The sequence below is a fragment of the Streptomyces sp. NPDC058086 genome (assembly GCF_042885015.1).
Classification (GTDB): Bacteria; Actinomycetota; Actinomycetes; order Streptomycetales; family Streptomycetaceae; genus Streptomyces.
On record NZ_JBHVST010000001.1, the window covers coordinates 1 to 57399 of the forward strand.

At 71.6% G+C, this 57399-nt stretch carries 50 protein-coding genes (1 of these 50 only partly in view); 20 read left to right on the forward strand and 30 right to left on the reverse strand.

Features of this window, described 5'->3' with window-relative positions; all coding sequences use genetic code 11:
* Positions 1–213 precede the first annotated feature (213 nt).
* Positions 214–900: a DUF4232 domain-containing protein gene (locus ACFVWD_RS00005; protein WP_389592910.1), complete on the reverse strand. Its 687-nt coding sequence runs from the start codon at positions 898–900 to the stop codon at positions 214–216.
* A gap of 229 nt (positions 901–1129) precedes the next feature.
* On the reverse strand, positions 1130–1909 hold the full coding sequence (locus ACFVWD_RS00010; protein WP_389592912.1) for a DUF3050 domain-containing protein: 780 nt from the start codon (positions 1907–1909) through the stop codon (positions 1130–1132).
* A gap of 245 nt (positions 1910–2154) precedes the next feature.
* Between ACFVWD_RS00010 and ACFVWD_RS00015 the strand changes: the two genes are divergently transcribed.
* The 6 genes from ACFVWD_RS00015 to ACFVWD_RS00040 all read left to right on the forward strand — a co-directional run bounded on the left by ACFVWD_RS00015 (position 2155) and on the right by ACFVWD_RS00040 (position 10194).
* A complete protein-coding gene (locus ACFVWD_RS00015; protein WP_099946583.1) occupies positions 2155–2742 on the forward strand; it encodes a hypothetical protein in 588 nt (195 codons plus the stop codon).
* Between the two features lie 30 nt (positions 2743–2772).
* Positions 2773–4971, forward strand: coding sequence for an aminodeoxychorismate synthase component I (gene pabB, locus ACFVWD_RS00020; RefSeq protein ID WP_389592913.1), 2199 nt, complete (start codon positions 2773–2775; stop codon positions 4969–4971).
* A 2-nt stretch (positions 4972–4973) separates the two neighbouring features.
* On the forward strand, positions 4974–6539 hold the full coding sequence (locus ACFVWD_RS00025; RefSeq protein ID WP_389593229.1) for an AMP-binding protein: 1566 nt from the start codon (positions 4974–4976) through the stop codon (positions 6537–6539).
* Between the two features lie 62 nt (positions 6540–6601).
* Positions 6602–8173, forward strand: a complete 1572-nt coding sequence (locus ACFVWD_RS00030) for a class I adenylate-forming enzyme family protein (RefSeq protein ID WP_389592915.1) — start codon at positions 6602–6604, stop codon at positions 8171–8173.
* Positions 8170–9369 (forward strand): FAD-dependent monooxygenase, encoded by a 1200-nt coding sequence (locus ACFVWD_RS00035; RefSeq protein WP_389592917.1) that lies wholly within the window; start codon positions 8170–8172, stop codon positions 9367–9369. The genes ACFVWD_RS00030 and ACFVWD_RS00035 overlap by 4 nt, the downstream gene beginning before the upstream one ends.
* 18 nt (positions 9370–9387) lie before the next feature.
* The gene (locus tag ACFVWD_RS00040) at positions 9388–10194 is read left to right on the forward strand and encodes an aminotransferase class IV (RefSeq protein WP_389592919.1); all 807 of its coding nucleotides are present in this window, start codon (positions 9388–9390) and stop codon (positions 10192–10194) included.
* A 115-nt stretch (positions 10195–10309) separates the two neighbouring features.
* On the opposite strand, the gene ACFVWD_RS00045 is transcribed toward ACFVWD_RS00040, so the two are convergent.
* Entirely contained in the window at positions 10310–10801 is a 492-nt protein-coding gene (locus ACFVWD_RS00045) for a carboxymuconolactone decarboxylase family protein (protein WP_099942972.1), read from the reverse strand.
* Entirely contained in the window at positions 10791–12329 is a 1539-nt protein-coding gene (locus ACFVWD_RS00050) for a PLP-dependent aminotransferase family protein (protein WP_389592921.1), read from the reverse strand. The genes ACFVWD_RS00045 and ACFVWD_RS00050 overlap by 11 nt, the downstream gene beginning before the upstream one ends.
* A gap of 47 nt (positions 12330–12376) precedes the next feature.
* On the opposite strand from ACFVWD_RS00050, the gene ACFVWD_RS00055 reads away from it, so the two are divergent.
* From ACFVWD_RS00055 to ACFVWD_RS00065, 3 genes are read left to right on the forward strand one after another with little or no spacing between them, the layout of a single operon-like run.
* Positions 12377–12916 (forward strand): carboxymuconolactone decarboxylase family protein, encoded by a 540-nt coding sequence (locus ACFVWD_RS00055; RefSeq protein ID WP_389592922.1) that lies wholly within the window; start codon positions 12377–12379, stop codon positions 12914–12916.
* Complete coding sequence (locus tag ACFVWD_RS00060) at positions 12913–13380, forward strand: carboxymuconolactone decarboxylase family protein (protein ID WP_389592924.1); 468 nt, start codon at positions 12913–12915, stop codon at positions 13378–13380. The genes ACFVWD_RS00055 and ACFVWD_RS00060 overlap by 4 nt, the downstream gene beginning before the upstream one ends.
* Entirely contained in the window at positions 13377–14090 is a 714-nt protein-coding gene (locus ACFVWD_RS00065; RefSeq protein ID WP_389592926.1) for an isocitrate lyase/phosphoenolpyruvate mutase family protein, read from the forward strand. The genes ACFVWD_RS00060 and ACFVWD_RS00065 overlap by 4 nt, the downstream gene beginning before the upstream one ends.
* Before the next feature lie 6 nt (positions 14091–14096).
* On the opposite strand, the gene ACFVWD_RS00070 is transcribed toward ACFVWD_RS00065, so the two are convergent.
* Genes ACFVWD_RS00070 through ACFVWD_RS00090 form a run of 5 tightly spaced genes read right to left on the reverse strand, consistent with a single transcriptional unit; the run spans position 14097 to position 21224 of the window.
* Positions 14097–15053, reverse strand: coding sequence for an ABC transporter substrate-binding protein (locus ACFVWD_RS00070; RefSeq protein WP_389592927.1), 957 nt, complete (start codon positions 15051–15053; stop codon positions 14097–14099).
* Position 15054: 1 nt separating this feature from the next.
* Entirely contained in the window at positions 15055–17013 is a 1959-nt protein-coding gene (locus ACFVWD_RS00075) for an ABC transporter permease (RefSeq protein ID WP_389592929.1), read from the reverse strand.
* On the reverse strand, positions 17013–18086 hold the full coding sequence (locus ACFVWD_RS00080; protein ID WP_389592931.1) for a glycine betaine/L-proline ABC transporter ATP-binding protein: 1074 nt from the start codon (positions 18084–18086) through the stop codon (positions 17013–17015). Before ACFVWD_RS00080 ends, ACFVWD_RS00075 begins: the two co-directional genes overlap by 1 nt.
* Positions 18086–19633, reverse strand: a complete 1548-nt coding sequence (locus ACFVWD_RS00085; RefSeq protein ID WP_389592933.1) for a GMC family oxidoreductase — start codon at positions 19631–19633, stop codon at positions 18086–18088. Before ACFVWD_RS00085 ends, ACFVWD_RS00080 begins: the two co-directional genes overlap by 1 nt.
* A 52-nt stretch (positions 19634–19685) precedes the next feature.
* Entirely contained in the window at positions 19686–21224 is a 1539-nt protein-coding gene (locus tag ACFVWD_RS00090; RefSeq protein ID WP_389592935.1) for an aldehyde dehydrogenase family protein, read from the reverse strand.
* Positions 21225–21430: 206 nt separating this feature from the next.
* Here ACFVWD_RS00090 and ACFVWD_RS00095 point away from each other — a divergent pair, with 206 nt between their 5' ends.
* A complete protein-coding gene (locus ACFVWD_RS00095) occupies positions 21431–21589 on the forward strand; it encodes a hypothetical protein (protein ID WP_389592937.1) in 159 nt (52 codons plus the stop codon).
* Between the two features lie 175 nt (positions 21590–21764).
* Here the strand turns inward: ACFVWD_RS00095 and ACFVWD_RS00100 are convergent, their stop codons facing one another.
* Positions 21765–22592, reverse strand: coding sequence for a ZIP family metal transporter (locus tag ACFVWD_RS00100; RefSeq protein WP_389592939.1), 828 nt, complete (start codon positions 22590–22592; stop codon positions 21765–21767).
* A gap of 287 nt (positions 22593–22879) precedes the next feature.
* Between ACFVWD_RS00100 and ACFVWD_RS00105 the strand changes: the two genes are divergently transcribed.
* Both ACFVWD_RS00105 and ACFVWD_RS00110 read left to right on the forward strand, forming a co-directional pair.
* Complete coding sequence (locus ACFVWD_RS00105; RefSeq protein WP_389592940.1) at positions 22880–23209, forward strand: hypothetical protein; 330 nt, start codon at positions 22880–22882, stop codon at positions 23207–23209.
* 342 nt (positions 23210–23551) lie between these two features.
* On the forward strand, positions 23552–24031 hold the full coding sequence (locus ACFVWD_RS00110; protein ID WP_389592942.1) for a hypothetical protein: 480 nt from the start codon (positions 23552–23554) through the stop codon (positions 24029–24031).
* On the opposite strand, the gene ACFVWD_RS00115 is transcribed toward ACFVWD_RS00110, so the two are convergent.
* From ACFVWD_RS00115 to ACFVWD_RS00150, 8 genes are all read right to left on the reverse strand, one after another.
* A complete protein-coding gene (locus ACFVWD_RS00115) occupies positions 24028–24957 on the reverse strand; it encodes a hypothetical protein (protein WP_389592943.1) in 930 nt (309 codons plus the stop codon). The genes ACFVWD_RS00110 and ACFVWD_RS00115 overlap by 4 nt on opposite strands.
* Positions 24958–25102: 145 nt before the next feature.
* Positions 25103–25465, reverse strand: a complete 363-nt coding sequence (locus ACFVWD_RS00120; RefSeq protein WP_389592945.1) for a hypothetical protein — start codon at positions 25463–25465, stop codon at positions 25103–25105.
* Entirely contained in the window at positions 25458–27161 is a 1704-nt protein-coding gene (locus ACFVWD_RS00125) for a hypothetical protein (protein WP_389592946.1), read from the reverse strand. The genes ACFVWD_RS00120 and ACFVWD_RS00125 overlap by 8 nt, the downstream gene beginning before the upstream one ends.
* Before the next feature lie 237 nt (positions 27162–27398).
* Positions 27399–28388 carry a malate dehydrogenase gene (locus ACFVWD_RS00130; protein WP_101400205.1) on the reverse strand — a complete coding sequence of 330 codons (990 nt, stop codon included), beginning with the start codon at positions 28386–28388 and terminating at the stop codon, positions 27399–27401.
* A gap of 788 nt (positions 28389–29176) precedes the next feature.
* Positions 29177–30472, reverse strand: a complete 1296-nt coding sequence (locus tag ACFVWD_RS00135; RefSeq protein ID WP_389592947.1) for an XRE family transcriptional regulator — start codon at positions 30470–30472, stop codon at positions 29177–29179.
* A gap of 398 nt (positions 30473–30870) precedes the next feature.
* Positions 30871–31455 carry a helix-turn-helix domain-containing protein gene (locus ACFVWD_RS00140; protein ID WP_389592949.1) on the reverse strand — a complete coding sequence of 195 codons (585 nt, stop codon included), beginning with the start codon at positions 31453–31455 and terminating at the stop codon, positions 30871–30873.
* Positions 31456–31729: 274 nt separating this feature from the next.
* Entirely contained in the window at positions 31730–32215 is a 486-nt protein-coding gene (locus ACFVWD_RS00145; protein WP_389593231.1) for a DUF3017 domain-containing protein, read from the reverse strand.
* Between the two features lie 253 nt (positions 32216–32468).
* Positions 32469–33323 carry a bifunctional methylenetetrahydrofolate dehydrogenase/methenyltetrahydrofolate cyclohydrolase gene (locus ACFVWD_RS00150; protein ID WP_389592951.1) on the reverse strand — a complete coding sequence of 285 codons (855 nt, stop codon included), beginning with the start codon at positions 33321–33323 and terminating at the stop codon, positions 32469–32471.
* A gap of 270 nt (positions 33324–33593) precedes the next feature.
* Here ACFVWD_RS00150 and ACFVWD_RS00155 point away from each other — a divergent pair, with 270 nt between their 5' ends.
* Positions 33594–34202 (forward strand): hypothetical protein, encoded by a 609-nt coding sequence (locus ACFVWD_RS00155; protein WP_389592953.1) that lies wholly within the window; start codon positions 33594–33596, stop codon positions 34200–34202.
* Positions 34203–34354: 152 nt separating this feature from the next.
* Here the strand turns inward: ACFVWD_RS00155 and ACFVWD_RS00160 are convergent, their stop codons facing one another.
* Positions 34355–34783, reverse strand: a complete 429-nt coding sequence (locus tag ACFVWD_RS00160) for a peptidase inhibitor family I36 protein (protein ID WP_101400201.1) — start codon at positions 34781–34783, stop codon at positions 34355–34357.
* Between the two features lie 224 nt (positions 34784–35007).
* On the opposite strand from ACFVWD_RS00160, the gene ACFVWD_RS00165 reads away from it, so the two are divergent.
* Positions 35008–36153: a helix-turn-helix domain-containing protein gene (locus ACFVWD_RS00165; protein WP_389592955.1), complete on the forward strand. Its 1146-nt coding sequence runs from the start codon at positions 35008–35010 to the stop codon at positions 36151–36153.
* Between the two features lie 55 nt (positions 36154–36208).
* On the opposite strand, the gene purH is transcribed toward ACFVWD_RS00165, so the two are convergent.
* Together purH and purN are read right to left on the reverse strand one after the other, a co-directional pair.
* Positions 36209–37798 (reverse strand): bifunctional phosphoribosylaminoimidazolecarboxamide formyltransferase/IMP cyclohydrolase, encoded by a 1590-nt coding sequence (gene purH, locus ACFVWD_RS00170; protein WP_389592957.1) that lies wholly within the window; start codon positions 37796–37798, stop codon positions 36209–36211.
* Entirely contained in the window at positions 37795–38415 is a 621-nt protein-coding gene (gene purN / locus ACFVWD_RS00175; RefSeq protein WP_389592959.1) for a phosphoribosylglycinamide formyltransferase, read from the reverse strand. Before purN ends, purH begins: the two co-directional genes overlap by 4 nt.
* Before the next feature lie 465 nt (positions 38416–38880).
* On the opposite strand from purN, the gene ACFVWD_RS00180 reads away from it, so the two are divergent.
* Positions 38881–39726 (forward strand): hypothetical protein, encoded by an 846-nt coding sequence (locus ACFVWD_RS00180; RefSeq protein ID WP_389592961.1) that lies wholly within the window; start codon positions 38881–38883, stop codon positions 39724–39726.
* Positions 39727–39846: 120 nt separating this feature from the next.
* Here the strand turns inward: ACFVWD_RS00180 and ACFVWD_RS00185 are convergent, their stop codons facing one another.
* A complete protein-coding gene (locus ACFVWD_RS00185; RefSeq protein WP_389592963.1) occupies positions 39847–41430 on the reverse strand; it encodes a DUF6350 family protein in 1584 nt (527 codons plus the stop codon).
* A 108-nt stretch (positions 41431–41538) separates the two neighbouring features.
* Here ACFVWD_RS00185 and ACFVWD_RS00190 point away from each other — a divergent pair, with 108 nt between their 5' ends.
* Complete coding sequence (locus ACFVWD_RS00190; protein WP_389592965.1) at positions 41539–42729, forward strand: sigma factor-like helix-turn-helix DNA-binding protein; 1191 nt, start codon at positions 41539–41541, stop codon at positions 42727–42729.
* A 144-nt stretch (positions 42730–42873) separates the two neighbouring features.
* Here ACFVWD_RS00190 and sucD read toward each other — a convergent pair whose 3' ends face one another.
* The 7 genes from sucD to ACFVWD_RS00225 form a co-directional block, all read right to left on the reverse strand.
* Positions 42874–43758: a succinate--CoA ligase subunit alpha gene (sucD, locus tag ACFVWD_RS00195; protein WP_389592967.1), complete on the reverse strand. Its 885-nt coding sequence runs from the start codon at positions 43756–43758 to the stop codon at positions 42874–42876.
* A gap of 21 nt (positions 43759–43779) precedes the next feature.
* A complete protein-coding gene (gene sucC / locus ACFVWD_RS00200) occupies positions 43780–44958 on the reverse strand; it encodes an ADP-forming succinate--CoA ligase subunit beta (protein WP_060901446.1) in 1179 nt (392 codons plus the stop codon).
* 433 nt (positions 44959–45391) lie between these two features.
* Positions 45392–46369 (reverse strand): hypothetical protein, encoded by a 978-nt coding sequence (locus tag ACFVWD_RS00205; RefSeq protein WP_389592968.1) that lies wholly within the window; start codon positions 46367–46369, stop codon positions 45392–45394.
* Positions 46370–46539: 170 nt separating this feature from the next.
* Entirely contained in the window at positions 46540–47496 is a 957-nt protein-coding gene (locus ACFVWD_RS00210; protein WP_389592970.1) for a hypothetical protein, read from the reverse strand.
* A 172-nt stretch (positions 47497–47668) separates the two neighbouring features.
* On the reverse strand, positions 47669–48895 hold the full coding sequence (locus ACFVWD_RS00215) for a VWA domain-containing protein (protein WP_389592972.1): 1227 nt from the start codon (positions 48893–48895) through the stop codon (positions 47669–47671).
* Positions 48892–51312, reverse strand: a complete 2421-nt coding sequence (locus ACFVWD_RS00220; protein WP_389592973.1) for a DUF5682 family protein — start codon at positions 51310–51312, stop codon at positions 48892–48894. The genes ACFVWD_RS00215 and ACFVWD_RS00220 overlap by 4 nt, the downstream gene beginning before the upstream one ends.
* Complete coding sequence (locus ACFVWD_RS00225; RefSeq protein WP_389592975.1) at positions 51309–52496, reverse strand: AAA family ATPase; 1188 nt, start codon at positions 52494–52496, stop codon at positions 51309–51311. The genes ACFVWD_RS00220 and ACFVWD_RS00225 overlap by 4 nt, the downstream gene beginning before the upstream one ends.
* Positions 52497–52629: 133 nt before the next feature.
* On the opposite strand from ACFVWD_RS00225, the gene ACFVWD_RS00230 reads away from it, so the two are divergent.
* The 3 genes from ACFVWD_RS00230 to ACFVWD_RS00240 are packed head-to-tail and all read left to right on the forward strand — an operon-like array spanning position 52630 to position 55771.
* On the forward strand, positions 52630–53985 hold the full coding sequence (locus tag ACFVWD_RS00230) for an SWIM zinc finger family protein (protein ID WP_389592977.1): 1356 nt from the start codon (positions 52630–52632) through the stop codon (positions 53983–53985).
* Positions 53979–54143: a hypothetical protein gene (locus ACFVWD_RS00235; protein ID WP_389592979.1), complete on the forward strand. Its 165-nt coding sequence runs from the start codon at positions 53979–53981 to the stop codon at positions 54141–54143. Before ACFVWD_RS00230 ends, ACFVWD_RS00235 begins: the two co-directional genes overlap by 7 nt.
* On the forward strand, positions 54140–55771 hold the full coding sequence (locus ACFVWD_RS00240) for a DUF5691 domain-containing protein (RefSeq protein ID WP_389592980.1): 1632 nt from the start codon (positions 54140–54142) through the stop codon (positions 55769–55771). The genes ACFVWD_RS00235 and ACFVWD_RS00240 overlap by 4 nt, the downstream gene beginning before the upstream one ends.
* Positions 55772–55872: 101 nt before the next feature.
* On the opposite strand, the gene ACFVWD_RS00245 is transcribed toward ACFVWD_RS00240, so the two are convergent.
* Positions 55873–56289 carry a cobalamin B12-binding domain-containing protein gene (locus tag ACFVWD_RS00245; protein WP_067366859.1) on the reverse strand — a complete coding sequence of 139 codons (417 nt, stop codon included), beginning with the start codon at positions 56287–56289 and terminating at the stop codon, positions 55873–55875.
* A gap of 455 nt (positions 56290–56744) precedes the next feature.
* Here ACFVWD_RS00245 and ACFVWD_RS00250 point away from each other — a divergent pair, with 455 nt between their 5' ends.
* Positions 56745–57399, forward strand: the 5' portion of a protein-coding gene (locus ACFVWD_RS00250) for an esterase/lipase family protein (RefSeq protein ID WP_389592981.1). 230 nt of this gene lie beyond the right edge of the window; 655 of the gene's 885 nt are visible here — the first part of the coding sequence; the start codon lies at positions 56745–56747; its stop codon lies beyond the right edge, outside the window.

A 57399-nucleotide genomic window follows, 5' to 3' on the forward strand; every position in this document is an offset into this window, starting at 1 on the left:
GCGGAGTCGAGAGCTTGGGGGAGCGTGCTCTCGGCGTGCCGGGCACAGGCCCTCGTACTGGACGTACTTGGGTCTGTGCCCGGTGCGGCGAGAGTACGTGCATGACGTCGCAGGGCAGACGGGAATGTGACGACAGGGCCTAGCGGCGCGAGGAGCTGCGCGGCCCCCGGTTCACACTGAGCCCGTCCCGGCAGCGGACGCGGAGACAGGCCGTCAGCCGCCGACGGGGCCGGTGTAGGTGCCGGGGTGGGTGGCGCCGTCCTGGAGCAGGACGCTGCCGCCGGGCCAGGCCAGGGTGGTCGAGGTGGTCTCGTTCGGCGGGGTGACGACGACCGAGGTGGCCTTGAACTCGGTGCCGCTGCCCTGGTTCCACGGCAGGAAGGTGATGGTGAACGTCGTGCTGCTGCCCGCGGCCAGGGTGACCTTCTTGGGCGTCGCGCCGCTGCGGGTCAGCGACCAGCTGCCGCCGGAGGACTTCAGGTCGACCCCGGGGAAGCCCTGGATGGTGCACGCGGCGGACGTCTTGTTCTTCAGCACCACGGCCAGCTGCTGCTGGTCGTCCGAGCTGCTGACCTTGCCGTCGCCGGCGCCGAACGAGAAGCCCAGCCCGGCGGTGTGGCAGCGGCTCGCGCCGGTGCCGCCACTGCCGCCACTGCTGCCGGTGCCGGTGCCGCCGGTGCTGGTGCCCGTACCGCCGCCGCCCGTGCTGCTGCCCGCGCCCTTGGTGGCATCCGCGTTCTGGGCCGGGGTGCCGCCGGCCGCAGTGGCCGAGGACGAGGACGTCGGTGTGGACGACTGGTCGCCCGAGGCGTCGTTGCCGCTGCCGTTCCCGCAGGCGGTGAGCGTCAGGGCCAGCGCGGACGTGGCGGCGAGTGCGGTGGCGGCGTGGAACAGGCGCATGGTGGTTCTTCTCCGTTGCATGAGGGGCGCTGACGGGCGCCGTGATGATCACCACAGTACGGGGAGATCATCAACAGCCCTGTAACAGAGGCGTCTTGACCTGGCGTCAGCCATTCAGAAGGCTCTCGGGGCACTCGCCAGGTTCCGGGGACCGCGTGCGACCGCCGACGCCCCCGCCCCTCCACCTGCGCCCCCGCCCCCGGTCGGGGGACCACCGTTGTCCGGGACCTCAGGCCATCGCCTCCACGATCCCGTCCCACAACCGGACCCTCGCCTCAAGGGCCAGCGTCGCCGTCTCGACCGCCTCCTGCCAGCGCGTGTCGTCCGTGCCGCAGAGGTCGGCCACCATCTGCATGGCCATGGGGGTGTGTTCCTCGCCGTCGACCTCGATATGTCGGGCCAGGTAGTCACAGAAGAGCGGGAAGCGGTCGGTGCCCTCCTTCTTGATGACCTGGTCGAACATGTCGGGGATGAGGTCCTCCCGGGAGAAGGCGAACGCGGCCGCCCGGCAGTGCAGGGGCCGGTCCGAGATGACCTCGAAGGTGGTGCGGACGAACTCGGCGGCGGGGCCGGGGACTTGGGCGACCCGGAGTGCCGAGGGCACGTCGTGGCCCTCGGCGATCAGAGCGAGGAAGGTGTCGATCCTGGTCGCGTCGGCGTCCGCCTCGGTCATGCCCGCGCGGTACAGCTCGAAGTGACTGGTGAAGCCGCCGTTCAGTTCGTCGCTCTCCTCGACCAGGACGATGTCGTTGATCAGGCGCCGGCCGACCTCCGTGCCGCGCGGCACCCAGGGGACGTCGACGCAGGTCAGTTCGCGTTGAAGGGACTTCAGGAGCGACATGAAGTCCCATACCGCGAACACATGGTGCGCCATGAACGTCGCCATGTCCTCCCGGCTGCTTATCCGCTGGTAAATCGGGTGGGTGGTGACCTCTTTCCGAGCGGGTTCGATCACGGAACGCGCCCGTTCGATTCCCTCGTGGTTCATATTCCAGTCGTACCTGGACATGGGATCTCCTTCTTGGGGACAGATGGGGGCAGATGAGGGGGCCGACTTTGCGGCGGATGGCGATCGTGCAGCTTTATCGACGGACCCCGCAAGCACTTTCGGAAATTACGGGGGAGTTACCAGGCGTATCGATCGACAGAAGATGTCAAGATAACCGAAAGGTAAACAAAAGGTCACGATCCGGACACTCGAAAAACTTCGTTGAAGATTTGAACGCGCTGTATGCGCTTTCCGTACTCGGTAGCGTGACCAGGAATCCCGTAACCGTCACCGTGGCGTATCACGTGATCCCGGGCCGCGAGACCGACTTCCACTCCTGGGGGTGGGCCGTGCTGCGGGCGAGCTCGCGCGAACCGGGCTTCCTGGGGGGTGGTGTACTTGCCGACGGAGAGGCGGAGTGGCATGTGGTCTACCGCTTCGACAGCGAGGGGTCGGCCCTGGCCTGGGAAGACTCGATCATCCGGGCGCAATGGGCCACCCGGGCGGACCCGTTCGCCCGGGAGACGGGCCGGCGGAGCGTGCGGGGCTCCAAGAGCTGGTTCGACGCCCAGACCGGCGCGCCGAAACCGCCGGCCGCACCGCTCCCACCCGCGAAATGGAAGCTTTGGTTCGTGAATATGAGCGCGGTCTTCCCACCGGTTCTCTTATTCAATCTGCTCGTGATTCCGTATCTCGGCGGTCTCAACCCACTGATCCGTACGCTGCTGCTGTGTCTGTGTGTGACGGCCCTCGTCACCTGGATTCTCATGCCGCGACTTCAGCGATTCTTCAAGAAATGGCTGTACCCACCGCTCCAGGCGCTCCGCGGACGTCACAAAAGACGGACCGCGTAGGCCCGAGAACGATCAAAGGGAGGTGGGCGGGTGAAGACCCTGCTCATCGACAATTACGACTCGTACACGTACAACCTGTTCCAGCTGATCGCCGAGGTCAACGGCGAGGAGCCGGTGGTGATCCTCAACGACGCCGCCCCCGACGGAACAGGCGGAAGAATTCCGGATCTCTCGGAATTCGACAATGTGGTGGTGTCGCCCGGACCGGGGCACCCGGCCGAATCCCGTGACTTCGGGATCAGCGCCAGAGTGCTCGCGGAGTCCACGATCCCGGTGCTCGGTGTCTGCCTGGGCCACCAGGGCATCGCGCTCGGGGAGCGGGGCCGGGTACTGCCCGCCCCGGAGCCCCGGCACGGGCATCTGTCGAGAATCCGGCACGACGAGCGGGACCTGTTCCAGGGGCTGCCTCAGCACTTCGCCGCGATCCGCTACCACTCGCTGTCCGTGCGCGAGCCGCTGCCCGAGACGCTGGAAGCCACGGCCTGGTCCGAGGACGGCGTCCTGATGGGACTGCGGCACCGCACCCGGCCACTGTGGGGCGTGCAGTTCCACCCGGAGTCCGTCCTCACCGAGTACGGCCACCGGATGCTCGTGAACTTCCGCAACCTCACCGCGCAACGCGCCCGCAAGACCCGTACGAAGAACACCGCGGTCACCCCGTCCGCGGCGGCCATCCCCGCCCCGGCCGCGCCCTCCCGCCCCACGCGGACCGTCCGCCCCGCCCACCGGCTGCACACCCGCCGCATCGCCACCGCCATCGACGCGGAGGCCGCCTTCACCCGGATGTACGCCACCTCCCCGCGGGCGTTCTGGCTGGACAGCGCGCGGGTCGAGGAGGGGCGGTCGCGGTTCTCGTTCTTCGGTGACGGCTCCGGGCCGCTGTCGGAGTTCGTCCGGTACGACGTCACGACCGGCCGCTGCGAGATCGAGCGGGCCGGACGGCCGCCGCGCAAGGTCCGGGCGAGCGTCTTCGACTACCTCAAGCGGCAGTTGGCGAACCGGCGCGTGGACGCCACCGGGCTGCCCTTCGACTTCACCGGCGGATACGTCGGCTACTTCGGGTACGAGACCAAGGCCGACTGCGGCTCCCCGAACCGCCACCGGGCCGAAACCCCCGACGCCTGCTGGCTGTTCGCCGACCGGCTGATCGCGGTGGACCACCAGGAGGGCTTCACCTACGCCGTCTGTGTGGCCGAGGACACCCCCCAGGCCACCCGGGAGGCCACCGACTGGCTCGACGGCGCACTCGCCCAGCTCACCTTCGTCGGCGCCGACCCGCAGCCGTTACCGCCCGCCCCCGTGTCGGCCGAGCCCGACCTCGGCGCCGCCGAGCCGTGGCTCGTCCGCGACCGCGCCACCTACCTCGCGGACATCGAGGCCTGCGCACGTGAACTGCGCGCGGGCACCAGCTACGAGATCTGTCTGACCAACGCCGCCCGGCTGCCCGCGCCGCCCGACGCGTACGACTTCTACCGGGTGCTGCGCCGCGTCAACCCGGCGCCGTACGCGGCCTTCCTGCGGTTCGGCGACCTCGACGTGGCGAGCGCCTCCCCCGAGCGCTTCCTGCGGATCACCCGCGGCGGTGTCGCCGAGGCCCGGCCCATCAAGGGCACCGCGCCCCGGGGCGACACCCCGGAGGAGGACGCGCGCCTGCGGGACGCGCTCGCCGCCGACGCCAAGACCCGCGCCGAGAACCTGATGATCGTCGACCTGCTCCGCAACGACCTGGGCCGGGTCTGCCGGACCGGGACGGTACGCGTCTCCCGGCTCATGGCCACCGAGACCTACGCCACCGTGCACCAGCTCGTCTCCACCGTCGAGGGCCGGCTGCGCCCGGACACGGAAGCGGTGGACTGCGTGCGCGCCTGCTTCCCCGGCGGCTCGATGACCGGCGCGCCGAAGCTGCGCACCATGGAGATCATCGAGACGCTGGAGACCGAGGCGCGCGGGGTGTACTCCGGGGCCCTCGGCTACCTGGGGTGCAGCGGCGGCGCCGACCTCAGCATCGTCATCCGTACCGCCGTACTCGCGGACGGGCTGATGCACCTGGGCGCGGGCGGCGCGATCGTCCTCGACTCCGATCCGGTCGCGGAGTACGACGAGATGCTGCTGAAGACGGCGGCACAGATGCGGGCCCTGCGGGAGCACCAGGAAGCCACCCCGGCAGGGGTGAGCGCCCGTCGGGCGGACACCCCCCGCCGCGCCGCCGTAGAGGAGCCCGCCCGGTGACGATCCCCACGTCCACGCCGACTCCGCAGTCGCCGACCGGCACCCACGCCGACGCCCACGCCCCGGGCAACCTCGCCACCCATCTCGCCGCGCTCGCCGAGCGGCGCGGCTGGGACGACCGGGTCGCCTTCCACCAGGGCCACCGGGCCTGGACGCACGGCGAGGTGCACGACCTCGCGGGCCGCACGGCCGGTGTGCTCCGCGGGCACGGCGTGGGTGCGGGCGACCGGGTGCTGCTCGCGCTGCCCGACGGCATCGCCTGGGTGGCGGCCTTCCTCGCCACCGCCCGGCTGGGAGCCGTCGCGGTCCTGGTCAACCCCGAACTGCCCCCGGCCGAGCACGCGTTCATGGCCGAGGACGCCAAGGCCGTGCTCTGCGTGACCGGACCGGGCCTGGAGGACCGCTTCACCGACCGCATGCGTCTCGGCGCCGACCATCTGATGGCGCTCACCGCCGACGCCGAGCCGGCCGCCGCGCACCCGGTCGACGCGCACACCCCGCTCTACGTCCAGTACACCTCCGGCACCACGGGCCGGCCCAAGGGTGTCGTGCACTGTCACGGCGACCCGAAGACGTACCACGACCTCATCGGCCGGCGGCTGCTGCGGATCACCCCGGACGACGTCACCCTGTCGGTGTCGAAGCTGTACTTCGCGTACGGCTTCGGCAACGCCTTCGTCTTCCCGCTCTTCTCCGGCTCCTCCGCCGTCCTGGTGGACCGGCGTCCGAACCCGGCCGCCGTGGACGAGCTCGTCGCCCGGCACCGGGTCACCCTGCTCTACTCCGTGCCCTCCGCGTACGCCGCCCTCGTCGCCGACCGGGGCAGCGGTCACGCGGCCTGCTTCGCCTCCGTACGCGCCGCCGTGTCGGCCGGGGAGGGCCTGCCCGAGGGGCTCGAAAAGCAGGTCGCCGATCTGCTGGGCGCGCCGGTCCTGGAGCAGATCGGCTCCACGGAGGCCGGTCACGCGTTCTGCGCCAACAGCTTCGAGCACAACCACCCGGGCACGGTCGGCCGCCCGGTCCCCGGCTTCGAGGTGGAGCTGCGCGACGAGGCCGGCGCGCCGGTGGAGGACGGCGCGGAGGGCGAACTCTGGGTACGCGGGCCGACGCTGACGCCCGGCTATCTGAACCGGCCCGAGGAGTCGGAACGCACCCTGGTCGGCGGCTGGCTGGCCACCCACGACCGGGCGCGCCGGGAGCAGGACGGCAGCTACCGGCACCTGGGACGCACCGACGACCTGGAGATGGTCGGCGGGATCACCATCTCCCCGCTGGAGGTGGAGGCCGTGCTGCGGGCCCATCCGGCGGTGAAGGAGGTCGCGGTCGCGGCCATGACCGACTGGCGCGGCTTCAGTCGGCTGCGGGCCTTCGTCGTCCCCGTCTCACCCCTGCCGCCCGGCCTCTCCGGACTGTCCGGGCCGTCCGGTCTAGAGACCGAACTCGTGGGCCTGGCGCGCGAGCACCTCGCCGCGTTCAAGGTCCCCAGAGCCATCAGCTTCGTCCCGTCCCTGCCCCGCACCTCGACCGGAAAACTCCGCCGCCACCTCGTCCGCCAGGGCGCCTGGTGACCACCGCGGCACCACGACCACAGACCACAGCCACAGACCACAGGACAGAAGGGAACGGGCACATGCGACAGCAGCAGCCCCTGCTCGCCGACCGCGGTTTCTACCTGGGCCCGATGTTCCGGCACGCGGCAGACCGCCACGGAGCCGTCTTCGTCACCCTGGACCGGCCGCTCGACGTCAGTCCCGGCCTCGGGGTCGACCTCAGCTATCCGGTGCTGGCCGAAGTGGTCGAGGAGCTCTCCGGACGGCTGTGGGAGGCCGGGGTCCGGCCCTCGGAGGAGGTGGTCGTCCACAAGACGGACAACGTCGACATCGTCCTGCTGACCTGTGCCGTCTCCCGTATCGGGGCCGTTCCGGTCCTCCTGTCCCCCGCGCTCGCCGGTCCGGTGGTGGGCCGGCTTCTCGAACGGCTCCACCAACCCTGGCTGATCACCGACAGAGCCAAGCTGGAGGGCCCGCTGGAGGACGTCGACCTCTCCGCCCTCGTACGCCGGACGCTCTGCGTGGACGACGCGCCCGGGGCCGAGCCCCTGGAGAAGTACGCCGGGGCGGACACCCCCTCTCCCGTCCGGCTGCACCCGCGCGAGCCCGCCCTGATCACCCACAGTTCGGGCACCACCGGCCTACCCAAGCTCGCCGTGCACTGCGCGAACACCATGTGGAACCGGCTCGTCCCGCAGAAGGCGATGGGCTGGCCCACCCGCGGCGAGACCGCCGCGCTGCACATGTCGTTCGTGCACTCGCGCTTCTACCATCTGCTCGGCGTCCTGCTGCACTTCGGCAGCCCGCTCGTGCTCATCACCGACCCGGACCCGGCCACGGTGGGACCGCTGCTGACCCGGCACCGCCCCGGCATCGTCGAGACCCACCCCAACACCTTCGTGCTGTGGGAGGAGCTGGCCGACGCGCCCGGAGCGCCGCTGTCCCGGGTCCGTTCGTACGGCTCCACGTTCGACGCGATCCATCCGCGCACCGTACGGCGGCTGCTGGACGCCTCGAAGCGGCGCACGCCCTGGCTGATCCAGCTGTACGGGCAGAGCGAGACGGGTCCGGTGGCCTTCCAGTGGTTCACCCGGCGCAGCGCCGCCCGCGCGGACGGGCGCCGGGTCGGGATCGGGATCCCCGGCTTCACCCGGGTCCGGGTCACGGACGACTCCGGCGGGCGGGCCAGGCCCGGCACGCCCGGCCGCATCGAGGCCCGCACCCGGGGGCGGATCCTCACCTACCTCGGCGCCCGGGAGCAGTACCTGCGCCAGCTCGACGGCGGCGGCTGGTGGCAGATGGGCGACATGGGGTACCAGGGACGGCTGGGCGGGCTGTATCTGATCGACCGTGAGATCGATCAGATCGACTCGGTGCACAGCAATCTGGAGGTCGAGGACGCGCTGATGGACCGGCTGGAAGAGCTCCGTGAGGTGGTCATCGTGCCCGGCGCGGACCGGGAACCGGTGCCGGTGGTGTGCGTACGGGGCGAACAGCCGCTGGACCCGGCGCGCTGGCGGGAGGCCACGGCCGATCTGCCGTCCCTGGCCGAGCCCCGGCAGTGGCGCTTCGAGGAGCTGCCGATGACCGCGACCTGGAAGGTGAAGCGGGTGGAGATCACCCGCATGCTGGCCGAGGGCGCGCGCACGTGAGCGGCGCCTGGGGCCATCCGGTTCTCGTGGTGGGTGCCGGGCCCGTGGGGCTGTCGGCGGCGCTCGCGCTGCGCGCGCACGGGCTGCCGGTCGTGCTCCTGGAGGCGGACCCCGAGGAGCGCGAGCGCCCGGGCAGCCGCGCCCTGTTCGTACACCGGGAGACCCTGCGGCTGCTCGACGGGATGCGCCCGGGGCTGGCCGCCGAGATCACGGCGTACGGGCGCACCTGGCACACCAGACGGACCCTGTACCGGGGCCGTGAGGTGTACGCCCGCACCTTCCCGCCGTCGTCCACGCCCGGCCTCCCGCCCTTCACCAGCCTGCGTCAGGTGGACACCGAGCGCTTCCTGCGCACCGCGTGCGAGTCGGCCGGAGTGGAGTTCGCGTGGGGGGCGCGGGTGACGGGGGTGCGCGTCGCACCGACGGAGGTCGTGCTCACCGGCGCGGACGGCCGTGTCTGGACCGGCACGTACGCCGTCGCCGCGGACGGGGCACGCTCGGCGGTCCGGGGCGAGCTGGGCATCCCGATGGAGGGGACGCGCGCGGACGGCTTCCACGTCGTCGTGGACGTCGCCGACCTGCCGGGCGCCGAGCTGCCGTTGGAGCGGGTCTTCCACTACGAGCATCCGGGGGTGGGCGGCCGCAGTGTGATGCGGGTGCCGTTCACCGGGGGCTTCCAGGTCGACCTGCAGTGCCGTGACGACGACACGCAGGAGGCGTACGGGACCGAGGAGGCCGTACGGGAATGGCTGCCCACGGTGGTGGGCGACGGGTACGCCGAGCGCGTCCTGTGGGTGTCGACGTACCGCTTCCTGCGCAAGGTCGCCGCCTCGTTCAGCGACCCGCAGCGGCGGGTGCTGCTCGTCGGCGAGGCCGCCCACCTGTTCCCGCCGTTCGGCGCGCGCGGGATGAACAGCGGGATCGCGGACGCGGCGGCGGCCGCGCGGGCGATCGCCGACGGGACGGCCGCCGCGGTCGCCGAGTTCGCCGAGGTCCGGCGGGCGGCGGCCCTGTTCAACAGCGCGGCCGCCGGCAGCGCGCTGGACCATCTGCGGCCGCACCGCCGGATCGTCCGGGTCAAGCAGCGGGCGGCGGCGGCGCTCGCACCCGTACTGCCGTGGTGCGGTTCCTGGCTGGAGCACGCGCCGTACGGGCCACGGAACGGTTCGCCCGCTGTCGCGGGCCGCAAGTACTGAGACCGAGAGGGGTACGCAGTGACACAACCGGCCATCGCGGAGGAGCTGTTGGCATGGTCGCCCGGCCGTGGGCTGACCTCAGGACCGGCCCCCGGCACGTTGCCGGGCGGGCGGCTGCTCGTCGCGGACTCGTGGCTGCTGCGCGACGGCCGGATGCGCGGCTTCGACCGGCACCGGGAACGCTTCCTGCGGGCCTGCGGCGACTGCGGCGGCCCACCGCTGGACCGGCTCGTCGCGTTCTGGCGGGACATGACCGCCGCGCTGCCGCGCACCGGGAAGTGGTTCCCCCGGGTCGAACTCGCCTCGGGCTCCATGCAGTTGCGGCTGCTGCTGCGGCATGCGCCGCCGCTCGGCACGGGCGTGCGGGTCTGGGCGGCGGGGCAGAGCGATCCACGGACCGTCCCCCGCCGCAAGGGGCCCGACCTGGACACCCTGGCCCGGGTGAGGCGGCGGGCGTCCGGGGAGGGCGCGGAGGAGGCGGTGCTGATCGCGTCCTCCGGTGTGGTGCTTGAGGCGGCCACGGCCAGCGTGCTGTGGTGGGAGGACGACACCCTGTGTTCGCCCTCGCCCCAGTTGCCCGTCCTGGCCGGAGTGACGGCCGGCCTCATCCAGGAGCGGGCCCACCGGACCGGGATCCGTGTCGCCCACCGCGAACGGACCGTGGCCGAGCTCGACGGCCGTGAGGTGTGGCTCGTGAACGCGCTGCACGGGATCCGGCCGGTGACCGCCTGGACGGCGCGGCCGATGAGCCCGGCGCCGGCCGTGCGCGCCCCGGAATGGCAGCAGTGGCTGGACGACGTCATGGAACCGCTGCCGGTCGACTGAATTCCGGAGTCGCCCGGATTCCGGACGGGATCACCGGGACAAAAGACGGGAGCACTGGGACAAAAAGCGCCGGGTCGAATTCAATTCGGCCCGGCGCTCTCCCCCGTACCCGAATTCAGCTTTTCTTCTGGGCGGGCTGATAGGCGCCCGGCACCATACGGGTCGCGATCGCGATCCGGTTGTATGCGTTGATGACGGTGGCCGCCCAGATCAGCGCCGCGATCTGGGCCTCGTCGAAGACCTCCGCCGCCGCGGCGTAGACCGCGTCCGGCACGTGTCCGTCGTGAACCAGCGTCACCGCCTCGGTCAACGCCAGTGCAGCACGCTCCCGTTCGGTGAAGAACGGGGTCTCCCGCCAGGCGTTCAGGGCGTAGATCCGCTGCTCGGTCTCACCCCCGGCACGGGCGTCCTTGGTGTGCATGTCGAGGCAGAACGCGCAGCCGTTGAGCTGCGAGGCGCGAATCCTGATCAGCTCCAGGAGTTCCGGTTCGACCTTGGCGTCCTGGGCCGCGGAAACGGCGGCGCCGTGCAGGGCGCCCATGGCACCGGACACCTCGGGGGTAATCTTCTTCAGGGCCACACGGGACAGGGCTTCACTATTGCTCATGAGGCGACTCTATTCCATGGAAAGGGCCGCCGACTCCCTCGTTGTGGAAAGTACCGTTGAAAGTGCCGGCGAAAGTGCTGTTGAAGGTTCCGTTGAAAGCACTGTCGAAAGGCAGTGCCGCGCACAATGCGTCCAGCGCCCCCGACCACCCGTGGTCCGGCGGTGTCCCGTACCCCACCACCAGCGCGTCGGTCCGCTCGGCGGGCGACTCCGGGTGGCGGTAGCGGTCGAGCCCGTGCACCGCGAGCCCCTGCCAGGCCGCCGCCCGCAGCGTCTCCTGCTCGGTGCCGGGCGGCAGGCGCAGCACCACGTGCAGGCCCGCCGCGATGCCCGTGGCCCGGACTCCGGGGGCCTGTTCGGCGAGCCGCGCCACCAGGGCGTCCCGACGGCGCCGGTAACGCAGCCGGGACGCGCGGACGTGGCGGTCGTAGGCGCCCGACGTGATGAACTCCGCCAGGGTGAGCTGGTCCAGCACCCCGCACGACCAGTCCACCCCGCCCTTCGCCGCGACCACCTCCGGGGCGAGCGACGGCGGCAGCACCAGCCAGCCCAGCCGCAGACCGGGGGCCAGGGACTTGCTGGCCGTGCCCACATGGACCACGTGGTCGGGGTCGAGGCCCTGGAGTGCGCCGACCGGCTGACGGTCGTAGCGGAACTCCCCGTCGTAGTCGTCCTCCAGGATCAGACCGCCGCCACGCCGCGCCCAGTCCACCACCTGCGCCCGCCGGTCGGGGTGCAGCGGTACGCCCATCGGGAACTGGTGGGCGGGTGTCATCAGCACCGCCCGTACGCCTCCCAGCGCATCCCCGCCCTGTGGTCCGGCCGCCAACTCCTCCGTACGCGTGCCGAGTTCGTCGAATCCGAGCGGCACCGTCCGCAGCCCGGCCCGCTCCAGCAGCCGCCAGTGGACGTCGAGCCCGTACGACTCCACGGCCAGCGAGGTCAGTCCCCGCCCGCGCAGCACCTGGCCGAGCAGCATCAGGCCGTGCACGAAGCCGGAGCAGATGACGATGTGCTCCGGGTCCGTGCGGACGCCCCGGGCACGGGCCAGATATCCGGCCAGGGCGGTGCGCAGTTCCACCCGGCCGCGCGGGTCGCCGTAGTCGAGGGCCTCGTGCGGGGCGACGGCCAGGGCGCGGCGTGAGGCCTTCAGCCAGGCCGCGCGGGGGAAGGAGGACAGGTCGGGGGTGCCGGGGACCAGGTCGTACGCCGGGCGGGTGTGGGCCGGGCGGCCGGGCGCGGAGGTGGTGGAGGGGGCCTGCACCGGGCGGCGTGCGACGCTCGTGCCCGAGCCCTGGCGGGCGGTGAGCCAGCCCTCCGCCACCAGGTCCGCGTACGCCTCCGCGACCGTGTTGCGGGCGATGCCCAGGTCGGCGGCGAGGGAGCGGGAGGAGGGCAGCCGGGTGCCGGGGGCGAGACGGCCGCTGCGGACCGCCTCGCGGAGGGCTTCCGTCAGACCTCTGCGGACACCGGGTCCGGTCGGCTCCACGTGCAGGTCGACCCCGAAAGTGGCCCAAGATTTCGCCATGTAAATGGACCATACTCCTGGGCTGCTTCGCTCGTAGGGTCGAGAACATGACGACGAACGACGCCACCACCGAGCCGACCGACACAACTGCCACGACCGCCACCACCGCCGATCACGCCCCCGAGCACAGCCCCCGCCTGCACTGGGCCAAGCACGCCCCCGAGGTCTACAAGGCCATGCTCCGGCTGGAGACGGCCGCGCAGCAGGGGCTGGAGCCGAAGCTGCGCGAGCTGGTGAAGATCCGTGCCTCGCAGCTCAACCACTGCGCGTTCTGCCTCGACATGCACACCAAGGACGCGCTGGCCGCCGGGGAGAGCGTGCAGCGGATCGTCCAGCTCAGCGCGTGGGAGGAGTCGAAGCACTTCTACACGGAGAAGGAACTCGCGGCGATCGAGCTGACCGAGGCCGTCACCGTCATCACCGACGGATTCGTACCGGACGAGGTGTACGAGAAGGCGGCACAGCACTTCGAGGAGGCCGAGCTGGCGCAGCTGATCGCCGCGATCACGGTGATCAACGCGTGGAACCGGTTCGGCGTGAGCACGCGGATGGTCCCGGGCCACTACGAGGCGGGCCAGCACCAGTGACGGAGCGCGTCGAACCCACGAGGGAGCGCACGAAGGTGCTCGACCCGGCGGTCGGGCGGGCCCTGTCCGCGTTGAGCGCCGCCGCGAAGAAGGGGCTCGGCGAGCCCGCGCTCGCCGAACTCGTCATGATCCGCGCCTCCCAGCTCAACCACTGCGCTTTCTGCCTCGACATGCACCTCGAACTGGCCCGCAAGAACGGCGAGTCCGAGGACCGCGTCCAACTCCTCAACGCCTGGGAGGAAGCGGAGGACCTCTACAACGAGCGCGAGCGGGCGGCGCTGGCGCTGACGGAGGCGGTGACCGTCCTGACGCAGGGCTTCGTGCCGGACGAGGTGTACGCGCGGGCGGCCGAGCACTTCGACGACGTCCGGCTCGCCCACCTCATCGCCCTGATCACCGCGATCAACGGCTGGAACCGGGTGATGGTGAGCCGTCGGATCCCGCCGGGGGGATACGCGCCGTGAGCGGGGTCGAGGTCTTACGGGCACTGCATCGCCATCGCCTCCCCGAGGATCCCCTCGTCCTGCCCGGCCCCTGGGACGCCGTCTCCGCGCGGGTGTGCGTGGACGCCGGGTTCCCCGCGCTCGCCACGCCCAGCGCGGGGATCGCCGCCTCGCTCGGGTACGAGGACGGGGCCACGCCCGCCGCCGAGATGTTCGCGGCGGTCGCGCGGATCGCGCGGGCCGTGGAGGTGCCGGTGTCGGCGGACGTCGAGGACGGGTACGGGCTCGCGCCGAAGGAGCTGGTGGAACGCCTGCTGGAGGCGGGGGCTGTGGGTTGCAACCTTGAGGACTCCCACGGCGGAACCCTCAAGGACCCGGTCCGGCACGCCGACTGGCTGGCCGAGGTGCGCTCCGCCGCGGGCGACCGGCTCTTCGTCAACGCCCGCGTCGACACCTTCGCCCGCGGGGACGGTGATCCGCAGCGGGCGATCGAGCGGGCCGCGCTGTACGTCGCGGCGGGCGCCGACTGCGTGTATCCGATCGGCGCCCCCGTCGGCGTACTGCCGCTGCTGCGGGCGGGGATCCAGGGTCCGATCAACGTGTTCGCGCGGCTCGACGGCCCCCGGGCCGCCGAACTCGGCGAGCTGGGGGCCACCCGGATCACCTTCGGGCCGGGCCTCCAGCGCCGTGCGACCGGGGCGCTGCGGGAGATCGCCGCGCACCTGAGGTAGCCGGGGTCACGACAGCCACGCGCGCCACGTCGACGCGTGGCTGTCGACCCACTTCTTCGCCGCGTCCTGCGGCGACAGCTTGTCGTTCGCGATCATCAGGGAGACCTCGTTCTGGTCCTCGGTGGTCCACTTGAACTTCTTCAGGAAGGCGGCCGCCTTGCCACCGCTCTTCGCGAAGTCGGCGTTCAGGTACTTCTGGAGCGGTGTGTGCGGGTAGGCGCAGGCGACCTTGGCCGCGTCGGCGTCGCAGCCCTCCTTGTACGCGGGCAGCTTCACCTCCGTCATGGGTACCTTCTTGAAGAGCCACTGGGGCGAGTACCAGTAGGTGAGGAAGGGCTTCTTCTCCTTGGCGAACTGTTTCATCTGGGTGATCTGCGCGGCCTCCGAACCGGCGAACACCACCTGGTAGTTCAGCTTCAGGTTGGTCACCAGGGCCTTGTCGTTGGTGACGTAGGAGGGTGAGCCGTCCATGAGCTGGCCCTTGCCGCCGCTCTCCGCGGTGCGCATTTGGCCGGCGTACTTGTCGAGGTTCTTCCAGTCGGTCACGTCGGGGTGCTGCTTGGCGAAGTACGTCGGGACGTACCAGCCGATGTGCCCGGTGACGCCCAGGTCCCCGCCGGGGGCGATCGTCTTCTTGTCCTCGACGTACCGCTTCTCCTGGTCGGGGTGGCCCCAGTCCTCCAGGATGGCGTCGACCCGGCCCTGGCTGAGCGCGTCCCACGCGGGGACCTCGTCGACCTGGACGGTGTCGACGCGATAGCCGAGCTCGTGCTCCAGCAGGTACTGCGCGACGGCCACGTTGGCCTGCGCGCCCACCCAGGACTGGACGGAAAGGGTCAGGCTCTTCGAGCCCCGCGCGTTCGCGAAGGGCGAGGCCTGCTTGGTCATGTCGACGGCGCCGCAACCGGTCAGCGTCAGCAGCGCGGCCGCACCGGCCATCACCGAAGTCGTACGAAGGCGCATGTCACGCTCCCTTCTTCGTGGTCCGCGCGGTCGGCTGGGTCACCCGGTCGAGCATCAGGCCGAGGCAGACGATCGCCGCGCCGGCGACGAGGCCGGTCGCCAGGTCGCCCTGCGCGAGGCCGAACACGACGTCGTAACCGAGCGCGCCACCGCCGACCAGACCGCCGATGATGACGACGGCGAGGACGAGCACGACGCCCTGGTTCACGGCGAGCAGCAGCGACTGGCGGGCCAGCGGCAACTGGACCTGGCGCAGCTGCTGGGCGCCGGTGGCGCCGAGCGAGCGGGCCGACTCCAGCGCGGCCGGGTCGACGGCGCGCAGGCCCTGGGTGGTGATGCGGACGACGGCGGGCAGCGCGTAGACGACCGCGGCGGCCACGGCGGGCGCGCGGCCCACGCCGAACAGCGCCACCACCGGGATCAGGTAGACGAACTGCGGCATCGTCTGGAAGACGTCGAGGACCGGCCGCAGCAGCCGCTCGACGCGCTCGCTGCGCGCCGCCGCGATGCCGGTCGCGAAGCCGAGCACGAGGGTCACGGCGACCGCCGCGAGGACCTGCGACAGCGTGTCCAGGGACGGCTTCCACACACCGAGCACCCCGATCGCGGCCATCGCGAGGACCGCGGTGAGGGCCGTGCGCCAGGTGCCGATCAGCCAGGCCAGGGCGGCGACGATCAGCAGGACCGACCACCAGGGCAGCCACTGGAGGCCGTCCCGGACGGGGTCCAGGACCCAGGTGGTGAAGTGGCCCGCCCAGTCGGCGGTGCCGCCGATGTAGGGGACGCCGGAGTAGAGGTGGTTGGTCATCCAGTCGACGACGCGGTTCACGGGCTCGGCGATGGAGAGGGTCCAGGAGGCGGGCCAGTCGAGGCGGCCGGTGAGGTGTCCGGCCAGCGCCACGACGAGGGCCGCGGCAGCGGCGTACACCCAGCGCAGTGCCGTCGCCCCGGAGTCCGAGCCGAGCCGCTCCCCGGCCGCTGCGGTCACCCGGTCCAGGACGACCGCGAGCAGCACGATCGGGATACCGGCGGCGAGTGCGGCGCCCACGTCGACGGAGGCCAGGGCCTGGTAGACGCGGTCGCCGAGGCCGCCCGCGCCGATCACGGAGGCGATGACCGCCATGGACAGGGCCATCATGATCGTCTGGTTGAGGCCGAGGAGGAGTTCCTTGCGGGCCAGCGGGAGGCGGGCGGTCAGCAGGCGCTGGCGGGCGGTGGCGCCGAGCGAGGTGACGGCCTCCATCACCCCGGCGTCGGCGTCACGCAGGCCGAGCGCGGTGAGGCGGGCCATGGGCGGGGCGGCGTACACGACGGTGGCGAGGACGGCGGCCGGGACGCCGATGCCGAAGACGAGGACGACGGGGAGGAGGTACGCGAACGCCGGGAGCACCTGCATGGTGTCGAGGACGGGGCGCAGCGCGCGGTAGGTGCGGTCGGAGAGCCCGGCGGCGAGGCCGAGCACCGCGCCCAGCAGGACGGACGCGAGGACGGCGACCACCATGAGCGCGAGGGTCTGCATGGTCGGCACCCACATGCCGAGCAGTCCGCAGGCGAGGAACGCGGCGGCCGTGCCGAGCGCGAGCCGTACGCCCGCCGTACGCCAGGCGACGAGTGCCGCGACGGCTGTCACACCGGCCCAGCCCGCCGCGAGCAGCACCACGTAGACGGCGCGCACGGAGAGGACGACGGCGCTGCTGACGTACCCGAAGAAGTACAGGAACAGGGGGTGGCTGTCCCGGTTGTCGATGATCCACTCGCTGGCTCGGCCGAGGGGTGCGGAGAGGTCGACGGTGAGGGCGCCCGGCCAGGTGCCGCTCGCCCAGTGGGAGTCGAGGACCGGGACGATCACGGCCGCCGCGACGGCCAGCAGCAGCAGCTTGCCGACGGCCCGGTGTCTGCCGAGGTTCTTGAGCAGCGCGGCGACGCCGGAGTGACCGACGGTCGCGGTGACGGTGGCCATCAGGCGGCCTCCCCACGGGGGCCGTCCGGCGCCCCGGCGGCGGGCCGGTCCGCGCCTGCCACCACGCCGAGCAGCGCCGCCGGGTCCACGACGCCGACGCAGCGTCCCTGGTCCATCACGCGGGCGGGGTCGCCCGAGCGGGCCACCGCCTCGATGGCCTCGGAGACGGTCGCGTCGGGAGCGAGCGCCGGGCCCCGGGCGGCCTCCGCGGCGGACGCGGCCCGCATGGCCGTACGGACGGTCATGACCTGTTCGCGCGGTACGTCCCGGACGAACTCGCGGACGTAGTCGTCGGCGGGCGAGCCGACGATCTCCTCGGGGGTGCCGAGCTGGACGACACGGCCGTCGCGCATGAGCGCGATGCGGTCGCCGAGGCGCAGCGCCTCGCCCAGGTCGTGGGTGATGAAGACCATCGTGCGGCCCTCGTCGTGGTGCAGCCGGATGACCTCCTCCTGCATGTCGCGCCGGATCAGCGGGTCGAGCGCGCTGAACGGCTCGTCGAAGAGCAGGACTTCGGGGTCGACGGCGAGCGCGCGGGCGAGGCCGACGCGCTGCTGCTGGCCGCCGGACAGCTGGCCGGGCCTGCGCTGTTCCATGCCCTCCAGGCCGACCTTGGCGACGACCTCGGCGGCTCGCTTCCGGCGCTCGGCCTTGCCGACACCCTGGATCTCCAGGCCGTACGCCACGTTGTCGAGCACCGAGCGGTGCGGGAGCAGGCCGAAGTGCTGGAAGACCATCGCGGCGCGGTGGCGGCGCAGTTCCCGCAGCCGGTTCTTGTCCATGGCGCGTACGTCCTCGCCGTCCATGACGATCCCGCCCGCGGTCGGCTCGATCAGCCGGGTGAGACAGCGGACCAGCGTGGACTTGCCGGAGCCGGACAGGCCCATGACGACGAATACCTCGCCCTTGCGGACGTCGAAGCTCACGTCCCGGACGGCGGCCGTGCAGCCGGTGCGGGAGCGGAGTTCGGCGGGGGTGAGGGCGGCGAGCTCGGGGTCGGTGGGGACGCGCTCGGCCTTCGGCCCGAACACCTTCCACAGGCCGTCGACGGAGAAGACGGATTCAGTACTCATCACGCACCGCCCCCGATCAGCTCGGCGCATTTCTCCCCGACCATGAGCACTCCGATCATCGGGTTCACGGCGGGCATCGTCGGGAACACGGACGCGTCGGCGATCCGCAGACCGTCGAGGCCGCGCACCCTCAACTCGGGGTCGACCACGGCCAGTTGATCATCAATGGCGCCCATCCGGCAGGTGCCCGCCGGATGGTAGACGGTGTGCGCGACCTGACGGGCGTACGCGCTCAGCTCCTCGTCGTCGGTGACCTCGGGCCCGGGGCACACCTCGCGCTTGAGCCAGCCGGCGAGCGGCTCGGTGCGGGCGATGCGGCGGGCGATGCGGATGCCGTCGACGAGGGTGCGGCCGTCGTAGTCGTCCTCGTCCGTGAAGTAGCGGAAGTCGAGGGCGGGCTTGACCGATGGATCGGCGCTGGTCAGGTAGAGCCGGCCGCGGCTGCGCGGTTTGGGGATGTTGGGGGTCATGGAGACGCCGTGCGCCGGGCGTTCGTAGCCCAGCTGCTCCGGGTTGTCCGTGAAGGGGATCTGGTAGAAGTGGAACATCAGGTCGGGGCCCGCCTGTTCGGGGTCGCGGCGCACGAACAGGCCCGCGTCGGAGTCCATCGCCGAGTTCTCCGGGATCGGTCCGTTGGTCTCCCAGACGATGACCGACTCGGGGTGGTCGAGCAGGTTCTCGCCGACGCCGGGCAAGTCGTGGGCGACGGGTATGCCGAGCTCCGCCAGGTCGTGGGCGGGTCCGATCCCGGAGTGCAGCAGCAGCCGCGGCGAGTCGACCGCGCCCGCGCACAGCAGGACCTCGCGCCGGGCCCGTACGAGGCTCTCCGTGCCGTCCTTGGCGCGTACGTGCACGCCCGTGGCGCGCGTCCCCTCCAGCTCCAGCCGGTATGCCCAGGTCTCCAGCAGCAGCGTGAGGTTGGGCCGTTCGTCCATCACCGGGTGGAGATACGCGACCGACGCGCTGGAGCGCTTGTTGTTCTCGGGGTGGTAGGCGAGGTCGAAGAAGCCGGTGCCCTCGGTGAACGGCTTCTTGTTGAAGCCCTCGACGCGGGGCACGCCCAGCGCGCCCTGGGCGGCCTCGACGAAGTCGCGGGCGACGGCGTTGCGGTCCTTCTCGTCGACCGGGACGATGTTGTTGAGGAGCCGCGCGAAGTACGCCTCCATCGGCACCGCGCCCCAGCCCTTGGCGCCCGCCGTCTCCCACTCGTCCCAGTCGGACGGCAGCGGCTTGAACGCGATCAGCGTGTTGTGGGACGAACAGCCGCCGAGGACGCGGGCCCGGCTGTGCCGGATGTGCGAGTTGCCGCGCGGCTGCACGGTCGTCGGGTAGTCGTAGTCCAGTTCGCCGCCGAGCAGGCCCGTCCAGCGGCGCAGGGTGAGGACGTCCTCACGGCCGACGTCACTGGGACCGCCCTCGATGACGGCGACCGTGACGTCGGCGTTCTCGGTGAGACGGGAGGCGATGACGGAGCCTGCCGTGCCGCCGCCGATGACGACGTAGTCGTACGTGTTCTCGGACGCGTTCTCGTGCGTGCTTTCGTGCATGGGGGTGCTCCAGGGTGCAAGGGCCAAGTGCTGTGTGGGTGGCGGGGTTACGTCACTGGGGTCGCCCCGCGAACCAGCGGACCGGCTTCGGCGCCAGGTTCTGGTAGACGTGCTTGGTCTCGCGGTACTCGGCGAGGCCCGCCGGGCCCAGTTCGCGCCCCACGCCGCTCTTCCCGAAGCCGCCCCACTCCGCCTGCGGGAGGTAGGGGTGGAAGTCGTTGATCCAGACGGTGCCGTGCCGCAGCCGTCCCGCGACGCGGCGGGCGCGGCCCGCGTCGGTGGTCCAGACGGCGCCCGCGAGCCCGTACTCGGTGTCGTTGGCGAGCGCGACGGCCTCGTCCTCGGTACGGAAGGTCTCCACGGTCAGGACGGGCCCGAAGACCTCCTCGCGGACCACCTTCATCTCCCGGTGGCACTGGTCGAGGACGGTCGGCTCGTAGAAGTACCCGGTGGCGGGCCGTTCGGCGGACGGCTCGGGGCGCCGGCCGCCCGCCCGCAGCACCGCGCCCTCCGCGAGCGCGGAGGCGACGTACGCCTCGGTCTTCTCGCGCTGCCCCTCCGACACGAGGGGGCCGCACTCGACGCCGTCCTCGGTGCCGCGGCCGAGCCTGATCCTGCTTGCCCTGCGGGCGAGTTCGGCGACGAAGCGCTCGCGCACGGACTCCTCGACGATGAGCCGGGATCCGGCCGAGCAGACCTGGCCGCTGTGGATGAAGGCGGCGTTGAGTGCCTGGTCGACGGCGGTGTCGAAGTCCTCGTCCGTGGCGCAGGCGTCGGCGAAGACGACGTTGGGGTTCTTGCCGCCGAGCTCCAGGGCGACCTTCTTGACGCTCTCCGCGGCGGCCCGCGCCACCTTCGTGCCGCTGACCAGGCCGCCGGTGAAGGAGACGAGGTCGACGTCGGGGTGCTCGGCCAGGCGGGCGCCCACCGTGTGCCCCGGGCCGGTCACGAGGTTGGCCACCCCGGCGGGGAGTCCGGCCTCGGTGAGCAGCCGTATCAGCGCGATCGTCGTCAGCGGGGTGATCTCGCTCGGCTTGACCACGAAGGCGTTCCCGGCCGCGAGGGCGGGCGCGATCTTCCAACTGGCCTGCAGAAGCGGATAGTTCCAGGGCGTGATCAGCGCACAGACGCCGACGGGCTCGTGCACGACGACGCTGTGGATGTCGTCGGACCCGGCGTCGACGACCCGGCCGCCACCCTCCCCCACGACGAGGTCGGCGAAGTACCGGAAGGCGTCCGCGACACAGTCGATGTCGACCCGTCCCTCTTCGAGGGTCTTGCCCGCGTCGCGGCTCTCCAGGAGTCCCAGCTCCTCGCGGTCGCGGACGAGGAGGTCGGCGACACGGCGCAGCAGCGCGGCGCGCTCGGCGACGGGGGTGCGGGGCCACTCCCCCGTGTCGAAGGCGAGGCGGGCGGCGGCGACGGCCGCATCCGCGTCCCGCTCGTCACCCTCCGCGACCACGGCGAACGGCTTGGCATCCGCGGGGTCGAGGATCTCGCGGATGGCACGGGAGACGGCCCCCCGCCACTCTCCACCCACGTGAAGCGTCTGTTGTGCCTGCTGAGCCTGGTGCGCCTGGTGTCCGGCCATGGTCGGTGTTGCCTTCCGTTCCTGTTCCGTGCCCCTGCGTGTCCGTATGTGACACGCGTGTCACTCTCGGGGACCGGGAGCGCCTGCCCCTCGACCCGGAATGCATGCACAACCAGTGACCAAAAGTGCCCGGCGTCACTGAAAAATAGGCAGAAATACGAACAGAAACCGCACGACGCAGGCTGGGAGTGATCGGCACCCCGGAGATGACGGAACTCGTTGACTCCTCGCAGGGCGCGATGCAGAAGGCGAAGTCGGTCCATCTGAAACTCACGGACAAGACCGCGGACTCCGCCACCAGCAGGACCGGCCGACCCCAATGGACCTGGCTCTCGACCAGGACGGCAACTGCGCCGGTTCGATGAGGATGGTCGCGACGGGGGTCACCTGGACATCGTCGTGCGCGGCGGCCAGGTCTGGTTGAAGCCGGACTCGACGTTCTGGATGTCCCAGGTCCCCGGCCCGCACGGCACCGCCGCCGTGGAACTCTTCAGGAACCGCTACCCGGATCCATCTATCGGCTTGTGTCGCCGGAGCGGGTCAGGCTCCGGCCGCCGTGACGACGGCGTCCGTGGCGAAGCCGAGGAGGAGGCCCAGCAGGATGCACCAGGTGGTGAGTGTCTTCAGTCCGGTCCTGCGGGCGACGGCCAGCAACTCGATGACCACGTAGAGAATCGAACCGGCGGCGAGACCCAGGAAAGCGATCGACAGGGTGTCGTTGACCAGGTGCTGGCCGACGAGCGTGCCCAGGAAGGTGGGGCCGCCGCCGATCAGGCCGAGCCACAGGAGGGTGAGCCAGGACGGGCGTTCACCTTCCGCTGCCAGTGGGGCGACAATGCCGAAGCCTTCGGTGGCGTTGTGCAGGCCGAAACCGATGATCAGCAGGACGGCGAGGGAGAGTTCGCCCTGAGCGGCGGAGTTTCCGATGGCCAGGCCCTCGGCGAAGTTGTGCAGGCCGATACCGGTGGCGATCATCAGCGCCAGGGAGCCCGCCTGGCTGCGGACCTTCGGGGCCAGCTCCGCGGTGGCGGCGGCACCGGGTCCCGACGGGCGGTCGGCGGACGTCCGGCGGCGGCTGATCCAGCTGTCGTAATGCACGAGACCGGCCAGACCGATCGTCAGGCCCACGGCCAGGGTGCCGCCCCCGGAAGCGACCGTTCCCCACTCGTGCTTGCTCAGTGCCTCATCGACCGGCTCCCACGCGTGGGTCAGCACGTCCCACACGAGGAAGACGAGGATGCCGATGGCCACGGCGTTCAGGCCCGCCCTGAGGCGGGGGGTGGGTGTGCGAAGGCGGCCGATCGGAAGGCCGAGGTAGATGGTGAAGCCGGCGATGGCGCCGAGCAGGGTGATGTTCGCGCTGGACATGGGGACTCCGGTCTGACGTGCGGGGACGCGGAGTGAGTAAAGGTTAGATAAGCCTTGCCTAACAACCCCTGAGGCGCCATTTCACGCAAGCTTGGTGAAGTCATTACGCGGGGGCGCGGCGAGCCCGAGGGTCGCTCCCGGGCCCGGCAGTCGTCTTGGGGTGGGCGAACGCCGCACTGATCAATCCGTCGAGCGTCGTTACTCGTATAGATGGAGAGGGTGACAACTGGCCTGAGACCGGCATGAATAAGGAGTTTCACCTAAAAAATGGTCGATGTACTGACCGAGTGGCTCTGGAACACAGCGCGCTGACCACCCTGGCCGCCCTCGGCAACGGCTTGCGCCGCCGCATGTTCGAGGACTTCAGATTCGAGTCGAAGCGCGCCGCGCCCACCCTGGTGTGGCTGCGCAACTGTCCCTTTCACCCTTTGGCGGCCAAGGCTCCGGAACTGGTCTGCAGGGTCAACCAGGCTTCCCTGGCCGGGTATCTGCACGGCCTGGGAAGCGAGCGCACCGACGCCGTGCTTGCCCTGCGGTCCGACGCAGGCTGCGTCGAACTGCGCGGGAAAGACGCAGCCGGAGGCACCTCGGAGGCAGAAACCACCTGCGGGCGGTGAGTCACATCCTGCTGCGGCTCGCAGGCGTCGGCGACTCCCCGGTGCCGGCCCATTTGCCGGTGGATCCGCTGCGCCTCCCGGTTTGAACGGAGGCGAATTCGGCCGGGCTCCTGAGTGCCGCGGTCACCCGCTCGCGAGCGCACGTGGTGAATACGGTCGCATTGACGCGTGTTGATACCTAGGTAAGCCTTCCCTCATTTCTGTGGGCTCTGTTGGAGGTACCTGTGTCCGCCATGCCGTCGAAGTCGTCGGCTTCTCGCCACCCGGCGCCCGCGCTGTCCGCGGGCGGCCCGGCACGGCCGTTGAGCCTGAACGACTCCTGGTGGACGGTGGGCGCATCCTGTGCTGGCGTGTCTGGCGCTGTCGGCCTGTGCGTGGGTCTCACTCCACCTGCACGCCGACCCTGCCCTGCACACCGCGGCCCTCTTTGTGCACCTCGCCTCGCTGATCCTTGGGTTCGGCGCGGTCCTGGTCGCGGACTACTACGCGCTGCTGTGGATGTCGGGGCGCTGCGCCCTGCGCGAGACTCTGGAGAGCGCTGCACGACTGCACGTCCCGATCTGGTCGGGGCTCGTCGGCCTGGTCGTCAGTGGGGCAATGCTCCATCCCGATCTCGCCTCCGACCTCACCCGCACCAAGCTGGTTCTTGTCCTGATCCTCACCCTCAACGGGCTGCAGGCCGGTCTCCTCAGCAAGCGCATGCACGGCGAGGCGACATCCCTGGCGAGACGGACCCTGATCTGGGGAGCCGCTACGGCCCTGGTCTCTCAGATCTGCTGGTGGGGCGCCGTCGTCATCGGATTCACCAACAGTCAGCACTAGGTACCGCTCGCGCAGCTGGCGCCGGTGGGGCAGAACGAGTTCAGGGCCGTGGTGAGCGGGCCGGTCATGTCCACGCCCTCGGGACCGCTCGCGTTGATCGCGTAGAGCGTGCCGTCGGCGGCGCGGAAGCGGTGGTCGACCACGTGCGTGGCGCCCTTCTGCGGGCTGTCGTAGCGGTAGGTGACCTCCGTCCAGTCGGACCCGTTCTGCCGCTCGATGAGCCGGTACCCCGGGAGCTTCTGCGAGATCTCCTCGGCCTGGGACGACGACTCGGCCAGGGAGCTCTCCTTGACCTCGAACAGCATGAGCCTGCTGCTGCCGCCGGGGGCCGTGTACGTGACGACCGGCGCCAGCTTGCCCTGCACCTCCTCGCGCACCCAGCCGTCCGGCACGTCCACCGTGTAGCCGACCGAATCCACCGACCTGCTGTAGCCGGGCCCCGGCTCCGGGGTCGTGGGCTGCGTCGCCGGGTCGCTGGACTCGCCGGGGCCGGCGTAGGTGCCCAGACTCCCGGAGGTGTACCCGGTGTCCGGGGAAGGAACGCTCTGGGTCGCCGTGACGGTCACCGCCGGGCGCGACGGGTCCGCGCCGGTGTGCCCGGACGAGTCGCCCCTGGTCAGCGCCCACACCGCGCCTCCGACACCGCCCGCGAGGACGGCGACGGCCACGATCACCACCAGCAGTCGGCGCGAGTCCGCGGGGGCCGGCCCCCGGCCGCCGCCGGGACTCCCGCCGGGCCCGGACCACGACGGTGGCGGCAGAGGCGTCTCGGGCGGGCGCGGCGGCCCCGCCTGGGTCGCCGACGCCCACCACTGCTGCTCCGCGTCCGGCGGCACCCCGCCACCGCCGGCCCCTGCCCTGCCCTGCCCGCCCGCACCGTCGTCGTCGACCCACCGCTGGCGGTCCTCGTCCCACCGTTGCGCCACCTCGTCACCCCGTTCCCACTAGACCGATCCCGCGCCGACCGCCAGGACCTGTCGTTTGGATCAGGCCTGGGCCGCGGGGTCTGGCACGCACATCTGCACTGATCAAGCCCCGTCTCCCAAAACGACCTGCTCCAAACGACAGGCCCTATCCGGCCAGCTGCGCGATCACCTGCACCACGGCCGCCGTCGACGCCAGCCCCGCCACGGCCGCGGCGGCGGTCTCCAGGCGCATCCGCAGCCGGCCGAGCCGCGCCGGGTCCGCCTGGCCCGATCTCTCGATCTCCCCCTGCACCACGGCCAGTTCGCCGTCGATCCCGGTCGTGTCGTCGGTCTGCGTGAGCAGCCGCAGATGCTCACGCAGTGTGCGGACGGCCTCCAGGAGCGCCACGGTCGTCTCGTCGGCGCCGGCCGCGGGCGGCGCCTCGTGATAGTTCGCGGTGCCGTGGTCGCCGAAGTTCACCGCACTGCGCGTGATCCGGTCGACCCGCCCGCCCGAGCCCTCAGTCATCCCTGTTCCCCTCGTTGTACGACGCGCCCCCACTGCCCATGGAGACGGCGCTCTTGCTGATCCGGCCCACCGCGGTGCCACCGCTCATCTGCCCGATGAACTGGCCGCCCGCGGCCACGTTGAAGATGTTCTGCTCGAAGCTGCCCGTCTCGCAGCCGCTGCGCCGCAGCGCCTCACGCACCCCGCTCGCGATGCGGTCCTCGACGGTCTTGATGTAACGGCTGACGTCCATCTCCTGGAACAGGGACAGCCGGTCGGTGCTGCCCATCTCCCGCACGGACACCAACGGGGCGTCCGGCGGGGCCTGTTCGGGCCGGGCCAGCCAGGTGCGCAGGCACTGGGCGAGGGTGCGCAGCATGGAGAACCCGGCCACCACACCCGTCGACGGGGCGGACAGCACCGTCCGCAGCACCTCGCGCCCCGTCGCGCCTTCCCCGGAGGCCGCGATGAAGTCGACGCGCCGGTACTCCTCGAAGATCGGCCCCAGCACGTGCGGTACGACTTCCAGGACCAGCATCCCGCCCTGCGTGTGGACGCGGACCAGCACCGAGACCACGACCTGCTCGTCCCAGGCGCCGACCCTGACGCGCAGGAAGTGACGGCGCGCCTCACCGCCCTCGTCCACCGCCCCGTCCAGGTGCAGCCGGGCCGACGACGGCTCGTACACACCCTGGTTCCGGCCCACGCCGTACGGCAGGTAGACGAACTCCTCGACCTCCAGGTCCTTGAGCCGGTCCCGGCTGGTGCGCGCGGCGGACTCCCGCAGCGCCTCCAGCTTCGGTACGACCAGGTCGAGGATCTGCCGGTTGGTCAACTGCACCGGGGGCCGGTGCCCGTTCGCCGAACCGTCGCCGGTCTGCTCGGGCAGCTTGCCGTTCAGGCCGTCGAACGGCTTCTTGGCGGGGGTGATCTCCATCGCGAACGACCAGGGCTCGTACGGCTTTCCCGCGCCGACGAACGGCCGGTGGGCGTCGTACAGCGCCACGGACGCGTGCTGCTCCCAGGTGACGGCCCGCGCGACCCGGAGCTGACGCTCGCTGCCCATGGGCAGTGCCACGGACGTACGGGCGAAGGCGTCCCGGGAGAGTTCGACGCTCATGACCGCGGCCACCTGGGAGCGGTGGGCACCGATCACGAAGGTGAGCAGGAGCGGGAAGATCACCAGAAAGGGGTCGTGCAGCAACTGGGTGAGGGCGTAGACCCAGTAGGCGATCTCCGCGGCCCGCGCCATGAAGGTGAGCCCCCAGGCGGTCGCCCTGCGCGGCAGACGCAGCCGGGCGGACTCGTCCCGGCTCGCGGCGTACATGCTCATGCCCCACCCGGACGCGGCCCGCGCGGACCACAGCAGAAAGCAGACGGCGGCGTAGAAGAACACCGCGAGGGCGCCGAACGCCTCCGCGAAGCCCTGGGCCCCCGCGTCCGCGACGCCGGTGGCTGCCCGGACCATCTCCACCAGGAAGAACACGATCCAGATGGCCAGCAGCCCGAGCCCGGTCAGGGCCTCCCTGCGGCGCGCCCGCAGCGCGTGCGCGAGCACGGCGACGACGTCGACACCGAGGGACGGCGCCGCGGGCCGCTCCTCGTGTCCTATGAGTTCGTCGATGACCCGTGCCCGGAACACGGTGTCCAGATGCACTCCGGCACACAACAGCCGTGTCGCCTCGCTGTGTGCGTACCGTCTCTCCGATTCCGTCACTGGGACCACCCCCGTGTGTCTCCCCCGGCCGCGCCCCAGCTCTCTTGAGCAGCCCTGCGCTCCCCTACCGGACCGTACGTCACGACGATAGCGAGAGTTACTCCCCGTGTACCCCCGCATACAGCGAGAAAGCACGTACGTTCGATGCGTACTTTCTGTACGCATGCGTCGGCCCCGTCCGGGACACTTCCCGGACGGGGCCGATGAGTTGCGAGTGACTCAGGTGAGTCGGGTACGTCAGATCAGACCGAGACCGCGGACCGCGTCGCGCTCCTCCTCGAGCTCCTTGACGGAGGCGTCGATACGGGCGCGGGAGAACTCGTTGATGTCCAGGCCCTGGACGATCTCGTACTGCCCGTCCTTGGTGGTGACGGGGAAGGAGGAGATGATCCCCTCGGGCACGCCGTAGGAACCGTCCGACGGGATACCCATGGAGGTCCAGTCACCGTCGGCGGTGCCGTTGACCCAGGTGTACACGTGGTCGATGGCGGCGTTGGCGGCGGAGGCGGCGGAGGACGCGCCACGGGCCTCGATGATCGCGGCACCGCGCTTGGCGACGGTCGGGATGAAGTCCTCGGCGAGCCACTTCTCGTCGTTCACGACCTCGGCGGCGTTCTTGCCGGCGACCGTGGCGTGGAAGATGTCCGGGTACTGGGTGGCGGAGTGGTTGCCCCAGATGGTGAGGCGCTTGATGTCCGCGACCGTGGTGCCGGTCTTCTTCGCGAGCTGGGTCAGCGCGCGGTTGTGGTCCAGGCGGGTCATCGCGGTGAAGCGCTCGGCCGGTACGTCCGGGGCGGCGGCCTGGGCGATGAGGGCGTTGGTGTTGGCCGGGTTGCCCACGACGAGGACCTTGATGTCGTCCGCGGCGTTGTCGTTGATGGCCTTGCCCTGCGGCTTGAAGATGCCACCGTTGGCGGAGAGCAGGTCACCGCGCTCCATGCCCTTGGTACGGGGGCGGGCGCCGACGAGCAGACCGACGTTGGTGCCGTCGAAGGCGACGTTCGGGTCGTCAGTGATGTCGATGCCCGCGAGCAGCGGGAAGGCGCAGTCGTCGAGCTCCATCGCGGTGCCCTCGGCGGCCTTCAGCGCCGGCGTGATCTCCAGGAGGCGCAGCTTGACCGGCACGTCCGCGCCGAGCAGCTGGCCGGAGGCGATGCGGAAGAGCAGGGCGTAACCGATCTGGCCGGCCGCGCCGGTGACGGTGACGTTCACGGGAGTGCGGGTCATGGCGTTCTCCGTATGACAGCAGGCGGTGGGGCGTCCCTGCCCCGGGGTGCAGGATCGTCCCCTGCGTCCACCGCAATGATCGATCAAAGGAACCGATGATCGATCTCTCGGCGTCAAGAGAGATCCGCCGTCAGGCTATCGCGCATCCAGGATCCCGGACGGCCGGGTCCCGTGTGGCCCAGCCCACAACCCCCCGGCGGGGCGGCCGTCGGTCCGGGAGAGGTTGACACGACGGCCGCCGTCGGGGTGACCGGCCGGGGCCGGATCCCGTGGGGGTACGGTGCGCCTGCCCCAACGGCGCCGGAACATTCCTGGGGCTCGGTTTTCGGGGGTGGGTTTCTTCGGCTGCAGGTGAGCGGGGGTTGCTCGCGCAGTTCCTCGCGCCCCTGAGGACGGGGCTGCGCCCCGAAATCCCGGCCGCCTGTTGTCTTTTGGCCGACGGTTGGTGGGGGCTCTTGTTGGCCGACGGTTGGTGGGGGGCTCTTGTTGACCGACGGTTGGTGGGGGGCTCTTGCTCGCACGGCCCCTCGGGGGTTTCCTCGACTGCGGGACGGTGGGGGCTGGGCCCGCAGTTCCCCGCGCCCCTAGGAGCCTCGGCTCGACCGGCGTTCGAGGACGCGGCCGAAGGCCGAACCCTACCCACCCCGGTCCACATCTCCAGCCCGTCCGGCGTTTGAGGACGAGGCCGTTCAGGCCGATGCGGGGGTCCAGGGGGCGCAGCGCCCCTGGCGGGGGTGAGGGACCGTGTTGCGCGTGCCCACCCACCCCAGCCGAGTCCCCCCGCTACTTCACTTCGTGCAGCCCTTCTGGCCCGATTTCAACGTGACGCACGCCTTCGCCTCGGCGGCGTCCTTGACGGCGATCATCGGGGTGTACGCATCGGTGGCATTGTCGACGGTCCCGGTCTGCTTGGCAGCGGTACCGGCCGTCACCTGCACCGAGTCACCGATCACGGCCTGGGTGATGCGGGCCCAGGCCGCGGCACAGGTCTTGCTGTAGCGCACCTCGACGAGGGTGGTACCGACGGTGATGCTGGTGCTGGTCGTCGCCAGTTGCCCACCGCACCCCATGTTCTCCGGGTCCTTGCCCGTGCAGCCGGCGCCACTGCACTTCACCCCCGCCGGCAGATCGGGATTGGCCGCGGCGGACGTCGAGGGCGTCTTGGGCGCGCTCTGCGCCTTCTTGCTGTCGCCGCCCCCGGTGAAGTACACGGCCGCGGCTATCACCACGAGCGCACCCACAACCCCCGCGAGGAACATCGTCAGCCGCCGCTTACGCCGCGCCGCCGCGCCCGCAGGTCCCCCCACGGGCGCACCCGGCCCACCGGTACCGACAGGCCCGGCCGGACCCACGGAACCGCCCGGACCCGCAGAACCCCCCGGTCCCGCAGCCCCCGCCGGTCCCGCAGCCCCCGCCGGAGTCGACAGCCCGTACCGTCCCCCGTCACCGGACGGCGTGGCGACGACCCCCCAGCCCCCGCCACGCGAACCCCCACCGGACGAAGGTCCACCCGAAGGCCCGCCCGAAGAGGACCCGCCGTACCCGGCACCCCCGCGCGCCCCACCCCCGAGCGACGAGGAAGAGCCGTACGACGAGTCCTCCACCTCCGTGGCGGACGGCTGCGGCGGCACTGTCGGCGACACCCCCGCGGGCCCGGCGATCCCCGGCGCGATGCCGGGCGTCGCGGTCGCGCTGCCGCCCTTGCGGGCCTGCTTGCCGTTGCTCCCCTTCGCCGGGGGCGCCCCGAACTCCCCGAGCGCGGCGCGCGCCTGGGAGATCCGGATCGCTTCCATGGTCATGTCGTGGCGCATCTCCGAGCGGCTCCACGCACGCTCGGCCAGCTCCCACATGGTCGTCAGATGGATGGGATTGGTCCCGGTCACCTCGGCCAGGGCGACGATCGCGCCCTTGGGCGCGAGGAGCCGACCGTTGAGGTACCGCTCCCAGGACGTCTTGCTGTAGCCCGTACGGTCGGCCACCGCGGCGATGCCCAGCCCGCTCCGGTCGACCAGCCGACGCAGCTGGCTGGCGAACTCCCTGACCTGCGGATCGAGTTCATCCGGCAAGTCCCTCCAACGAGGCATTACTGCTCCCCCCTGCTTCTTTCCCCCCGTACGTGCCTGACTGTTCCCCCGCGTGTTCGGCACCCCTGCGCCGAGTCCCCCCGGCCCCCGACGGTCCCCGTTCTGGCTACCCACAGGGATGCGATCGGTCAGGATCTCAGTTCCCGGGATGGGGGCGCACGGGAGCATTCGGGCCCGGGCATGCACCGTTGCACGCCCCGCGGGCTGCGGCCCATTGTCCCATCGACGTCATGGCCGCCAATCGGACCCTCGTCCTCCGCAACAGGACGTCCGCTACCGTCCCGATTGGCCACGCTATCCGGGTTGTTGGGATGGATCAGGGTAAATCCTTGAACTTGTCAAGACATCGACACAACGGGAACACAGGCGCGACCTCACCCGTCACGAGAACGCTCAGCTCACCCGAGGGTGACGGCGCCCACGACGGCGGCGAGGAGGAGGACGACGGCGAGCAGGGCCGCGTAGAGGAGGAGGCGGGGCGTACGGGACGCGGGAGGCTGCCGGGACGACTCCTCGTCGAGCAGGTCCCACCACGGGAGCGTGGGGTCCTCCTCGTAGCCGTCACGGCCGCGCGCGGCGGGCACGGCGTACGCGGCGGGGACGGCGGCTTCGGCGCCGGGAGCAGGTTCACCGCCGGGGACGGAGACGGAGCCGGGGACGGGACCGCCCGCCGGTACCCGTACGGGCGGCACGGGTGGCACGGGCTCGCGCGGCCAGGCCCGCACCGCCAGTTCCCAGCGCACCCCGAAACGTTCGGTCTCCTCGCCCGCGACACCCGCGACCCGGCACAGGGCGACGACCGCCTGCCGGGGCGGCGGCTGGCTCGCGTTGAGGTAGCGCTGCCAGGAGGACTTGCTGTACGCGGTACGCGTGCCCAGCGCGACCAGGCTCATCCCGGTGCGGTCCTTGAGCAGCCGCAACTGCTCGACGAAGTGCCGTACCTCCGCCGGAAGCTCCTCCGGCAGCGGCTGCCAGGCACCCATCGCTCACCCACCTCCCGCAGCGCTTCCCAGGCGCTCCCGTGTCGTTCCCCGTGAGCGATTGACGACGCCGGGCGGTGGACGGTTCCCGTGACACGACCCGGACACCGTGGCGGAATGGTCACTTCCGTGCCACAGGGAACTGACGGCTGTTGAACAGGCGGTGCCTGTACAGAAGGGTTGACCCGGGCGGTCCGGCCGCCCGGCCGCGGCCCGTCCTTACTCGGGGGAGGGGACGGGCCGCGCCCTGCTTCAGGGCATGCGCGGGGGTCTGGTCTCAGCGGACGGTGAAGTGCAGCGTGTCGTCCAGGAACGGAATGACCAGCCACGGGTGGGGCTGTGCCATCAGCGAGAGCAGCACGATGGCGACGCCCAGCACGCCGTACGTGAGCATGTCCGTGAAGCGGGAGCGGACCGCGAGCATGCCCACGTCGGGCAGCATCCAGCGCATCACGGCGCCGGCCAGCAGCGCGGCGCCGATCAGGACCGTGCCGAGCCGGAACACGTCGAGGGCGGTCAGCAGCAGGCCGAGTCCGACGGACGACAGCACGGCGAGGATCGGCCACTGGCGGGCCGGGGCCGAGGCGTCGCCGCCCGCCGCCCGGCCGCCGCCCTCGGGTCGCGCGGTGTCCCGCGTGAACAGGGGGAAGCGCCGTGTGGTGCGGCGCGGCTTCCCCTCTGCGTCGGGCGCGCTCACGGCGTCGGGCGCACCCGGCTCGCCCTCGGCGCCCTCCGCCTCCCGCACACCCGCCACACCGTTCACGGACCCCGCCTTCCCCGAACCGGCTTCACCGTTCACGGACCCCGCCTTCCGACGACCGGCCTCACCGTTCACGGACCCCGCCTTCCGAGGACCGGCCTCACCACTCGCGGACACCGCCTTCCGCACGACGGACTCGCCCTTCACCGCCCTCGCCCTCCGCACGGCCGACCCGCCGTTCGCGGACGCGGCCTCCCGCACTGCCGACTCGGCGTCGGTGTCGGTGTCGCGGGCCGCGGCGTCCTCGGGCCCGCCGTCAGCCGACACTGCGCTCCGCCGCCTCCACCACGTTGACGAGCAGCTGGGCGCGGGTCATCGGGCCCACGCCGCCGGGGTTCGGGGAGATCCAGGCGGCAACCTCGGCGACGTCCGGGTGGACGTCGCCGACGATCTTGCCCTCGGCGCTGCGCGAGACACCGACATCGAGGACGGCGGCGCCCGGCTTCACGTCCTCGGCGCGGATGAGGTGGGCGGATCCGGCCGCGGCGACGATGATGTCGGCGCGCTTCAGGTGCGCGGAGAGATCACGGGTGCCGGTGTGACACTGGGTGACCGTGGCGTTCTCGCTGCGCCGCGTCAGCAGCAGCGGCATCGGACGCCCGATGGTCACCCCGCGGCCGACGACCACGACCTCGGCGCCCTTGATCTCCACGCCGTAGCGGCGCAGCAGGGTGAGGACGCCGTTGGGGGTGCACGGCAGCGGGGCCGGCTCGTTGAGGACCAGCCGCCCGAGGTTCATCGGGTGCAGGCCGTCGGCGTCCTTGTCCGGGTCCATCAGTTCGAGGATGCGGTTCTCGTCGATGCCCTTGGGGAGCGGGAGCTGGACGATGTAGCCGGTGCAGGTGGGATCTTCGTTGAGTTCGCGCACCACCGCCTCGATCTCCTCCTGCGTGGCGGTCGCGGGCAGTTCACGCTGGATGGACGCGATACCGACCTGGGCGCAGTCGCGGTGCTTGCCCGCGACGTACTTCTGGCTGCCGGGGTCGTCGCCGACCAGGACGGTCCCCAGGCCGGGCGTGACGCCCTTCTCCTTGAGGGCCGCCACGCGGACGGTCAGATCGGACTTGATCGCGGCTGCGGTGGCCTTGCCATCGAGAATCTGGGCGGTCATGGCCCCATCCTCGCGGATGACCCGCTCCCGGTTCCAATCCGGGCGCCCCTTTCCCTCTGCCACCAGCCGCGATCAGCCGTGATCAGCGATGTTGCGCTTGCACAACACCTGCACAACACAATCGGAAGGGCCCTGGACAAATAGGTAAGGCATTTAGAACGATGAACATCACAGTGCCGCGGACAGTACCGGGGGGACGGACCGCTCTGTAGAACTCTCCTCCGCACCTTGCCGCGCGTCCCCGCACCAGGCAACGGAGGAAGACCCGCCATGAGTTTCGGCGACCCGAACAACCCCTACGGTCCCCCGCAGGGCCAGCCGGCCGGCTACCCGCCCCAGGGCCAGCCCGGCTACGGCTACCCCCAGGGCGCCCCGCAGCAGCCCGGTTACGGCTACCCGCAGGCCCCGTCGCTCGGCCAGCAGCCGTACGGCGGCTACCCCGGCGGCCCGATGGAGATGCCCGGCACGGTCAAGGCCGCGCGCGTGATGCTGTTCGTCATCGGCGGTCTCCAGGTGCTCGGCGCCATCCTGATCGCGATCTCGGCGCTCGCCGTCTCCGCCGCGAAGAACAACGCGGACCTCAAGAACGACGTCCAGTTCCAGCAGCTCGCGGACTACTCGGCCGGCGTCCTGTGGGGCATCACGGTCGCGGTCCTGGCGTGGGGCGTCTTCGCGATCTGGCTCGGCGTCAAGTGCGCGAACGGCGGCAGCGGCGTCCGCATCGCCGCGCTGGTGTTCGGCATCCTCACCGCGGTCCTCGGTATCTACCCGTTCATCGTCATCGGTCTGGTGCACACCGTGCTCGCCATCCTGATCGCGGTGTTCGTCGGCAAGGCGGACGGCGCCGCCTGGTTCGACCGTCCGAAGTACTCGGTCTGAGGCCACCGGCGGCACGGCTGCCACGAGGCCGACCTCCGGGGCGACTTCCGGCCATGTGAGGTAGAGGCCGTTGACGCGCAAAGAATTGCGGCGGTGGCTTCCGGCCCTCCCCCGAGGGGCCGAAAGCCACCGCCGCGCACGTGCGCCAGGGCTCAGCCGCAGTTACCGGTGATCCACTGGTGGGACCGCACCTTGTACGTACCGGCGAGGTTGCCGCCCTGCTGCTGCCGGGTGCAGCCGATCCGGCCGTTGTAGTTGGTGTTCGCGTAGAAGGCGACACCGCTGTACGACCCGGTGCCGGCGTTCCACACCGACTTCACGTTCGTCGTGGCGGCCCAGGAACACTTGATGGCGCCGCTCTGCCAGTCGGGGTCGGCGACGCTCCACGAGCACTTGCTGCCGGTGAAGTTGAAACCGGTCCAGAAGCAGACGTCACCCGACGCGCAGTCCACGGCGGCGGCCGAGGCGGGTGCCGCCGACGCGGAGGCGGGCAGGGCCAGCGTGGTGGCGGCGGCCGCGCTGACGGCGAGGGTCGCGAGCAGCGGGGAGAGGCGGCGCGGACGACGTACGGAAAGGTTCATGGGTCTGTTTCTCCTTGCGATGCGGCTGCTGGTGGTCGGACAGCCAGAAGGTGGCAACGCGCGTCCCGGCCGGGCAAGGAGACCGGGCTGGCTGGGACGCCGGGACGGCCGGACGCCCGCTACTTGGCGCGTTCTCTAACCCTTGGGACGGCCGTGGGACGGCTACTGTGTCCAGCCACTGGAACGTCTGACCAGCGTGCCGTAAGTGCCAGGGGGGAAGAGCGATGCCCGCGTGCCGGGAAACCGAACGGTTCGCCGCGTTGTTGCGTTCGCTGAAGAACCGGTCAGGTCTGAGTTACGAGGCCCTCGCCAAGAAGACCGGCACCGCCGGGTCCACACTGCACCGCTACTGCCGCGGCACTTCGGTGCCCCAGGACTACGGAAGCGTGCACCGGTTCGCCATCGCCTGCGGCGCGACCCCGGACGAACTGCGGACGCTGCACCGGCAGTGGGCCCTGGCCGACGCCGCCCGGACGGAGACGGGGACGGAGGCGGAGACGGAGACGGCGACGGCGACGGCGACGGAGGCCGCAGGAGACGCGGTGGATCCCGCAGATGCCGTTGTCGCCACTGATCTCGTGGACAGTGACGACGGTGACGGTGACGGTGACAAGGAGTCGGGGGCGGTGGAGGTCGGGCCCGTTCCGCCGGTCCGTCAGGGCCGTTTCCGTCTTGACCAGTTCCGGCAGGGCCGCTTCCGTGTCGTCGTGATCGGGGCCGTGGTCCTGACGCTCGGTGTCTCCGCCTGGGCCCTGACGACCGATCACCCGTCGTCCGGCAGCGGCGACGGCTCCGCGGCGGACGGCCGTCTGCTCTTCTCGGCCGCCTGTCAGCCCGTGGTGGCCATGGGCCAGCACGACGCGTGCGTGGGCGAGGTACAACGGCTGCTGCACGCCAAGGGCGCGGACATCGACGTCGACTCGGACTTCGGCCCGCAGACGCTGCGCCGGGTCACCGCCTTCCAGGTGTTCACCGGTCTCCAGCCCAACGGAGTCGTCGGGGACGCCACCAAGAAGGCGCTCTACACCTCGAACATACGCATGACCGTCTGGCCGCCGGCGAAGGTACGGGCGCACATCCGCGCGGTCTTCACCGACGCACCCGAAGCGGCGGTCGCCATCGCGGACTGCCAGTCGTTCCTCGACCCGCTGCACATCCTGCCCAACACCAACGGCACCCGTAACTGGGGTCTGTTCCAGATCTCCGACCTGCGCCTGCGCGAGCTGGGCGGGACCCCGCGTCAGGCGCTGGACCCGGAGTGGAACATCAGGGCGGCCAGGCGCCTGTGGAGCAAGCAGCGCGACTTCCACGACTGGCCGAACTGCGAGCGCGCGGTCAAGGGCGCCACCACCACCGCGCCCGCACGGTAGCGGCGGCCCACCGGAACCCCGGTGGACCGCCGCACACGCACCGACCTGCCGCGGATCAGTGGAAGAAGTGCCGCGTCCCCGTGAAGTACATGGTGATGCCCGCCTTCTTCGCGGCCTCGACCACCAGCTCGTCACGGACCGAACCGCCGGGCTGGACCACGGCCCTGACGCCCGCCTCGGCGAGGATCTCCAGACCGTCGGGGAACGGGAAGAACGCGTCCGAGGCCGCGTACGACCCGCGGGCCCGCTCGGCGCCCGCCCGCTCGACCGCGAGCTTCGCGGAGTCGACGCGGTTGACCTGGCCCATGCCGACGCCGACCGAGGCGCCGTCCTTGGCGAGCAGGATCGCGTTGGACTTCACCGCGCGGCAGGCTCGCCAGGCGAAGGCCAGTTCGTCGAGCTCGCCCTCGTTCAGGGCGTCACCGGTCGCCAGGGTCCAGCTCGCCGGGTTGTCGCCGTCGGCCTGGAGGCGGTCGGTGACCTGGAGCAGCGCGCCGCCGTCGATCGGCTTGAGCTCGGCCGGGTTCGCGGGCGCACGGTGGGCGCGCAGCACGCGGATGTTCTTCTTCTTGGTGAGGGCTTCGAGGGCGCCGTCCTCATACTCGGGCGCCACGATGACCTCGGTGAAGATCTCGGCGACCTGCTCCGCCATCTCCTTCGTCACCGGCCGGTTGACCGCGATCACCCCGCCGAACGCGGACAGCGGGTCACAGGCGTGCGCCTTGCGGTGCGCCTCGGCGACGTTCGAGGCGATCGCGATGCCGCACGGATTGGCGTGCTTGATGATCGCGACGCAGGGGTCCTCGTGGTCGTACGCGGCACGGCGCGCGGCGTCCGTGTCCGTGTAGTTGTTGTACGACATCTCCTTGCCGTGCAGCTGCTCGGCCTCCGCGAGACCGCCGGCGCCCGAGGTGTAGAGGGCGGCGGGCTGGTGCGGGTTCTCGCCGTAGCGCAGGGTGTGCGCGCGCTCCCAGGTGGCGCCCAGGAAGTCGGGGAGCCCGGAGGCGTCGACGGGGGCGTACTCGGAGGCGAACCAGGAGGCGACGGCGACGTCGTACGCGGCCGTGTGCTGGAAGGCCTCGGCCGCGAGCCGCTTACGGGTGGTGAGGTCGAAGCCACCCCTCTTGACGGCGGCGAGGACGTCGCCGTAACGGTCGGGGCTGGTGACGACGGCCACGGACGGGTGGTTCTTGGCGGCGGCTCGGACCATCGAAGGCCCGCCGATGTCGATCTGCTCGACGCACTCGTCGGGCGTCGCGCCCGAGGCGACGGTCTCGCGGAAGGGGTAGAGGTTGACGACGACGAGGTCGAACGGCTTGACGCCCAGCTCTTCCAGCTGCCGCTGGTGGTCGGGCAGACGCAGGTCGGCGAGGATGCCGGCGTGGACCTTGGGGTGCAGGGTCTTGACGCGGCCGTCGAGGCACTCGGGGAAGCCGGTCAGGTCCTCGACCTTGACGACGGGGACCCCGGCCGCGGCGATCTTGGCGGCGGTGGAGCCGGTGGAGACGAGCTCGACACCGGCCTCGTGGAGCCCGCGGGCAAGCTCTTCGAGCCCGGTCTTGTCGTAGACGCTGACGAGCGCGCGCCGGATGACCCGCTTGGTGCCCTCGGTGCTCTCGGCCGTGACTGTGCTGTCGGCGGTCACTGGATAACTACCTTTCGTCCCTCAATGCGATAGCCGTTGCGGGCGAGCCGCCCCACGACATCGACGAGCAGTCTTCGCTCGACTTCCTTGATGCGCTCGTGCAGAGCGCTCTCGTCGTCCTCGTCCCGGACCTCCACCACGCCCTGAGCGATGATCGGTCCGGTGTCGACGCCGTCGTCGACGAAGTGGACGGTGCAGCCGGTGACCCTCGCGCCGTACGCGAGCGCGTCGCGTACGCCGTGGGCCCCCGGGAAACTCGGCAGCAGGGCGGGATGCGTGTTGACGAACCGCCCACCGAACCGCGCGAGGAATTCCTTCCCCACGATCTTCATGAACCCCGCGGAGACCACGAGGTCGGGCTCGTGGTCGGAGACGGCCTCGGCGAGCGCGTGGTCCCACTCGTCCCGGGTGTCGTAGTCCTTGACGCGGCGGACGAAGGTCGGGATCCCGGCCCGCTCAGCCCGGGCCAGCCCCTCGATGCCGTCGCGGTCGGCGCCCACGGCCACGATCTCGGCCCCGTAGGCCTCCGGCCCGCCCGCGGCGATGCCGTCGAGCAGTGCCTGCAGATTCGTGCCTGATCCGGAGACCAGCACGACGAGGCGCTTGGTCTTGGCCACGACGGGGCCCTTTCTCGGGGGAGCGTTTGTACGGTCGTACGAATGCTTCGCGCCCCTGGATACGGGGAAGTCTACAAAGCGGCCGACCGTCAGCAACGATACCGGCACACCGGGCGGCCCCCACGGGACGGGGGCGTGGCCGGAAGGTAGCGTCTGCGGTGGATCCTCCCGGGAACACCGTTCAGCACGGGGAACGCCCTGTGCGCTTGGGACGTTGACCTGGGACGGGTAGAACGTTCGGGGTACGAGCCCCGGGGGCGATCGTCCTGGGCGCGGGCCTCGGACGGAAAACCCGGGGCAGGGACTCCGTGGAGCGGTACCCGGGGTGCGAATCCCGGGTCCTGATCCTGGAAACGAACGCCCGGGGTGCGAGCTCCGGGCAGGACGCTCGGGGTGCGCGTCGCGAGCACGATGCCGTGTGGACACGCCGCCCGCCAGAACCACCAAGGGGAAGACGCACACCTGATGCCGGACCGCAGTCTCCGACTCCCTCCGCTGCTGCTGCGCGAGCGGCGCCCTTCGCCTACCCCGCCGCGGGAGAGCGGGGACACGCCCGCGGGTGGGAACGGTTCCGCGAGCGGACGCGGCCCGGACACAGACTCCAGCACGGGCTCCGGCTCCGGCTCCGGCTCCGGCTCCGGCTCCGGCTCCGGCTCCGGCTCCGACGACAATCCCTTCGCTCCGCCGCCGGAGGGCACGCCCGACCGCCCCTGGCAGCCTCGACGTCCCGCGTCCGGCCATGGCCCGAACGAGAACGACGGTTCCGACCCCGGACAGTCCCCTTGGGGCAGTCAGTGGAGCGACCGCCAGCCGGGGCGTTCGTCCGGCGGCGGTTTCGGCGACCGTCCCGGGGCTCCGCAGGGTCAGGGCGGCCCGGAAGGTCCCGGCGGTGGGCCGGGCGCCGGAATGCGCTGGGACCCGACGGACCCCGCCCAGCGCCGCGCGCGCTACGCGCTGCTCTCCGGAATGTGGGCGTTCTTCTTCGCCCTGTTCAGCTGGCCGTACGTGGCACTGCTGCTCGGTGCGCTCGCCCTGTACTGGGGCGGCAGTGCCCTGCGCGCCAAGCCCCGCACGCCGGATCCGGACACCCCGGCCCCCGAAGCGAACACCCGCCCCCAGACGACCGCCGCGGTGAGCGGCCTCGTCACCGCGTCCCTGGCCATCGTCATGGTCGCCGCGACCTTCACCGCGCAGCTCGTGTACAGCGACTACTACTCCTGCACGAACGACGCCCTCACCAACGCCGCCAAACAGTCCTGCAACGACCTCCTCCCGAAGGACCTGAGGGGCGTCCTGGGAACGCACAGCTAGCTCGAACGCGCCCCGTCAGGGGCGCAGCCCCAGGGGATGATGGGGGGTCCCCCTGCTCGAGCGAAGCCGAGAGCTTGGGGGGAGGGCTGGGGCGGCGGGGGCGAGGAAACCGAGGGCTCCTCACTCACCCCGTTCAGGTGGCGCCGCCAAGGACGTCGCCTCCCCACCATCGGAGGGCAGCAAGTCGTACGGCTCCAAACTCGGATCCGAAGCCGGCCCGGAAGCCGGGGCAGCAGTGGCAGCGGCAGCAGCAGGGACAGCGGCAGCAGCAGGGACAGAAGCCGGAGCCGGAGCCGTCCCCGCCGACGGAGTCACCCCCACCTGACCTCCGTCCCCCCGCGACCGCCCCGCCCAGAACCCCCACGAGAACCACAACCGGCACGACCCCCACGAGAACCACGAGGGCCAAGAAACCCGCCGCCGAAGCTCCCACCCCCACAACACCACCCCCACAGGAACCCCCACCCCCACCGTCCAAGCCACCACCGCTCCCCCCACCTGCCACCACACCGGCCCGAAGTGAGCCAACGCCGCCACCCCCAACGGCCCACCCGCCACCCCGGCAAGCACCGCCATCACCAGCCCGCACATCACGGCCGCGACCCCCACCCCCACCACGACCCGCCCCCACGACCAGGCCTCACGCCCCTCCCCCGGCGCCCCCGCGGTCACCAGGAACCACGCCACCGTCATCCCCGCCGCCACCGGCACCCCCATCCCCACCTCACTCCACGCCGCCCCCGGCATCGGCACCGGCACCGGCACCGCCGCCAGCAGCGGAAACGCCGGCAACAACGGCCCCGGCCCCGCCGCGGACAACGGCCCCGCGACATGCCCGGCCCCCAGCACGACCCCGGGCCCGAGCCCGTACGCGGCCCCCCACACCGCAGCGTTCGGCACGAGCGCCAGACAGAGCAGCAGTACCGCGAACCGCCCCGACCACACCTCGGTGAGCTGCGCGAACGAGTCCCGGACGGCATCGCCGTGCCACACCAGCGACGCCGCGACCAAGAGCGAGCCACCCCCGACAAGCACCGCCGCCCCGGCCCCGGCCGCCCGCGCGGAGGCCCCGAGGAATTCGGGCGAGCAACGGCGTACGCCGGCGGGCAACACAGCGAGCAACCGCCGGACCCGCGCGGTCACGGGGAAGTCGGCGCGTCCGTACGCCGCCCACACCCCCACGCCCGTCGCACTCCCGGCGAGCAACGGCAGGCATCCGGCGGTCCACACCCACGACGGCCGCAACTCCCCGCCCGAGCAGTACAGCGCGGCCGCAATTCCAACCGTCAGATAGCCCCCGACGACCCCCGTCCACACCGTGCCCGGCTCCGCCTCGGCCTCGGCGTCCGCCACGCCGCGCGCCGCCCGGTACAGCAGCCACACGGGCAGGACGACCAGCAGCAGCGGTGTCACACCCACCGGCATGGGCTGGCCCGACAGGGTCTCGGTGCGGATCAGCTCCACGCCGTGCGAGAGCAGCCACAACGCGGCGGCCACGTGCAGCGATCCGCTCGGCCCGCTGTCCGGATAGGGCGAGCTGATCCACAGCATCATGACGAGGACGGCGAACGAACCGAGTCCGAGCCCCGCCGCGAGGGCGCCACCCAGGAGGCTGGCGCCCAGTCCGGGTGAACGGTGGCGCATCCGGGTGAGCAGGGGCGACAACGACAGTCTGCGGTCGGTCATTTGGGTCACGTCCGCCATGCTCCCAACGACACGCGCTTTCTCGTCGTAACAGGCGAACCTTGGATGTGTCGCTCAATATGCAGCTATGTACTTTTTCGTACTAAGGGGCACCCTATGGGGTCCGACATGACACGCACCCCTGAGACCCCGCTGCCCTCCCCCCAGGAGCGCCGCCGCCTGCGCGAGGCCCAGTCGCTGAGCCAGGCCGACGTCGCGGCCGCGGTGGGCGTCACCCGTGCGACGGTGCGCTCGTGGGAGAACGGCCGTACGACGCCGTGCGGCAGCAAACGGGACGCGTACGCACGGCTGCTGACGGGCGCTGAGGAGGTGACCACCCATCAGGAGAATCCGGCTCCCGCGCTCGTCGGCTCCGCCACCGGCCCCGTACAAGCGTCCCCCGACCACGCCGAAACCACCCCCGAGCCGCCCTCCGAAACCCCACCCGCCTCCGAGCTCGGCCCCGAACCCAAACCCGAACTCGCCCCCGATCCCGAAGCCGAACTCGAACCCCTTTCGGCCCCCCTGACGCCCGATCAGGCCTTCGACGCCCTCTACGCGTTCTGCGCCCCCGCCCTCGTACGGCAGACCTACCTGCTCACCGGGCGGCGCGAACTGGCGCGCGAGTCGGTGGAGCGCGCCTTCCAGCTGGCCTGGCACCGCTGGCCCGAGGTGGCCATGGACCGCGATCCGGCGGGGTGGGTGCGGGCGACGGCGTACGAGTTCGCGCTCTCGCCCTGGCACAGGCTGCGCCCCCGGCACCGCAACCCGGAGCCGCCGCCCACCGCCCCCGCGGACCGCGCTCTGCTCGACGTACTCCTGCAGCTGCCGCCCGTGTACCGGCGGACCCTGCTGCTCTACGACGGGGTCGGGCTCGATCTGCCGGAGACCGCGGCCGAGACGGAGGCGAGCACGCCCGCGGCGGCCAACCGGCTGCTGCACGCGCGCGAGGCCGTGGCCAAGCGGCTGCCGGAGCTGGCGGAGCCGAAGGCGTTGCACCGGCGACTCGCCGAGGTCGCTTCCGCCGAGCGGCTGCGCGCCGCGAAGCCCACCACGGTCCGCTGGGGCGGAGAGCAGCGCGCCCGGCACTGGACCCGCGCCGCCATCGCCTTCACGGTCGTCCTCATCGGCGCCACGACGCTGACGCTCCGTACGGCCCCGGACCACTACGAACCGCCGCTGGCGCCCGGCGCCACGGTGCACGGGGTGCCCCCCCGGGTCGCGCCCGGGCCGCTGTCCGCGGAGGAGCTGGCCCTGCGCGCCAAGCTCAAGGGGGAGACGGTCAGCGGGCCGGAGCGGCTGGTTCCGGAACCAGGCTGAGCTGGTTCCGCAACCAGGCCGAGCGGGTTCCGGAGCCAGGCTGAGCGGGGTACGACGACGGGCTGAGCCGGGTACGACGACGGGCCCGCACCCCCGTGGGGATGCGAGCCCGTTCAGTCTGGAGAAGGTCCAGCCTGGAGAAGGTCAGCCGGCGAGGATCTCGCGGGCCAGCTTCGCCGTCTCGGTCGGCGTCTTGCCGACCTTGACGCCGGCGGCCTCGAGGGCCTCCTTCTTCGCGGCGGCCGTACCGGAGGAGCCGGAGACGATGGCGCCGGCGTGGCCCATGGTCTTGCCCTCGGGCGCGGTGAAGCCGGCGACGTAGCCGACGACCGGCTTCGTCACGTTCTTGGCGATGAAGTCCGCCGCACGCTCCTCGGCGTCGCCGCCGATCTCACCGATCATGACGATCAGGTCGGTGTCGGGGTCGGCCTCGAACGCGGCGAGCGCGTCGATGTGCGTCGTACCGATGATCGGGTCGCCACCGATACCGACGGCGGACGAGAAGCCGATGTCACGGAGCTCGTACATCATCTGGTACGTCAGCGTGCCGGACTTCGAGACCAGGCCGATGCGGCCCGGCTTCGTGATGTCGCCCGGGATGATGCCGGCGTTCGACTGGCCCGGGGTGATGAGACCGGGACAGTTCGGGCCGATGATGCGGGTCTTGTTGCCCTTCGACTTCGCGTACGCCCAGAAGGCGGCGGAGTCGTGGACGGCGATGCCCTCGGTGATGACGACCGCGAGGGGGATCTCCGCGTCGATCGCCTCGACGACGGCGGCCTTGGCGAAGGCCGGCGGCACGAAGAGGACGGAGACGTTGGCGCCCGTCTTCTCGATGGCCTCGGCGACCGTGCCGAAGACCGGGATCTCGGTGCCGTCGATGTCGACGGACGTGCCCGCCTTGCGCGGGTTCACGCCACCGACGATGTTCGTGCCGTCGGCCAGCATGAGCTTGGTGTGCTTCATGCCCGTGGCACCAGTCATGCCCTGGACGATGACCTTGCTGTCCTTGTTGAGGAAGATAGCCATGGCGGTTGTTTCCCTCGTCCCTTACTTCGCAGCCGCGAGCTCGGCGGCCTTGTCGGCCGCGCCGTCCATGGTGTCCACGCGCTGGACCAGCGGGTGGTTGGCGTCCGACAGGATCTTGCGGCCCAGCTCGGCGTTGTTGCCGTCCAGACGCACGACCAGCGGCTTGGTGACTTCCTCGCCCTTGTCCTTGAGCAGCTGGAGCGCCTGGACGATGCCGTTGGCGACCTCGTCACAGGCGGTGATGCCACCGAAGACGTTGACGAAGACGGACTTGACGTCCGGGTCGCCGAGGATGATCTCCAGGCCGTTCGCCATGACCGCGGCGGAGGCGCCGCCGCCGATGTCGAGGAAGTTGGCGGGCTTGACGCCGCCGTGGTTCTCACCGGCGTAGGCGACGACGTCGAGGGTGCTCATGACGAGACCCGCGCCGTTGCCGATGATGCCGACCTCGCCGTCGAGCTTGACGTAGTTGAGGTTCTTGGCCTTGGCCGCCGCCTCGAGCGGGTTGGCGGCGGCGTGGTCGACCAGCGCCTCGTGCTCCGGCTGACGGAACTCGGCGTTCTCGTCCAGGGACACCTTGCCGTCGAGCGCGATGACGCGGCCGTCGGCGACCTTGGCGAGCGGGTTGACCTCGACGAGGAGGGCGTCCTCCTTGATGAAGGTGTCCCACAGCGTCACCAGGATCTCGGCGACCTGCTCGGCGACCTCGGCCGGGAACTTCGCCTGGGCGACGATCTCACGGGCCTTCTCGATCGAGACGCCCTCGTTGGCGTCGACCGGGACCTTCGCGAGGGCCTCGGGGTTCTCCTCCGCGACGACCTCGATCTCCACGCCGCCCTGGACGGACGCCATGGCGAGGAAGGTGCGGTTGGTGCGGTCGAGGAGGTACGAGACGTAGTACTCCTCGGCGATCTCGGGCGCGGTCTCGGCGATCATCACCTTGTGGACCGTGTGGCCCTTGATGTCCATGCCGAGGATGTCCGTCGCGCGGGCGACGGCCTCGTCCGGGGTGGCGGCGAGCTTGACGCCGCCGGCCTTGCCTCGGCCACCGACCTTCACCTGGGCCTTGACGACGGACTTGCCGCCAAGACGCTCGGTCGCCTCGCGGGCTGCCTCAGGCGTGTCAATGACTTCACCGGCCAGCACCGGTACACCGTGCTTGGCGAAGAGGTCCCTCGCCTGGTACTCGAACAGGTCCACGCGCGTCCGTCCCTATCAGTGATCTCGCGGTTCGTTGTCTGCGTGGGCGTGCCGCGAAGGGCAACGTGACGTCCGCTGTCACAAGGGTGGCGCACACGATGTCCGAGCGCGCGGCATGTCCGTCTCGCAGGTTATCGCCGCAGGACGTGGGTCCCTAAATCGCAGGTCACACCTGAGCGGTGATACCTGTCACAGATCTGGCCGGGACAGGGCCTCACCAGGCTGGGGTTTGCCTGGTGAGGCCCCTCGAACAGCCCCTGAGGGGCCCGGGGAGGGTGGTCCTCACCCCAATGGGGACCACCCTCCCCATCCGCGGGATTCCGGTCGGACACAGCCGACGGATTTCGGCCGTCCGGGACCGTGGCCCCGCGGAGTCGGTCGGTGGGTACAGCGGTACAGCAGTACAGCGACAGCGGTACAGCGGGAGGGGCGGTCAGACGCTGTAGGTGCCGCCGTACTGGGCGTGGTGCAGATAGCTCGGTGTGACGGACTCGGCCACGCCCTGGACACCGGTGACCGCGTGTCCCGCGAGCGGGCCGGCCTGGCCGACCACGCCGCCGGCGAACGGCCGCACGTCGTCCACGACGCCCCCCGCGAAGCCGCCGACATTCCCTTGGACGCCATAGGCCAGACCGGTGGCGCTGCCCTCGATGCCCGCCACGACCGGCCGCACGAGGTCGGCGACCGGCTGTACGGCGCCGACGACACCCTGGGCGAAGGGGTCCACCTGGCCGGTGACGCCGTGCGCGAGGGTGCCCGCGTCGGCCACGACCCCGCCCGCGAGCGGCCGCACACCGCCCACCGCTCCGGACGCCAGAGCGCCCGCGTCCCCGACCGCCTGCCCGGCGACCGGGACCACGCCGTGCACGGCGGTGGCGGCGACGGGCGGCAGAACGGAGGCGGCGGTGTCGTCGGCGACCTGCGCGACGGCGTGGTGCACAACCGGGGTGACGCCCTGTACGGCGTCGGCCGCGACCGGCGGCAGGGCGGCCGACGTGGTCTCGTCGACGGAGCTCCGGTCCAGCTGCGGCGCGAAGGCCGAGAGCGGGCCGAAGAGGTAGTCGACCTCGTCCTGCGGGGCCGAAAGGTGGGTGACCGTGGGGGCGGTCTTCTTGGTCTGGTGGGTGACGGCGGTCCGGGCGGTGTCCTCGACCGTGGACACCGTCTTGGCGGCGGTGTCGCCGACCTCGCCGGTCACCGTGCCGACGGTGTCCGTGGCGGCGGTGTCCGTGGCGGCGGTGTCCGTGGCGGCGGTGTCCGTGGCGGCGGTACCTGTGTCGCCCACGGTCGCGTCGGGCAGCGACACCGGCGAAGAGGGCAGCTCATCGGCGCTGGCGACGGCGGAGCCGAGCGCCCACGCGCCGGTGACACCGGCGGCTATGACGAGGGAACGGCGGATGTTCTTGTTCATGTGTACGTCAGATCCTTCGGGTTTCCGAGAGTCCTGGGCTTCCGTCCGGGGACCGGAGAGGGTCCCGACAGGGACCGGAGAGGGTCCCGACAGGGACCGGAGAGGGTCCGGACGGCGGGCAGACCTGTTCCGCCCCCGCGCGGCAGGTCGACAGCGGGGGAAGGACTGCCCTAGCCGGGGAAGACTGGAATGTCCCGGTGCCTGTCCCGGGTTCCGGCCGCGGTCACCGCCGCGGGAACGCCGGGCACGAGCCGTAGCGGCGCCCGGTGGCTCGGAGTGACGGCATGAGGATCGCCGTGGCGCGGCGTGCCGTTGTCGACGGCAGACTGACCGCCCAGCGCGCCCGTGGGGTCGCCGGGGGGTGCCTGACGGTCGGGCCCCGGCGCCACGCCTAGGTGCTCGCCACGCACGGCGACACCGTCGGTGTCCGTACCGAGGCGGGTGGGGCCGTAGTACGTCGGGCCGACGGGCCCGGCGTCCGCATGCCGCACCACCGCGTGCGACGACGAGGACACGGCACCCGCACCCGATTGATGGGGCCTCGCACCGGCGGACGGAACCTGACCCCCCGCACCCGGAAGCGCGGGCGGACCGGGCGGACCGGGCAGCTCCGGCAGGGAAGGCAGAGAGGACCTGGAGGGCAACGAGGGAAGGGTCGGCAGGGTCTTCGGCGGCGCCTGGCCCAACTCGCCGTTCACCGTCTCCACGAGATCACCGACCGGCCGTACGACGCTGTCGGCAACCGGCCCTACGACGTGCCGGACGGTGTCGGTCACGCGGGTGACGGTGCCGCCGACCTGAGCGACGGTGTCTGTGACGTGCGCGTGAGTGACGGTGTCCGTGACGTGAGTGACGCTGTCCGTGACGTGAGTGACGGCCGGGGCCGCCGAGTGCGCCACCAGGAGCGGAGCAGCCGGTTTCACCACCCGTACCGACGAACTCGCCGGAACCGTCGGCACCAACCCGCCCGCCCCGTCCGCCGCATGCGCCCGCTCCCCGCAGAGGAGCCCGAGTGCGAACAACCCGGCCACCAGCAGTGCCAGTTGCAGCGCACGCCGCCCGGCCGCCGTGCGCGTCAGGCGCAGAGCGGCACCGGCGAAGGGCAGTTCGGCGGCGGGCGGGGTCAAGACGGGGCGATCCTTCATGCGGCGGGAAGAGGCGTCGATCCTCGCACGGGTCTCCTGAGGTCGCGCAAGCCCCCTGTCGCCACTGCTACCGATGGGTAGTCATGTCCGCTTTCCCACACTCCTCACGTCCCCTCACATTTCCTCACCTCTCCTCACGTCTCCTCACCTCTCCTCACGCGGTGTCCGGTATCGGGAGCGGGCGCTTCTCGATCGCCGCCGCCATCACCTCGGGAAACAGGTCGGGCGTACAGGCGAACGCTGGTGCGCCCAGCGCCGCGAGCGCTGCCGCGTGCTCACGGTCGTACGCGGGCGCCCCTTCGTCGGACAACGCCAGCAGCGTCACGAACTGCACCCCCGACGCCTTCATCGCCGCTACCCGCTTGAGCATCTCGTCGCGTATGCCTCCTTCGTAGAGGTCACTGATGAGCACGACCACCGTGTCGGCGGGCCGGGTGATCTGCGACTGGCAGTACGCGAGCGCCCTGTTGATGTCCGTACCGCCGCCCAGCTGGGTGCCGAAGAGGACGTCGACCGGGTCGTCGAGCTGGTCGGTCAGATCGACGACGGCCGTGTCGAAGACGACGAGCCGGGTGGCGATGGACCGCATCGACGCGAGGACGGCGCCGAACACGGAGGCGTAGACGACGGACGCCGCCATGGATCCCGACTGGTCGATGCAGAGGATGACCTCCTTCTTCACGGACTGCGAGGCACGCCCGTAGCCGATCAGCCGTTCGGGCACGATCGTGCGGTACTCGGGCAGGTAGTGCTTCAGGTTCGCCGCGATCGTGCGGTTCCAGTCGATGTCCTGGTGACGGGGTCTGCTGATACGCGTACTGCGGTCGAGGGCACCGGTGAGAGTCGCCCGCGTGCGGCTCGCGAGCCGCTTCTCGAGATCCTCTACGACCTTGCGCACGACGGCCCGCGCCGTTTCCTTCGTCGTCTCCGGCATGGCCTTGTTGAGGGAGAGCAGCGTGCCGACCAGGTGCACATCGGCCTCGACCGCTTCCAGCATCTCGGGCTCCAACAGGAGGGTGGACAGCCCGAGCCGGTCGATGGCGTCCCGCTGCATGACCTGCACGACGGACGAGGGGAAGTACGTCCGGATGTCCCCGAGCCAGCGCGCGACCGACGGCGCCGACGCCCCGAGCCCCGCCGAACGGTCCCGCCCGGACCGCCCCTTGCCGCCCTTCCCGTACAACGCGGTGAGCGCCCCGTCCATCGCCGCGTCCTGCCCCGCGAGCACGCATCCGGTGCCGTCCGCCTCCTCACCCCCGAGCACAAGCCGCCACCGCCGCAGCCGCTCGCCGGCGACTTCCGCGACTTCGGCGACTTCGGCGGGTCCGGGCGACCCGGCCGGCCCGTTCGAGCCGGTCGCTTCCTCAGGTGCCGCTGTCATCGGGCCACCCCCGCAAAGTCGTCGTCGTAGGACACGTCCAGCCCCAGCAGCAGGCTCAGCACCGGCAGGACCGCGTCGGCGCGCTCGGGGTCGAGGTCGGGGGCGAACCCGGGTATGCCGGACGCGGCGGCCTCGGCGCTCCCCCGCGCCCCCGGGCCGCGCCGGACCAGCTCACCCAGCGTTCTGCGCACTCCTGCCTCGTACGCCGAGAACGTGCGCCGCAGCAGCGGCAGCACATCGGTGAACGCCGCCGCCGGCACCCCGGTCAGCCACGCGTCCACCAGACCGAGCAGCCGCTCGTCGTGCACGAGCAGCATCCCGCCCCCGGAGCCACCGCCGACGAACCCCTCGATCCACGCGGCCGCGTCCCCCGGCTCCGTACCCGGCGACAGCACGAGACCCATGAGCCGCGCGGCCTCGTCCTGCCCCAACTCCCCTTCGTCCAGCAGCAGTCGTACCGCTCGCCCACGGATCACCCCCGGCACGGTGTCCCGCCCGGCCAGCACCCGGAGCACTGAGTGCCAGCGCTCACGCATCCCGCCGGAGGCCGGCGTGCCGGGCTCCCCCAGCAATCCCACCGCGCCGTGGACCGCGTCCACATGGCGTCGCATGTGCTCGGCGGCCTCGGCGTCGAGGGCCGTGCAGGCCGGTGGGAGCCCGACGAAGATCCGCTCGGCGAGGCCCACGGCGACGTCCGTGAGGGCGTGTGTGTCCGTGCCGCGCACATCGCCGTACCGCAGGGAGCGGACCAGCGCGGGCAGAGCCTGGGCGAGGTGGCCGACATCCGCGTCCAGCGCGGCCCGGTCGGCGAGGACCCGCATCACCACGGGCAGCGCGTCCGGGAGTTCGGCGAGCAGACAGCGCTCGGCCAGTGCCGTGACGTCGGCCAGGGCGTGCGCGGCGACGGCGTCCGCCTCGGCCTTGCCGGTCGCCGCCGACAGCACCGTCGTGCCCCAGACCCCGGCCTCGGCGACCCGCACGGACAGCTCCGGCTCCCAGCGCAGCCGCCAGGTCTCCCGGAAGGTGCCGGTGCTGCCGCGCGTGGCGGTGGGCTCCCCCCACGCGATACCGAGCAGCCGCAGCCGGTGCAGGAGTCTGCTCCGCCCGGCGTCGGTCTCCCCCCGCAGATCCAGCTCCAACTCCCGCTCCATCGGCTCGGGTTTGAGCCGCAACCGCTTCTGCGCACGCGCGAGGTCGCGCTGCAACGGCACCGCGGGAGCGGACTGAGGCACCTCGCCCAGCACATCGCCGACCACGAGCCGGTCGTGCACGAGCCCCAGCGGCACGTCCGAGCCCTCACACATCACCGCCCGTACGGCATCGGTGGTCTCGGTCAGCCCGGGCAGTGGGCGACCGCGCATGGCGGCGAGCGTGTCGGCCAGCCGTACCGCCTCGATGACGTGCGCGGACGACACCATCCGGTCCTCGTCGCGCAGCAGTCTCGCCACCTTCGTCATCCAGCGCTCGACGGGACGGTCCGGGGCGGCGAACAGATGCCCGTACCAACCCGGCGAGTCGATGCCCGCGCCGTACCCGCTGACCCGCGACAGCCTCCGGTGCGTCCACGGCACCCACGTCATGTCGGCCTTGGCCCTGGGGAGCCCCTTGAGCAGCGCCCGATCGGCGGCCACGGTCGTCTTCTGCCGCAGCGCGGGCACGTGCCAGGCCCCGCACACCACGGCCACCTCGTCCCCGAACTCCCGCTGCGCCGCCCGCATCTGGAGCCGCATGTACGCCTCGCGCACCAGGTCCCGGTCGTGTCCCCCGACTCCGTAGGCCTCCCTCAGTGCCCCCATCGCCTCCTCCAGCACGGTGAACGGCGCGAACGGGTCGGCCCCGCTCCCCGCCCCGCCCCGGTGCTCGACCACGTCCTCCCACCAGCGCTCGGGATCGTCGTAACCGGCCGTCTCCGCGAGGACCGCGAGGGGGTCGATCCGCACGTCCGCAACGACGGAACGGTCGGATACACCGGCCTCCCGCTCCCCCTTCTCCCCCCTTTCCCTCTTCTCCCCCTTCTCCCCTTTCCCTCCTTGCCCTCCTTGCCTCTTCTCCTCCTCCGCCGCCTCCTTCTCCTCTTCCCTCCCCCACGCCAGCGTGTGGGTCGCCGGGAGGTCGATGAAGCGGGCCTGGACCCCGTGCTCCAGGGCCCACCGGATCGCCACCCACTCGGGGGAGAACTCGGCGAGCGGCCAGAAGGCGGAGTGGCCGGGCTCGTCCATGACATGGGCGAGGAGTGCGACGGGAGGACGCATGTCCTTCTCGGCGGCGAGCGGGATGAGCGCGTCCGCCTCCGGGGGTCCCTCGATCAGTACGACTTCGGGCGTCGCCGCCTCCAGCGCGGCCCGCACGGCGCGGGCCGACCCCGGGCCGTGATGCCGCACCCCCAGCAGCAACGGCCCCGCCGTGAAGGTCGTCATGCGCTCACCTCCCGGCAGGCCCGGTAGAAGTCCTTCCAGCCGTCCCGCTCGCGGACGACCGCCTCCAGGTACTCCTGCCAGATGACCCGGTCGGCGGCCGGATCACGGACGACGGCGCCGAGGATGCCGGCCGCCACGTCGGACGCGCGCAGGATGCCGTCGCCGAAGTGGGCGGCGAGGGCCAGGCCGCCTGTGACGACCGAGATCGCCTCGGCGGTGGACAGCGTGCCGCTGGGCGACTTCAGCTTTGTCCGCCCGTCGGCCGTGACCCCGTCGCGCAGCTCACGGAAGACGGTGACGACACGGCGGATCTCGTCGATGCCCTCGGGCACGGCGGGCAGGTCGAGGGAGCGGCCGATCTGGTCCACGCGCCGCGAGACGATGTCGACCTCGGCGTCCGCGCTCTCCGGCAGGGGCAGCACCACCGTGTTGAAGCGGCGGCGCAGGGCGCTGGACAGCTCGTTCACCCCGCGGTCGCGGTCGTTGGCGGTGGCGATCAGGTTGAAGCCGCGGACGGCCTGCACCTCCTGGCCCAACTCCGGTATCGGCAGGACCTTTTCCGACAGGATCGTGATCAACGTGTCCTGCACGTCCGCCGGGATGCGGGTCAGCTCCTCCACCCTGGCCGTCATGCCCTCGGCCATGGCGCGCATGACCGGGCTCGGCACGAGCGCGTCGCGGCTGGGGCCGTGGGCCAGCAGCTGCGCGTAGTTCCAGCCGTACCGGATCGCCTCCTCCGGTGTGCCGGCTGTGCCCTGCACCAGCAGGGTCGAGTCGCCGCTGACCGCCGCGGCCAGGTGCTCGGACACCCAGGTCTTCGCGGTGCCGGGCACGCCGAGCAGAAGCAGGGCGCGGTCGGTGGCGAGCGTGGTGACGGCGACCTCGACGATGCGGCGCGGTCCCACGTACTTCGGTGTGATCACCGTGCCGTCCGGCAGCGTGCCACCCAGCAGATAGGTCGCCACCGCCCATGGCGACATCCGCCAGCGGGCGGGCCGCGGCCGGTCGTCCTGCGCGGCCAGCGCGGCGAGTTCGGCGGCGAAGGCGTGCTCGGCATGTGGTCGCAGCGCCTCGCCCGCACTCTCGCTCACGCTTGCGCTCACACCTTCGCCCAGGCCCTCGCTCACGGGCGGACGGACGGTCGTCGGTTCAACGGACTCAACGGACTCAACGCGCACAGACATGGCTCGCTCCCCCTCCGGCTCGGCCGGTTCGGATCTGGTTCCACCGTGCACCACGCCACTGACAATGCGCTCTGACCTGCGCAAATGCTCTCGCGAAGGTCGATTGTCAGTGGCGGGACCTACCTTCGATGACATGACTCAGCAGGGGGTGCGCTGGACGGCGGATCAGGTGCTGGCACTGGCGCCTGACGCCGCGTCACGTACGGCCGGCAGCAAGCTCGGCGCGGCCGGGCCGTGGTCGGAGGCAGGCAGTTCTGACGAGGGGACGGTATGGGGACTGTGCAGGGGAAGCGGCAGCAGGCCTTATCAGACGGTCATCGACATCGCGGACTCCACCGGGCCCGCGTACAAGTGCAGTTGCCCGAGCCGGAAGTTCCCGTGCAAGCACGCGCTGGGACTGCTGCTGCTCTGGGCGGGCGAGGACGGTTCGGTGTCGCGGGGGCCGGCGCCGGACTGGGCGGAGCAGTGGATAGAGGGGAGACGAGAGCGAGCGGGGGAGAAGGGGACGACGGGCGGGGCATCTGGGACGGCGTCACCGAGCGATCCGGAGGCGGCGCGGCGCAGGGCGCAGCGGCGGGCCGAGCGGATCACCGCGGGGGCGGCGGAGCTGGAGCAGCGGTTGGCGGACCTGCTGCGGGGCGGCCTCGCGTCGGCCGAGCAGGCGGGGTACGGGATGTGGGAGGAGACGGCGGCCCGCATGGTCGACGCGCAGGCGCCCGGACTGGCCGCGCGGGTCAGGGAGTTGGGGGCGATTCCCTCCTCCGGACCCGGCTGGCCGGTGCGGCTGCTGGAGGAATGCGCGCTGCTCCATCTCCTCGACCAGGGCTGGCTGCGTCGTGAGCGGCTGCCGGACGATCTGGCCGCGACGGTTCGCTCGCGGGTGGGGCTGCCCGGTTCGGCGGACGGGCCGCCGGTGCGGGACCGCTGGCTGGTCCTCGCCCAGTACGACACGGCGGACACCCGGCTCACGACCCGCAGGATCTGGCTCCACGGCGCGGAGACCGACCGCACCGTGCTGCTCCTCTCCTATGGGGCCGCCGGCCGCGCGCCGGAGCTGACGCTGCCGGTGGGGCTGGCCTTCGAGGCGGAGGTGTCCGCGTATCCGGGCGCCGGACAGCTCCGAGCGGCCCTGGGCGAGCGGTTCACGCCGCCCGCCCCCGCGCGGACACGACCGCCGGGGCTGACCACACCCCAGGCGGCGGCCCGCTTCGGCGAGGCCCTGCGGGCCGACCCCTGGCTCGACTCCCAGCCGGTCACGCTGGCCCGGGTGATACCCACCCCCGTCGACGACACCTGGCAACTGGCGGACGCCGAGGGTGACTTCGGACTCCCGATCGCCCCTTCCCTTCTCTCCCGACCCGGCCTGTGGCGCCTCGCCGCCCTCTCCGGCGGCGCCCCCGTCACGGTCTTCGGAGAGTGCGGCCACCAAGGCTTCACTCCCCTGACGGCCTGGCCGGAGGGCGACGGAGAGCCGGTGTCACTGTGCTGACCACCGGCACGGCCCACACCGCCGGCACCGCCCGCACGACCCGCACGACCCGCACCATCAGCATCACCGGCACCACCCGCATCACCCGCCCGACCTCCGTCGCTCGCATCACCGCTTCCGTTCTCACCACCGCCTCCCCACGGAAAGGACGCTCATGAACACGACCTCCGCTTCCGCGGGCGCACCCGTCGGGGGTTCCTGGGAGGAGCTCGTCACGATGGCCCTGCTCGGGACCGAGCGGCGCCCGCCTCCGGCCTGGGCCGCCGGGCGCGAGGCGCCGGTGGCCCTGCTGGACGCGGCCGCCGTGGAAACCCTGCGGCGGCGGGCCGGGGTACGGGCCGCGCGGGCGGCCGCCCGTCCCGAGCCCGCCGCGCCCGACCCACGACCGGCCCTCCCGTCCGCCGCGGCCCACCGCCTCACGACGCTGCTGGCGGACCGGCCCGGCGCGGGAGGCGGTGGCCGCAGGGGCACGGCACCCGACCTCATGGAGCTGCTCCCGCAGTGGCTCGCGCTGGCGAACGCGCGGGGTTTCGCGCCGCCCCCGGAGACACTGCCCGCGCTCCTCGACGCGGCCCGGGGCCGTACGGACCTGCGGCCGGCGGCCCTGGCCTTCGCGGGGCCGCGCGCCCTGTGGCTCGCCCGGCTGAACCCGGAGTGGCGCTTCGCCCTGCGTTCGCTGCCCGGCGGCGGCACCGCGCTGCCCGGCCCGGAGGACCCCGGGCGCGCGCAACAGCTCTGGCAGGAGGGACTCTTCGCCGAGCGGGTCGCACTGCTCACATCGATACGGGCCCAGGACCCCAGGGCCGCGCGCGAGCTGCTCGCCACCACCTGGGCGACCGAGCGGGCCGAGGACCGGCTGATGTTCCTCGACTCCTTGCGCTCCGGACTGTGCGCGGCGGATGAACCGTTCCTGGAGCGGGCGCTCGCCGACCGGAGCCGCAACGTCCGGGCCACGGCGGCGGAACTGCTGTCCGCGCTGCCCGGTTCGGCGCTCGCCGCGCGGATGGGGGCGCGGGCCGGCTCGTGCGTGGCCGTCGACCGGACGCAGGGCACACCCTCGATCGTCGTCGAGGCGCCGCACGAGTGCGACGCGAGCATGGAGCGCGACGGTGTTGTACCGAAAGCTCCGGCGGGACGAGGGGAACGGTCGTGGTGGCTGGGCCAGTTGGTCGAAGCAGCGCCGCTCGGGACATGGTCGCGACGGCTCGGCGGACGTACGCCGGAGGAGATCGTGGCGCTTCCGGTGTCGGACGACTGGCAGAGCGAGCTGCATGCCGCGTGGTGCCGGGCGGCGGTACGGCAGCGGGACCCGGGCTGGTCCCGGGCGCTCCTCGGTGCGCCGTCGGCTCCGGAGGCCGGCGGGCCGGGGGCGGTGTCACTGGCGGAGCGGTCGAAACTGCTCGCCACGTTGGGCTCCGCCGAGCGGGCCGAGTGGGTGGCCGGGTTCATCGCCACGCACGGGTTGTCCGAGGCGTTCCAGCTGCTCGGGGTCTGCGCGGTGCCGTGGGCGGGGCCCCTGGGACGGGCTGTGGTCGACGCGCTCAATATCGCGCGGGACGCGGGGAGTTATCCATGGAGCTTCAGTGGGGTGATGGGGCTGGCCGAGCGGTGCCTGGATCCGGCGGAGGCGGGGCGGCTGGAGGGACTCACGGCGGTCGCCGACGAGCCGGAGAACGCGGCGCCCGGTGCCGGTGGCTACTGGGCGGAGGCCTTCCAACGCCTCGTCACCACACTGCGTCTGCGCGCGGTGATGTCCTCGGAGCTGGATGGTGCGGGTCCGCGCTGACAGGAGCGCCCCTTGAGGGGCGCGGGGAACTGCGCGACCAGCCCCCACCCACCCGCAGCCGCCCCACGAGCCGTCGGGACGGCTCCCCCGCAGGAGAGGCGCTACGCGCCCGCCGGCTGGCGCACGTTCGCCCGGACCCACTCCACGATCGACGCGGTCGTCGCGCCCGGCGTGAAGATCTCGGCGACGCCCTTCTCCTTGAGCGGCGCGATGTCCGCCTCGGGAATGATCCCGCCGCCGAAGACCTTGATGTCCTCCGCGTCGCGCTCCTTGAGGAGATCGATGACGGCGGCGAACAGTGTGTTGTGGGCACCGGAGAGGATCGAGAGGCCGATCGCGTCGGCGTCCTCCTGGATCGCGGTGTCGACGATCTGCTCCGGGGTCTGGTGGAGCCCGGTGTAGATGACCTCCATACCGGCGTCGCGCAGCGCCCGCGCGATCACCTTGGCCCCGCGATCGTGGCCGTCGAGCCCCGGCTTGGCCACCACCACGCGGATCGGACCGGCTGCCACACCCATCACTGCCTCCATGAACGGACTTCATCGACCGCCCCGCGCCGCACCGGCAGGGGAAGTGAACGAACGTTATCGTCAGATCCGTGCAAACCACAGTTTCCCGCTGAAGACCGAGGGGGAAATCACACGGTGGGACACATTCGCCGCGCACCGCTCCGCGTCTCTGCGGCACACGCGCCGCAGGGATCTGCGTCGCGCGGGCCGTGGCCGGAGCCTGCGCAAGGAGAGCCGCCAACAGGTGGCAGCACCACCGTCGCATCAGGGAGGCGCGACGGCGGTGCGGCGCATCGGCGGGAGCACGACGGCAGGGAATCCCGTCGCGTCACCGGCGCACCACACGCCACGGACGCACCGTCGGCCACCGCCCACGCCATCGCCACCGGCATCGCCACCGCGGCTTTCCACGAGGGCACACGGGGGACAAAGCGGTCCCGTCGCGTGCCGACTGGAGGTCGGCCATGAAGGTCACCGGGGCTGAGTTGCCCTTTCTCCCTCTCCACCGGCGTCTGCTGCCCAGCAGACTGACCGGGCTCTCGGTGGCCCTGTTGAAGGCGACGGCCCTGGAGATCGCCATCCTCGCCGGGCACCTCCTCCTCTATCCGTCCGGCATCACCCAGGAGCGCCGCGGCACCTCCGCACTCCCCCCGCCCGACGCGCCCCGGCTGCCCACCGGGACCAAGCCGCCGGTCGTGCTGCTGCACGGCTTCATCGACAACCGTTCGGTCTTCGTGCTGCTGCGCCGCAACCTCGCCCAGCACGGCAGGCAGCACATCGAGTCGCTCAACTACTCGCCACTGACACACGACATCCGCGCCGCCGCGGAGCTGCTCGGACGGCATATAGAGGACATATGTGAGCGCACCGGGCGCGATCAGGTGGACATAGTGGGCCACAGCCTCGGCGGACTGATAGCCCGCTACTACGTCCAGCGCCTCGGCGGAGACCTGCGCGTCCGCACCCTGGTCACGCTCGGCACGCCGCACGCGGGCACGAAGGTCATTCCGCTGATGAACGCGCACCCGATCGTCCGTCAGATGCGTCCGGGTTCGGAGGTGATCGAGGAGCTGCGCAAGCCCGCGCCCGACTGCCGTACGCAGTTCGTGAGCTTCTGGA

Coding starts and splice junctions, on each gene's coding strand:
- ACFVWD_RS00005 (WP_389592910.1), bottom strand. CDS start 900: ATGCGCCTGTTCCACGCCGCCACCGCACTCGCCGCCACGTCCGCGCTG.
- ACFVWD_RS00010 (WP_389592912.1), bottom strand. CDS start 1,909: ATGTCCAGGTACGACTGGAATATGAACCACGAGGGAATCGAACGGGCG.
- ACFVWD_RS00030 (WP_389592915.1), top strand. CDS start 6,602: ATGCGACAGCAGCAGCCCCTGCTCGCCGACCGCGGTTTCTACCTGGGC.
- ACFVWD_RS00045 (WP_099942972.1), bottom strand. CDS start 10,801: ATGAGCAATAGTGAAGCCCTGTCCCGTGTGGCCCTGAAGAAGATTACC.
- ACFVWD_RS00050 (WP_389592921.1), bottom strand. CDS start 12,329: ATGGCGAAATCTTGGGCCACTTTCGGGGTCGACCTGCACGTGGAGCCG.
- ACFVWD_RS00055 (WP_389592922.1), top strand. CDS start 12,377: ATGACGACGAACGACGCCACCACCGAGCCGACCGACACAACTGCCACG.
- ACFVWD_RS00070 (WP_389592927.1), bottom strand. CDS start 15,053: ATGCGCCTTCGTACGACTTCGGTGATGGCCGGTGCGGCCGCGCTGCTG.
- ACFVWD_RS00075 (WP_389592929.1), bottom strand. CDS start 17,013: ATGGCCACCGTCACCGCGACCGTCGGTCACTCCGGCGTCGCCGCGCTG.
- ACFVWD_RS00080 (WP_389592931.1), bottom strand. CDS start 18,086: ATGAGTACTGAATCCGTCTTCTCCGTCGACGGCCTGTGGAAGGTGTTC.
- ACFVWD_RS00085 (WP_389592933.1), bottom strand. CDS start 19,633: ATGCACGAAAGCACGCACGAGAACGCGTCCGAGAACACGTACGACTAC.
- ACFVWD_RS00090 (WP_389592935.1), bottom strand. CDS start 21,224: ATGGCCGGACACCAGGCGCACCAGGCTCAGCAGGCACAACAGACGCTT.
- ACFVWD_RS00095 (WP_389592937.1), top strand. CDS start 21,431: ATGACGGAACTCGTTGACTCCTCGCAGGGCGCGATGCAGAAGGCGAAG.
- ACFVWD_RS00100 (WP_389592939.1), bottom strand. CDS start 22,592: ATGTCCAGCGCGAACATCACCCTGCTCGGCGCCATCGCCGGCTTCACC.
- ACFVWD_RS00120 (WP_389592945.1), bottom strand. CDS start 25,465: ATGACTGAGGGCTCGGGCGGGCGGGTCGACCGGATCACGCGCAGTGCG.
- ACFVWD_RS00130 (WP_101400205.1), bottom strand. CDS start 28,388: ATGACCCGCACTCCCGTGAACGTCACCGTCACCGGCGCGGCCGGCCAG.
- ACFVWD_RS00135 (WP_389592947.1), bottom strand. CDS start 30,472: ATGCCTCGTTGGAGGGACTTGCCGGATGAACTCGATCCGCAGGTCAGG.
- ACFVWD_RS00140 (WP_389592949.1), bottom strand. CDS start 31,455: ATGGGTGCCTGGCAGCCGCTGCCGGAGGAGCTTCCGGCGGAGGTACGG.
- ACFVWD_RS00150 (WP_389592951.1), bottom strand. CDS start 33,323: ATGACCGCCCAGATTCTCGATGGCAAGGCCACCGCAGCCGCGATCAAG.
- ACFVWD_RS00155 (WP_389592953.1), top strand. CDS start 33,594: ATGAGTTTCGGCGACCCGAACAACCCCTACGGTCCCCCGCAGGGCCAG.
- ACFVWD_RS00160 (WP_101400201.1), bottom strand. CDS start 34,783: ATGAACCTTTCCGTACGTCGTCCGCGCCGCCTCTCCCCGCTGCTCGCG.
- ACFVWD_RS00165 (WP_389592955.1), top strand. CDS start 35,008: ATGCCCGCGTGCCGGGAAACCGAACGGTTCGCCGCGTTGTTGCGTTCG.
- ACFVWD_RS00180 (WP_389592961.1), top strand. CDS start 38,881: ATGCCGGACCGCAGTCTCCGACTCCCTCCGCTGCTGCTGCGCGAGCGG.
- ACFVWD_RS00185 (WP_389592963.1), bottom strand. CDS start 41,430: ATGGCGGACGTGACCCAAATGACCGACCGCAGACTGTCGTTGTCGCCC.
- ACFVWD_RS00190 (WP_389592965.1), top strand. CDS start 41,539: ATGACACGCACCCCTGAGACCCCGCTGCCCTCCCCCCAGGAGCGCCGC.
- sucD (WP_389592967.1), bottom strand. CDS start 43,758: ATGGCTATCTTCCTCAACAAGGACAGCAAGGTCATCGTCCAGGGCATG.
- ACFVWD_RS00205 (WP_389592968.1), bottom strand. CDS start 46,369: ATGAACAAGAACATCCGCCGTTCCCTCGTCATAGCCGCCGGTGTCACC.
- ACFVWD_RS00215 (WP_389592972.1), bottom strand. CDS start 48,895: ATGACAGCGGCACCTGAGGAAGCGACCGGCTCGAACGGGCCGGCCGGG.
- ACFVWD_RS00220 (WP_389592973.1), bottom strand. CDS start 51,312: ATGACGACCTTCACGGCGGGGCCGTTGCTGCTGGGGGTGCGGCATCAC.
- ACFVWD_RS00225 (WP_389592975.1), bottom strand. CDS start 52,496: ATGTCTGTGCGCGTTGAGTCCGTTGAGTCCGTTGAACCGACGACCGTC.
- ACFVWD_RS00230 (WP_389592977.1), top strand. CDS start 52,630: ATGACTCAGCAGGGGGTGCGCTGGACGGCGGATCAGGTGCTGGCACTG.
- ACFVWD_RS00240 (WP_389592980.1), top strand. CDS start 54,140: ATGAACACGACCTCCGCTTCCGCGGGCGCACCCGTCGGGGGTTCCTGG.
- ACFVWD_RS00245 (WP_067366859.1), bottom strand. CDS start 56,289: ATGGGTGTGGCAGCCGGTCCGATCCGCGTGGTGGTGGCCAAGCCGGGG.